The organism is Fusicatenibacter saccharivorans (assembly GCF_027667425.1).
GTDB classification, from domain to species: Bacteria; Bacillota; Clostridia; order Lachnospirales; family Lachnospiraceae; genus Fusicatenibacter; species Fusicatenibacter saccharivorans.
Genome location: NZ_JAQEGR010000004.1, coordinates 171,519 through 229,189, shown reverse-complemented (window position 1 = coordinate 229,189; position 57,671 = coordinate 171,519). Strand labels below are relative to the sequence as shown.

43 protein-coding genes, 1 tRNA gene and 2 pseudogenes (2 of these 46 cut by a window edge) are annotated in these 57,671 nt (G+C 47.3%); 10 read left to right on the top strand and 36 right to left on the bottom strand.

The features are described 5' to 3' along the window. Both PGS38_RS05570 and PGS38_RS05565 read right to left on the bottom strand, forming a co-directional pair. Positions 1 to 873: the 5' portion of a HAMP domain-containing sensor histidine kinase gene (locus PGS38_RS05570; RefSeq protein WP_118640374.1), read on the bottom strand. The gene continues 306 nt to the left of window position 1, outside the view; the window shows 873 of its 1,179 coding nt (coding positions 1-873); the start codon lies at positions 871 to 873; its stop codon lies off the left edge, out of view. Beyond that, positions 861 to 1,535 (bottom strand): response regulator transcription factor, encoded by a 675-nt coding sequence (locus PGS38_RS05565; RefSeq protein WP_014080778.1) that lies wholly within the window; start codon positions 1,533 to 1,535, stop codon positions 861 to 863. The genes PGS38_RS05570 and PGS38_RS05565 overlap by 13 nt, the downstream gene beginning before the upstream one ends. A gap of 220 nt (positions 1,536 to 1,755) precedes the next feature. On the opposite strand from PGS38_RS05565, the pseudogene PGS38_RS17645 reads away from it, so the two are divergent. Next, positions 1,756 to 2,673, top strand: a pseudogene (locus tag PGS38_RS17645) (ParM/StbA family protein). Between the two features lie 3 nt (positions 2,674 to 2,676). Further along, the gene (locus PGS38_RS05555) at positions 2,677 to 2,994 is read left to right on the top strand and encodes a hypothetical protein (protein WP_010782300.1); all 318 of its coding nucleotides are present in this window, start codon (positions 2,677 to 2,679) and stop codon (positions 2,992 to 2,994) included. A gap of 2 nt (positions 2,995 to 2,996) precedes the next feature. Here the strand turns inward: PGS38_RS05555 and PGS38_RS05550 are convergent, their stop codons facing one another. The 13 genes from PGS38_RS05550 to PGS38_RS05490 all read right to left on the bottom strand — a co-directional run bounded on the left by PGS38_RS05550 (position 2,997) and on the right by PGS38_RS05490 (position 24,778). Beyond that, complete coding sequence (locus PGS38_RS05550; RefSeq protein ID WP_010782299.1) at positions 2,997 to 3,311, bottom strand: hypothetical protein; 315 nt, start codon at positions 3,309 to 3,311, stop codon at positions 2,997 to 2,999. A gap of 82 nt (positions 3,312 to 3,393) precedes the next feature. Continuing rightward, positions 3,394 to 4,224 (bottom strand): alpha/beta hydrolase, encoded by an 831-nt coding sequence (locus PGS38_RS05545; RefSeq protein ID WP_147326096.1) that lies wholly within the window; start codon positions 4,222 to 4,224, stop codon positions 3,394 to 3,396. Positions 4,225 to 5,113: 889 nt separating this feature from the next. After that, positions 5,114 to 6,208, bottom strand: a complete 1,095-nt coding sequence (locus PGS38_RS05540) for an alpha/beta hydrolase (RefSeq protein WP_055267539.1) — start codon at positions 6,206 to 6,208, stop codon at positions 5,114 to 5,116. Beyond that, positions 6,205 to 6,561, bottom strand: a complete 357-nt coding sequence (locus tag PGS38_RS05535) for a family 78 glycoside hydrolase catalytic domain (protein WP_010782296.1) — start codon at positions 6,559 to 6,561, stop codon at positions 6,205 to 6,207. The genes PGS38_RS05540 and PGS38_RS05535 overlap by 4 nt, the downstream gene beginning before the upstream one ends. A 266-nt stretch (positions 6,562 to 6,827) precedes the next feature. Further along, positions 6,828 to 8,180 carry an MFS transporter gene (locus PGS38_RS05530; RefSeq protein ID WP_055267537.1) on the bottom strand — a complete coding sequence of 451 codons (1,353 nt, stop codon included), beginning with the start codon at positions 8,178 to 8,180 and terminating at the stop codon, positions 6,828 to 6,830. A 14-nt stretch (positions 8,181 to 8,194) separates the two neighbouring features. Continuing rightward, positions 8,195 to 11,005: an alpha-L-rhamnosidase gene (locus PGS38_RS05525; RefSeq protein ID WP_270476011.1), complete on the bottom strand. Its 2,811-nt coding sequence runs from the start codon at positions 11,003 to 11,005 to the stop codon at positions 8,195 to 8,197. Positions 11,006 to 11,218: 213 nt separating this feature from the next. After that, positions 11,219 to 13,474, bottom strand: a complete 2,256-nt coding sequence (locus PGS38_RS05520) for a beta-glucosidase (protein WP_118700806.1) — start codon at positions 13,472 to 13,474, stop codon at positions 11,219 to 11,221. Positions 13,475 to 13,497: 23 nt separating this feature from the next. Then, positions 13,498 to 14,922, bottom strand: coding sequence for an MFS transporter (locus tag PGS38_RS05515; RefSeq protein ID WP_147398242.1), 1,425 nt, complete (start codon positions 14,920 to 14,922; stop codon positions 13,498 to 13,500). Positions 14,923 to 14,977: 55 nt separating this feature from the next. Then, on the bottom strand, positions 14,978 to 15,790 hold the full coding sequence (locus PGS38_RS05510) for an SGNH/GDSL hydrolase family protein (RefSeq protein WP_227093632.1): 813 nt from the start codon (positions 15,788 to 15,790) through the stop codon (positions 14,978 to 14,980). 105 nt (positions 15,791 to 15,895) lie between these two features. After that, complete coding sequence (locus tag PGS38_RS05505) at positions 15,896 to 18,526, bottom strand: family 78 glycoside hydrolase catalytic domain (RefSeq protein WP_117813817.1); 2,631 nt, start codon at positions 18,524 to 18,526, stop codon at positions 15,896 to 15,898. 14 nt (positions 18,527 to 18,540) lie between these two features. Next, entirely contained in the window at positions 18,541 to 21,336 is a 2,796-nt protein-coding gene (locus tag PGS38_RS05500) for an alpha-L-rhamnosidase (protein ID WP_118594967.1), read from the bottom strand. Between the two features lie 62 nt (positions 21,337 to 21,398). Then, complete coding sequence (locus PGS38_RS05495; RefSeq protein WP_117802661.1) at positions 21,399 to 23,651, bottom strand: glycoside hydrolase family 3 C-terminal domain-containing protein; 2,253 nt, start codon at positions 23,649 to 23,651, stop codon at positions 21,399 to 21,401. Positions 23,652 to 23,686: 35 nt separating this feature from the next. After that, a complete protein-coding gene (locus PGS38_RS05490) occupies positions 23,687 to 24,778 on the bottom strand; it encodes an alpha/beta hydrolase (RefSeq protein WP_055267525.1) in 1,092 nt (363 codons plus the stop codon). Positions 24,779 to 24,992: 214 nt separating this feature from the next. On the opposite strand from PGS38_RS05490, the gene PGS38_RS05485 reads away from it, so the two are divergent. Further along, the gene (locus PGS38_RS05485) at positions 24,993 to 26,030 is read left to right on the top strand and encodes an AraC family transcriptional regulator (protein WP_158565064.1); all 1,038 of its coding nucleotides are present in this window, start codon (positions 24,993 to 24,995) and stop codon (positions 26,028 to 26,030) included. An 8-nt stretch (positions 26,031 to 26,038) separates the two neighbouring features. Here PGS38_RS05485 and rhaD read toward each other — a convergent pair. The 7 genes and pseudogenes from rhaD to PGS38_RS05450 form a co-directional block, all read right to left on the bottom strand. After that, positions 26,039 to 26,581, bottom strand: a pseudogene (gene rhaD, locus PGS38_RS05480) (rhamnulose-1-phosphate aldolase); the annotation flags it as partial. Between the two features lie 90 nt (positions 26,582 to 26,671). Continuing rightward, entirely contained in the window at positions 26,672 to 26,908 is a 237-nt protein-coding gene (locus PGS38_RS05475) for a hypothetical protein (protein WP_118700810.1), read from the bottom strand. 414 nt (positions 26,909 to 27,322) lie between these two features. Next, positions 27,323 to 27,586 carry a hypothetical protein gene (locus PGS38_RS05470; RefSeq protein ID WP_055267519.1) on the bottom strand — a complete coding sequence of 88 codons (264 nt, stop codon included), beginning with the start codon at positions 27,584 to 27,586 and terminating at the stop codon, positions 27,323 to 27,325. A gap of 429 nt (positions 27,587 to 28,015) precedes the next feature. Then, on the bottom strand, positions 28,016 to 28,309 hold the full coding sequence (locus tag PGS38_RS05465) for a ParB N-terminal domain-containing protein (RefSeq protein WP_055267517.1): 294 nt from the start codon (positions 28,307 to 28,309) through the stop codon (positions 28,016 to 28,018). A 396-nt stretch (positions 28,310 to 28,705) separates the two neighbouring features. Beyond that, positions 28,706 to 30,094 carry a 23S rRNA (uracil(1939)-C(5))-methyltransferase RlmD gene (rlmD, locus tag PGS38_RS05460; RefSeq protein ID WP_118640372.1) on the bottom strand — a complete coding sequence of 463 codons (1,389 nt, stop codon included), beginning with the start codon at positions 30,092 to 30,094 and terminating at the stop codon, positions 28,706 to 28,708. Then, positions 30,091 to 31,041, bottom strand: a complete 951-nt coding sequence (locus PGS38_RS05455) for a 3'-5' exoribonuclease YhaM family protein (protein WP_118640379.1) — start codon at positions 31,039 to 31,041, stop codon at positions 30,091 to 30,093. The genes rlmD and PGS38_RS05455 overlap by 4 nt, the downstream gene beginning before the upstream one ends. Before the next feature lie 237 nt (positions 31,042 to 31,278). Continuing rightward, on the bottom strand, positions 31,279 to 32,733 hold the full coding sequence (locus PGS38_RS05450) for a S1C family serine protease (protein WP_270476010.1): 1,455 nt from the start codon (positions 32,731 to 32,733) through the stop codon (positions 31,279 to 31,281). A 501-nt stretch (positions 32,734 to 33,234) separates the two neighbouring features. On the opposite strand from PGS38_RS05450, the gene PGS38_RS05445 reads away from it, so the two are divergent. The 4 genes from PGS38_RS05445 to PGS38_RS05430 all read left to right on the top strand — a co-directional run bounded on the left by PGS38_RS05445 (position 33,235) and on the right by PGS38_RS05430 (position 38,362). Beyond that, a complete protein-coding gene (locus tag PGS38_RS05445) occupies positions 33,235 to 35,610 on the top strand; it encodes an endonuclease MutS2 (RefSeq protein ID WP_119188508.1) in 2,376 nt (791 codons plus the stop codon). A gap of 74 nt (positions 35,611 to 35,684) precedes the next feature. After that, a complete protein-coding gene (locus PGS38_RS05440; RefSeq protein WP_022461607.1) occupies positions 35,685 to 36,389 on the top strand; it encodes a response regulator transcription factor in 705 nt (234 codons plus the stop codon). After that, positions 36,389 to 37,807, top strand: coding sequence for a sensor histidine kinase (locus PGS38_RS05435; RefSeq protein ID WP_022461606.1), 1,419 nt, complete (start codon positions 36,389 to 36,391; stop codon positions 37,805 to 37,807). Before PGS38_RS05440 ends, PGS38_RS05435 begins: the two co-directional genes overlap by 1 nt. Positions 37,808 to 37,870: 63 nt before the next feature. Continuing rightward, entirely contained in the window at positions 37,871 to 38,362 is a 492-nt protein-coding gene (locus PGS38_RS05430) for a CinA family protein (RefSeq protein ID WP_022461605.1), read from the top strand. Between the two features lie 42 nt (positions 38,363 to 38,404). Here the strand turns inward: PGS38_RS05430 and trmL are convergent, their stop codons facing one another. The 6 genes from trmL to PGS38_RS05400 all read right to left on the bottom strand — a co-directional run bounded on the left by trmL (position 38,405) and on the right by PGS38_RS05400 (position 44,376). After that, positions 38,405 to 38,905, bottom strand: a complete 501-nt coding sequence (gene trmL / locus PGS38_RS05425) for a tRNA (uridine(34)/cytosine(34)/5-carboxymethylaminomethyluridine(34)-2'-O)-methyltransferase TrmL (protein WP_117802093.1) — start codon at positions 38,903 to 38,905, stop codon at positions 38,405 to 38,407. 32 nt (positions 38,906 to 38,937) lie between these two features. Continuing rightward, complete coding sequence (locus PGS38_RS05420) at positions 38,938 to 39,918, bottom strand: AIR synthase-related protein (protein WP_118666573.1); 981 nt, start codon at positions 39,916 to 39,918, stop codon at positions 38,938 to 38,940. 135 nt (positions 39,919 to 40,053) lie between these two features. Further along, positions 40,054 to 41,607 carry a VanW family protein gene (locus PGS38_RS05415; RefSeq protein WP_118600860.1) on the bottom strand — a complete coding sequence of 518 codons (1,554 nt, stop codon included), beginning with the start codon at positions 41,605 to 41,607 and terminating at the stop codon, positions 40,054 to 40,056. Between the two features lie 55 nt (positions 41,608 to 41,662). Then, positions 41,663 to 41,821 (bottom strand): hypothetical protein, encoded by a 159-nt coding sequence (locus PGS38_RS05410; protein WP_022462412.1) that lies wholly within the window; start codon positions 41,819 to 41,821, stop codon positions 41,663 to 41,665. Positions 41,822 to 41,845: 24 nt separating this feature from the next. Continuing rightward, on the bottom strand, positions 41,846 to 42,583 hold the full coding sequence (locus PGS38_RS05405; protein WP_055220616.1) for a 3'-5' exonuclease: 738 nt from the start codon (positions 42,581 to 42,583) through the stop codon (positions 41,846 to 41,848). Positions 42,584 to 42,624: 41 nt separating this feature from the next. Then, on the bottom strand, positions 42,625 to 44,376 hold the full coding sequence (locus PGS38_RS05400; protein ID WP_118640371.1) for a B12-binding domain-containing radical SAM protein: 1,752 nt from the start codon (positions 44,374 to 44,376) through the stop codon (positions 42,625 to 42,627). A gap of 180 nt (positions 44,377 to 44,556) precedes the next feature. Between PGS38_RS05400 and PGS38_RS05395 the strand changes: the two genes are divergently transcribed. After that, positions 44,557 to 44,629, top strand: a tRNA-Phe gene (locus PGS38_RS05395). A gap of 170 nt (positions 44,630 to 44,799) precedes the next feature. Here the strand turns inward: PGS38_RS05395 and PGS38_RS05390 are convergent. Together PGS38_RS05390 and PGS38_RS05385 are read right to left on the bottom strand one after the other, a co-directional pair. Further along, positions 44,800 to 45,420, bottom strand: a complete 621-nt coding sequence (locus PGS38_RS05390) for a sugar O-acetyltransferase (RefSeq protein ID WP_022462409.1) — start codon at positions 45,418 to 45,420, stop codon at positions 44,800 to 44,802. Beyond that, positions 45,417 to 45,764 carry an MATE family efflux transporter gene (locus PGS38_RS05385; protein ID WP_022462408.1) on the bottom strand — a complete coding sequence of 116 codons (348 nt, stop codon included), beginning with the start codon at positions 45,762 to 45,764 and terminating at the stop codon, positions 45,417 to 45,419. The genes PGS38_RS05390 and PGS38_RS05385 overlap by 4 nt, the downstream gene beginning before the upstream one ends. A gap of 130 nt (positions 45,765 to 45,894) precedes the next feature. Between PGS38_RS05385 and PGS38_RS05380 the strand changes: the two genes are divergently transcribed. Together PGS38_RS05380 and PGS38_RS05375 are read left to right on the top strand one after the other, a co-directional pair. Then, positions 45,895 to 46,803 carry an AraC family transcriptional regulator gene (locus tag PGS38_RS05380; protein ID WP_022462407.1) on the top strand — a complete coding sequence of 303 codons (909 nt, stop codon included), beginning with the start codon at positions 45,895 to 45,897 and terminating at the stop codon, positions 46,801 to 46,803. 151 nt (positions 46,804 to 46,954) lie between these two features. After that, positions 46,955 to 48,907 (top strand): glycoside hydrolase family 31 protein, encoded by a 1,953-nt coding sequence (locus PGS38_RS05375; protein WP_022462406.1) that lies wholly within the window; start codon positions 46,955 to 46,957, stop codon positions 48,905 to 48,907. Between the two features lie 143 nt (positions 48,908 to 49,050). Here the strand turns inward: PGS38_RS05375 and PGS38_RS05370 are convergent, their stop codons facing one another. The 6 genes from PGS38_RS05370 to PGS38_RS05345 form a co-directional block, all read right to left on the bottom strand. After that, positions 49,051 to 50,802: a sensor histidine kinase gene (locus tag PGS38_RS05370; RefSeq protein WP_118600861.1), complete on the bottom strand. Its 1,752-nt coding sequence runs from the start codon at positions 50,800 to 50,802 to the stop codon at positions 49,051 to 49,053. 236 nt (positions 50,803 to 51,038) lie between these two features. Continuing rightward, positions 51,039 to 53,084: a glycoside hydrolase family 31 protein gene (locus tag PGS38_RS05365; protein ID WP_117760707.1), complete on the bottom strand. Its 2,046-nt coding sequence runs from the start codon at positions 53,082 to 53,084 to the stop codon at positions 51,039 to 51,041. A 127-nt stretch (positions 53,085 to 53,211) separates the two neighbouring features. Next, complete coding sequence (locus tag PGS38_RS05360; RefSeq protein ID WP_158554970.1) at positions 53,212 to 54,882, bottom strand: type 2 periplasmic-binding domain-containing protein; 1,671 nt, start codon at positions 54,880 to 54,882, stop codon at positions 53,212 to 53,214. Positions 54,883 to 54,937: 55 nt separating this feature from the next. Continuing rightward, the gene (locus PGS38_RS05355) at positions 54,938 to 55,849 is read right to left on the bottom strand and encodes a carbohydrate ABC transporter permease (protein ID WP_119188503.1); all 912 of its coding nucleotides are present in this window, start codon (positions 55,847 to 55,849) and stop codon (positions 54,938 to 54,940) included. Between the two features lie 38 nt (positions 55,850 to 55,887). Continuing rightward, positions 55,888 to 56,829, bottom strand: coding sequence for an ABC transporter permease (locus PGS38_RS05350; RefSeq protein ID WP_243104862.1), 942 nt, complete (start codon positions 56,827 to 56,829; stop codon positions 55,888 to 55,890). Positions 56,830 to 57,082: 253 nt separating this feature from the next. Continuing rightward, positions 57,083 to 57,671, bottom strand: partial view of a response regulator transcription factor gene (locus PGS38_RS05345; RefSeq protein WP_117804703.1) — the end only. 974 nt of this gene lie beyond the right edge of the window; the window shows 589 of its 1,563 coding nt (coding positions 975-1,563); its start codon lies off the right edge, out of view; it ends in the stop codon at positions 57,083 to 57,085.

Here is a 57,671-nt window from a genome sequence, read left to right as displayed (position 1 = left end):
GACAAGTTCCTCATCCACTTTCACAATGTTTTGTTCCTGCACTCTTTCTACCTTACATAATTTACTTTCCTTCTTGGACAGCATGGCAGCTTCTGCCTCAATCTTTTTTGCCAGTTCCGATAATTCTATCTCTGAGCATTGCAGTTCCCTCTGTTCTAAATGGGACATTTTTCTCATGTTTTCCGTGAAATGCTCTATACGGTCAATCTGATACATGCCTGTTTGTAAGATATCAATAACATCCTCTGTTTTTATACTCTCAGCAGAAACAAACTCTAAGAGCATTTCCTGATACCCACGCAATATGGAAAGTGGAGAACGTATATCATGTGCAATTGCATTCCGCAAAGCCTTCTCGTCATCAATCATTCGCCACATCTTTCTGTTGTTATCTGATAAATCACTTCGCATCATTTCAAATTCTTTACACAAAGTTCCCATCTCATCTTTATTTTCATAGGACACATGAAAATCCAGTTCATTATCTGCAATCATTTGTGAGGCATCTTTTAGTTCCTGTAGAGGTGTCTTTAACTTATTTTTATAAAAAAAGAATACCGCAACAACACTCCCAACAATCGAAAAAATCAGTACCGAATATGTTTCCATAAAGTCACACATTTCCGAAAGATGATGGTCCAAACGATTCATCTGTGATTGATTAGGTCTTGATATCTCAATCTCGTATTTCTTTCCATATTGCTGAAACACGTCCGTATAATCTGCATACTCAATATATTTTTCCCATATTTTATTCTGCATATTTCTTGCAAAATGAACTGTAAATCCAGATAACAGAAATGCTGCCGTTAAGCTGATCACAAAATAAAGCAGAATTGTTTTTTTCAGTGACAAGTTTCTTATTTTTTCCATCGGTATCCAATCCCCCATACAGTTTCTATGTATTCTTTTTCTGAATAATCCGCTATTTTTTTCCTTATACGCCGTACTAATTCCGTTATCGTTCTACTGTCCCCTTCCGCATCATATCCACAGACTTGTGCATATATACGTTCTTTATCAAACACCTGCCCTGGATGCATGGATAAGAATTCAATAATCTGATATTCAATTTTTGTGAACTCCATCCTGTGTCCAGCTATAGCTACTATTTTTTCAGAATAATCAATCAGCATTTCATCCATGAAACGGTATTCCGTTTTTTGTTGATGCCTTTCTTCTCTCTTTATGTTTGTAACAATCCTCGCTTCCAACTCCCGAAGACTAAATGGTTTCGTAATATAATCATCCCCACCTGAAAGCAACCCATTAATTTTATCATCTTCGTCAACTCTTGCTGTTAGAAATAAAATTGGACATAACACTTTACTGCGTATCAGACGACATACTTCAATCCCATCCATGCGTGGCATATTGATATCCAACAAAATAATATCCGGTTTCATTTTTATTTTATTTAATGCTTCCATTCCATCTGTAGCCGTAATGGTTTCATATTGTTTCATATTAAAATAACTACAAAGCATTTTCACCAATTCTTTATCATCATCGACAACTAAAATCTTGTATTTCATCCAAACCACCTCCAGTATCCATATTATACGATAAAAAACAATGAAATCACAACAAGAGTACATGAAGAACGTAAGCACAATATATCTTTTTTCTCAATTCCTGCTCAATTTCCCCTCAATGCCTTTTTCCTCCGATCTTCGTATGCTTATCTCACAGCAGAGCAGTACCACACCGGTACGACCTGCTGAATCAATCAATACGAAAACGGAGGTATTTTTTATGCGAGAACTCAGAAACACAAAAATCATTGCTGTAGATCATGGCTACGGCAATATGAAAACAGCAAACATCGTCACACCAACCGGCATCAAAGCCTATGAAACCGAACCAATCTTCACCGGGAATATTCTGGAATATAACGGCATTTACTACCGGATTGGCGAAGGACACAAAGAATTTATCCCGGATAAAGCTATGGACGAAGAATATTATCTTCTGACGCTAATGGCTATTGCAAGGGAACTGAATGTCTTTTCCATCCGTGAAGCAGATGTTCATCTGGCTGCCGGACTCCCTCTGACATGGATCTGAACTCAAAGAGAAGCTTTTCGTTCCTATCTGCTCCAGAATCCAGAAGTCCGTTACCTTTTTAACAGCAAAGAGTATCATCTCCACTTTGTGGGATGCAGCCTTTACCCACAGGGGTATCCGGCTATCGTAAACCAACTTGGAGATTTCAAGGGAACCAATCTCCTTGCAGATATCGGAAACGGAACCATGAACATTCTGTATATCAACAATAAGAAAGCGCAGGAGAGCCGATGCTGGACAGAAAAACTTGGTGTAAACCAATGCATGATTGCTGCAAAGAACGCTGTTCTGGACAAATTCGGAGTGAAAATTGAAGAATCCACAGTAGAACAGATTCTGCGGTTTGGAACAGCTGACATTTCAGCACCATATCTGGATTGTATCAGTTCTATTGCCAGACAGTATGTGGCAGAACTTTTTTCCACGCTCCGCAAATATGAATACAATCCTGACCTGATGCGCCTGTATGTGGTTGGCGGCGGTGGATGCCTGTTCCGTAACTTCGGAACGTATGACAAATCACGAGTCACCATCATTGATGACATCTGCGCCACCGCTAAAGGTTACGAATCTCTTGCTTATATGAGCCTGAAAAGGAGGGGATAAACCATGCAGAACAATATCCGCAACACAAACCTGCGTTTTAATCTGGACAAAGAACAGCAGCGGAGAGCCTGGGAATATTTACAGACAATGGACAGGCAGGATTTTAAATCTTACAGTCAGGTAATCTCTCTTGCACTGGTAGATTATTTTGACCGCTACTACCGCACACGGGCTGATCCTTATCTGGAAACAAGAGAACGGGAAGAACTTTTTGTGAAACAGATTGTAGATGCAGTGGAAAACAGTCTGAAACAGGCATTGCCACTTTTTCTTTCCGGACTGACTGCAGGCATGGCGCAAAGGGAGCCCCAAATCAGGTAATGTCATGATGCCAAGGTCAAAAGGTCTAAATCCACATGAGCTTGCTCATAAGTGGATGAAAGGCCTTGGGACCCGCCCCAATATGAGCCTAAAAGTGGGATGACAATCCCACGATATGCGAGAGGCTCGTCCGATAACATAACGGAGAGGATCCCCAACCGCTCAATTCCCACCGTATTCCAGAAATCCGCCCCGCTGTCCGCCTTTTTCCGCTCAAAGGACACAACGCCCACCGGCCGGAGCATCCTGTGCTTCAGCACAGGCTTTAATTTTTCAGCCTTGCCCAAAAAAGAATCATTGTTTTTTACCTGTCCCATACTGTCATTTCTCCTGTTCTCCCACGCTTTCGGACATGCCGCACCGCGGCACAAACAACAGTTGAAATCCGTGAAGAGCAAATCAACATTTCCGATGCTCCTCCCAGAATGCGACTGCATCCCGCAGCCAGCCCTCTGCCGCAGTATCTATCCCCAGGCCAAAGCCATGACCCAGCTTATCATACATGACGATATCGACATTTTCCTGCCCCAGCGCTTTCCTGATGTCCGGGATGATCTTCTCCACGGCCGCAAAACCGGTAGGGTCATCCCGCCCGACCCTGGAAAATATAGCAAGCCCCTTGTCCTCCTCGTGAACCTTAAGCTCCCAGTGCAGGCCATAGATGGGGAAGATGGCGGCGGGCCTTGGCAGATTATGTTTATGGCAGCAGTCCTTATAATCAGAAAATGCGTAGGCTGTCGTCATCAGGCCTCCAGCGGAGAACCCGAACATACCAAAGCCGTCCATCGTATAGCCGTACTCTGCCTGATGCCCTATCAGATACCTTACCGCCGGCAGCACATCCTTGGATGCCTCCCCGCCCTTGGCCTGCGGTTCGGTTTCATGCAGCTCCACATTCACACGGTAGACCAGCACAAACGCACTGTATCCCCTCCTGTGCAGCTCCATGGCTGCCGGGATGCTCTCCAAATAAGAGGCTACGCCGTCAAACCCGCCGCCCGCAATCAGCACAGCCACGGGCTTCCCTGGCTCCCCCTGGAACAGGATCCCCTGTACCTTTCCCTTGTCGGGATCACGCCTTACCTCATCCTCCGCATAAAGCCCGCTGATGAAATGCACCTTTTTCAGCCCTTTCTGCTCCACGACATAGTTGAAACCATCCACGATGCTCTGCGCCTGTGCGGGCTGCCCGATAAGATTGCACAAACCATGGACGCTCATGCCTGACATGGCATATATTTCCTTTGGCGACCCGGTCTTCATAAAAAGCTCCGGCCTGCCCTCCCATACGGGATGCTGCAGGAAGAACGCAATCTTGTCATTGATCGTAGCCCTGCGGAACCCTCCCGCGACATTGTAAAACTCCGATTCCTTTACCTTCGGCATATGCTTGACGCCTAAGATTGCCGGCCAGAACAGCCCTTTGTACTTACCCATGTTTTTTTCCTCCTTATCTATTTCAGAACGGTCTCGGAAACTCCATAAAACCCGAATCTCCGCTCTTTTTGTACTTGTTACTTTTTTCGTTTCCTCCCATTTTCAGAGAGGGATTTTAAATTTTTTCAGCAAATTTCCAAAAAACTATTGTCATTTCTCGTGAATTGTGCGCCATTCACTACACGTTGATATTCCACTCCTTTTGCGGTTTACCAGTGCCAAAAGACATGATTCTGTCAGTTTTCTGGTAGCTTTCCATGAATTTGAAAAACACATGCCCGACCTGCACATATCAAATATGTGCCTTGATTCTGCCATGGATAACTATCCAACATATAAGCGGACTCTTTCCCCAATAGCGTTTGTTTCAGCTCTCATTCAAGAGGGCTGCTTACCATGTCTTTTTTTTACTGCAGCTCTTCTAAACATCATCTCCTCCGCTCGCAAACCACTGTATTACTGATTTGCTGGAATACTCTCTGAATTATATCAATTATTTATTGAGTTTCCGAGACTACTCTGCGAATAATTGGGAGGATTGTGGGAGTGCAAAGCACGGAACAATCCGTAGGCATCATAGTTGGGGGCTTTTGACCCCAACATCTTTAAAAAAGGTCAGATGTTTTATAATTTTATAAAACACTTGACCTCTCAAAATTCACTCTTCCTGTTCTTGAAAAAATTATTTCCGATGTGCCTCCCAGAATTCCACTGCCTCTTCAAACCAATGAGGTACTATGGTATTGGAACCAATACCAAATCCATGTCCGAGATTATCGTAAATCCGTACAGACACATTGTCCTCACCCAACACGGATTTCAATTGCGGAAGTCTCTTCTCTACATTTCCGAATCCGTATTCATCCTCGCGCCCTGCGATGGAAAATACCGCCAGTCCCTTATCCTGCTCAAGCGCTTTCACATTCCAGTCCAGACCATACATCGGGAAAATCACTTTCGGTCTCGGCAGTTTTACTTTGTGACAGCAGTCCTCGTAATTTGCGAAGGAATATGCCGTAGTCATCATGCCGCCTGCCGAGAAACCGAATATCGCATAGTCATCCATATCCACAGACAGTTCCTGCTCATGCTCCTTCAGATAACGGATTACCTGCACCAGCTCCCTGACCGCTGCCTGCCCCTGTTTTTCATGTTCCGTTTCTCCCAGCTGTTTGCCAATCGGGTAACTGATTACCAATACGGAGTACCCCAACTTGTGTAATTTCATTGCCACGGGATATCCCTCGCAGTCCGTCACATTACTGATAAATCCACCTCCGGGAACGACCACCGCCAACGGTTTTCCTTGCTTTCCTTTGTAAAACATTCCGGTCAAATGAGACTGATATGGATTCTGTTCTATCATTTCTTTCGAGTTAATATCGGAAATCAACTGCGCCTCTCCACTTTCCACAAGCCGGGTCAGGTAATTAAAAGCCTCCAGTGCATTTTCCATCTGATCACTTCTGCCCTGCGCTTTTAGAAAATCTGCATATTTTGCCGGGGCAATCGCTTTTAACACGTTATCCTCAACATTAAAAAACATATGCTTATAGCCGCCAAACACCGGATGCTGCATAAAAAATGCCATTTTATCATCTTTTTCCGCTTTCCGGAATGTTCCGTCTGCCTGATAATAATCTTTCTTTTTTATATTCGGAAAACCGCCGATGCCAAACAGTGCCGGCAGAAACATCGCATTTTTCTTATAAACATACCCCACAAAGCCGACTGCTAAAATGAGCAGCACGAGCATTATCATTGCCAGAATTTTCATATGTTCTTTTCCTCCTTATCTCTTGCCCAAAATTGTCCTGCGTGCGCCACTGCCGTAAAATCTTCCGGCTTTACCGGAGCATCACATATCACTCTCACATAGCGGAAACCATGATATGTAAAATGCGGTCTGTACTCTGCGGGTTTCCCGTTAGATATATATACATCCGTCTGTGTATGACCTGTCATGTCAGCACCAGCTATATTATTAAAATAATTCCCCTGAGAATCCTTGGTCTCAAAGTGATCTAGTATCAACTTTGTTCCTGCGGGCAAATCCACCTTTACCCGCAGTACACCTGCCAGATTCTGACCGAAATCGATAATGGTCTCTCCCTTTGGGCTTACCTCCATACCGACCGCCTCCACTTCTTTCACCGGCCGCACAGGTTCACCATACTGTACCATCGGCAACTTTCAACTTATCGTCAGAGAGAACTGTCTCAAATGTGCCGTCTTCATACTCAATTCTCGTTTCAAACAACACTGCGCACTCCACTCCCTTTTCATAAAACCTGTTTCAAAGGAGGATGTGGCGGTGGCGGTATCACCGGTGTTATCCGTCGCTGTGGTTGTTTACTTTTAATCTTGACAGTTCCATCGCATTCTCCTTCAATATGTTACTTATTGCTGCGCGCTGCGATTGCCGTGTGCATTTCCTCTACTGCTTTTTTATCCAACGTATACTGTGTACCAAAAAGAATCGCCCCTGCGGCAGTCAGGATAGTCGGAAGTATCAGTACGCAGAGGATAATTCCTGTATTGATACTCTCCGGCTGGGCAACCGAGCCGGTAACAAAACCTGTAGCTGCCAATACATACCCCGGAATCGCTCCTCCGAGTCCCTGCGCCACTTTTGTAATAAAAGATGTAAGCGATGCGATCGCCGCTTCTGCACGTTTTCCGGTTTTATACTGCACGTAAGTAGTATTATCTGCCTGTATACTGGTTGTCAGCGGTGCTATACATCCGCCTGCCACACCTCCTGCCACTGTACTAATATAGATCAAAAGCATAGATCTCACATCAATCAAACGCAGTGCGGAAAACAGGATGGATACGACGATTGCCATTACAAAAATCTGTTTCTTTCCAAACCGGTTTGCCAGAATTGGTCCAAGGAAAATTCCCACCAGAGCAGTTATCATTGAAACAAGTGACACCCCTGACATAAGCGTCATATCACCCAATATATATGTGTAAAAATAAGCGCCGGCTCCTCCTGCTATATTACTGCCCACCCCGACTACCAGTGCCACTAAAAACAGTGCCCAGACAGGTTTATACCGCAAAAACTGTAACAATTCCCTGAATGTATAACTTTCTTCTTTTTTTCCTTCAAAAGCTACTCTTTCCTTTACACAAAGAGCCCCTGCAATAGATAAAACCAACACCATGGCCATGGAACCGAAAATTAACACGTAATAGTTCTGTAACGTTCCTTCCGCCACAAGAATCGGTGCTGCCACAGCCAGTACCGCGCTACCTATCATTGTTCCCAACGCGTTGAAAAGTGACAAACTGTTTCTCTCCTTGTCATCCGCGCTCATGACCGGGAGCAAACTGTTCTTGGAGATATCCATAATATCAAACGTCCAGCCCAGCAGCAGATACGTCACATACACAATCACATATTTTCCGACCGGAATCCAGACTGCGCCAAACCACAGTAAAATATAATTTATAACACAGATGATTGTTCCCAGAATAATCATAGGGCGAAATTTTCCCATTTTTGTTACCGGAAATTTGTCCAGAAAATATCCCATAATCGGGTCGCTGATTCCATCCACCACCTTGGATATTAAAAACAGGGTCGCCAGTGCTGCCGGTTCCAGACCAACCACATTCGTATAGTAAATCATAAAGAATCCTGACAATAATCCCATCAGTGGAATATTTCCCGCACATACCATAAATAAGCCCATTTTTTCCACGATACTAACCTTTTGTTTTTTACTCTTCTCACTCATTTGTTCTCTCCTCGTTAATATTGTGATAATGCTGTATTCAACATCTCTGTCTGCCCTTCATCCATCGGTCCGGAAAACATCTCCGCCACCTGTCGAAACGACAGTCCATAGACCGCATCCGGTATCATATCCACCTCGGTCATCGTCGACAAAAATGCCCGTATCTGCGGATGGTTCAGCAAATCTTCCAGCTTTGACTCCACGCTGTATATTTTCTTTAACTTCTCAGTTGCCTCATATACGACTTCATAGTTTCCTGCAGTGATATAACAAATACCGTTCACCACTGTTGCGAATAGTGGATTTGTCTTATCTTCAAACAGAATCTCCGGAGCATGCGGCAATCGCACCTCGCCTTCTCCGCCAAACGGAATCGTAATTTTGACTCTAATCCTGTTATCCTCCATAATTTCCCAGCTGCATGCATACTGTCCGACGGCCGAATCATACACTGCCTCTGCCCTTCTCAAATCATAATGGACATTCGGACAAATTGCAATCCTTCTTCCTCCCGGAGATTCTTCCAAAAGATGGATTCCTCCCACATGGCGGAACATCCATTCCAGAATCGCCCCGTAAGAATAATGGTTGAGACTGTTCATTCCGGTACTGGATATCTTACCGTCTTCATCCAGTGAATTCCATCGTTCCCAGACTGTGGTGGCTCCCAGTTTCACTTCGTGCAGCCACCCCGGATACTCCTCGTTCAAAAGCAGGCGGTAGGCGGTATCCGTCATTCCGTTATCGGTCAACACATTGCACAAAAGAGAGGTTCCCACAAATCCGGTATTCAATTTGTTTCTGCTCTCGCGGAAAAGTTTCTTTAACATCTCTCTGGTCAGCTCTTCGTCCTCTGACAAATGATATTTCAGAGCCAGCAGAAGACCCGTCTGTGTCTTTTCCGCGCATCTTCCGGTCGGGGTAAAATATTCTTCTTTTACCACACGCCATTGTTTTTCGGCGATTTCCCGATATTGTTTTTCCTCTTCCTTTCGCCCGAGAACCGCCGCTGCCTTCGCTGTAAGCTCCGCGCTTGCCGCATAATAAATATCCGCAATATAGCCTTCATCGGTCGCTCCGTATACATTTCCCGCCGCGGCTCCCACCCGGTCAAGCGCCAGCCAGTCTCCGTAATGGAAGGAATGTCTCCATCCGTGGTGCTCTCCGTCCACCTTACGGATATAGTCCACCCAAGCCTTCATACTGTCAAACTGCTGTTCCAATATGGCAGCATCCCCGCTGAACAGATAGACATTCCACGGAACGATACAGGCCGCATCGCCCCATGCACAGGAACATTTCGACGGACCGAAGGTCGGCACCACCTCCGGAACCATCCCTCCGGCAATCAGCTGTTCCTTATACAAATCGTACAGATATTTTCTGTAAAATGCATAGGTATCCGCCAGATAACATGCCGTACCCGAAAACACCTGTGTGTCGCCTGTCCATCCCATGCGCTCATCTCTCTGCGGACAGTCTGTCGGCACATCTAAGAAATTATCCTTCATGCCCCATTCCACATTGGAAATCAACTGATTTACCAGTTCATTTCCTGTCTGTATACTACCGGTACCTTCGTAATCACTGTAGAGTGCCATTCCCGTAAAATCTTCACAGGAGACATTGGTTACCCCGCTGATTTTTACATACCGGTATCCGTAAAATGTAAAATGCGGAACAATGTCTTTTTCTTCCCCGTCAGAGATATACACATATTCCGACAAAGCGGTTCTTAAGTTTTCGTTATAAAAACATCCGTCCTGCAGGATTTCGCCTGTCTGGATTCTGATTTCTTTTCCTTTCGGCTCATGGACATGAAGTTTGAAAATCCCGGTAATCTCCTGCCCTAAGTCAAACACCCATTCATCCTTCGGGGTGTGAATCAGTTCCTTCGGTGTAAACTGTTCATGCACAGTCACCGGAAGGGACAGCCGCTCCGTCAGTCGCCCCTGCGGCGCCTCCGCAAGCTGCGCGCTGACAGGTTCGACAGGTTCCAAGGTATCATCCCGTTTCTCCCCGTCATATATATTGGAAAAAAACAGATTGCTCCTTGTCACTTCCCATGTGTCATCCGTGCCGATTATCTCTTGTGTGCCATCCTCATATTCCAGATGCACCTCTACCAGCAGTTTCCACTCGTCGCCGTAAAATCCTTTCTGTTCTGTCTGATTGAGCCCGAACCTCCCTTTGTACCACCCATTCCCCAAAAGAACGGACAACACACCTTCGCGCTGCATCTGCGCGGTCACATCATACGTCTGATACTGTAACCACTGATTGTAGTTATTGCAGTACGGGGTCAGATATTCTTCCCCAATTTTCGCGGATTTTAAAATATCTGTTTCGGTTTTCTCTCCATCCGTAAAATATGCCTCATAAAGCCCCAGTCCGCAGAGATAGAGACGGGCTTTTTTTACCTTTCCACGGGGAATGATTCGCTTTGAGAAAATGGGATGGCGTTCCATCCTGCTGTCGCAGGTAATCCATTTTCCCACCCACGGCTCGTCCCTCTTTGCCGTCTCAAAGAACTGTACGTCGGACTCCAGCACTTCGTCTGCGTCCGTAGTAACGATTACCTTCCAGTAATATCTGGTACAAGGCTCCAGATTCATCTCCGCTTTTACAGCCAGACTGTCGAGCTTTGCCTCCCCGGTGTCCCAAAGAACATCCGCGAAGGTTTCATCCTTTGCCACAAGGATTCTGGCACATCTCTGGTTCTTTCCCCTGCATTCTCTGACCTTCCACGAAAAAACCACCGGATTCAGTAAAAATCCCACCGGATTCGTGATATGATTTGTTTTTGCTGCGTAAATCTGATTCATATTGCCGTTTTCCAAGCTCCTTCCTTTTTTCATTGTGTACACTGTAATTCGAGTATAATGGATTTGCCTCATAAAATCATTTACGGAATTTCATCATTTTACCTACCAAGCTTAAGATTTCAGCTCTTTGTTTACCTGTAAATCAATTCTTTCAACACAATCTCTTCTGCCATATTACGAATACCATTTACCGCTACCTCATCCTCAATTATCCTATTGTGCAAGTAAACAATTCAGCTGCCCGATCAGCTGTTCCACCTGCTCTCCCGGCATCTGCCCCAGCAGAGATTTCAGCGGCATTTCCCGGATAACTTGCTCTCCCAGCTTCTTGTATTCGTCACTCATCCCTTCTGCTGATGCGGCCGCTGCTGCCAAAGGCGCCAGCAGTTCCGTAATAACGGGAGCGGTTTTCGTATGATCCAATAATTCTCCGAACGTTGTTGTGAAATCTACGCGAAGGGGCAATTTTTTCTTTGTTTCAAACACAACATCAGCATGTAAGCGGATGTCATCAGAAGCATGGCCGATCAGGATCCGATATGTTCCGGATGGCGCATACCAGTCCCCAAGACGTTCTTCATAATAGGATAGATTCCTCGCCGAAATTTCCATCGACACCGTTTTCTCCTCTCCCGGCAGGAGATGAACTTTGGCAAATCCTTTCAATTCCTTGACCGGTCTCTCCGATATGCCGCACAGGTCAGCCACGTACAACTGTACGACTTCTTTTCCTTCTGTCTTTCCTGAATTTTTCACCTTGAGAGAGACTGTCAGTATATCCTCATCCGTCATTTGAGCCGATGACAAAGTCAGGTCCCCATAAGTAAATTCCGTGTAAGACAGCCCATGTCCGAATGCATACCGCACCGGAACCTTCTTTGTATCATAATAACGGTATCCGACAAAGATATCCTCGCCATATAACACCCGCTTTCCATTTCCCGGAAAATGAAGGAAGCTCGGATTATCTTCCAGCCGGTACGGGAATGTCTCTGCCAGCCTGCCGGACGGATTTGCTTCCCCGAATAACAGCCGGTCGCAGGCTTCGCCAACGCCCTGACCTCCTAGATACATTTCAAGGATCGCGCTTACCCGGTCTGCCCATGGCAGTTCTACCGGACTTCCATTGTGGAGTACCACTACAACATTAGGCTGTACTTTCAACACTTCTTCGATCAGCCGGTCCTGGCATTTTGGCAGCTTCATGGATGTTCTGTCATACCCTTCCGACTCAAATATCTCAGGCAGCCCGGCAAAGATTACCGCGACGTCTGCTTCTGCAGCAGTCCGAAGCGCTTTTTCCAGCTCTTGTTCCGTCATCGAGTCATTTTCGTTAGAAAATCCTTTTGCATAAGTCACGCTACGCCCTTTTTCTCCGGCAGCATCCAATGCCGAAACAACCCTGAACGGATTGATATGGCTGGAGCCGCCGCCCTGATACCGCGGCTTTTCGGCAAATTCCCCTATATAGGCAACCTTTCTGTCTGTATTCAGCGGAAGTATACCGTTATTTTCCAGCAGGACCGCACATTCCGTCTCAATATCAGCTGCTTTTTTATGATCTGTTTCCTTATCAGATATATCTTCCGGACGATGCTGCTCTTCACCGGCAAACACAACATTCAATACCCGCTCCACCGCTTCATCCAGCACAGCTTCGTCCAGTCTTCCCTCCTGTACTGCTTTCACAATCTGTCTGTCATTGTATCCTCCGGAATAAGGCATCTCCAGATCCAGTCCGGCCTGCAGTCCTTTCACACGGTTATTTACAGCGCCCCAGTCACTGACGACGCAGCCTTTGTATCCCCATTCTTTTCTCAGGATATCTGTCAGAAGATATCTGTTTTCCGAAGCATATTCTCCATTTATTTTGTTGTAGCTACACATGACGGTTCTTGGAGCTGATTCTTTCACCGCTTCCTCAAACGCAGGCAGGTAGATTTCCCTGAGCGCACGTTCTGACACTTCGGAAGATATCGTCATACGGAGTGTTTCCTGGTTATTCAGTGCGAAGTGCTTAATGCTTGTCCCCACGCCCTGACTCTGTACTCCGCGGATATATGCCGATGCCATCCTACCTGCCAGATATGGATCCTCCGACAGATACTCAAAGTTCCGCCCACATAACGGGCTCCTTTTAATATTCACCGCCGGGCCAAGCAGTATGCTTACATTCTCGGCCTGACACTCCGCTCCCAGCGTCTCTCCCATCCGTTCCATCAGGTCAACATCAAAGCTGGAGGCTGTTGCACAGGCTGCCGGGAAACAAACGGCCTTCACACTTTCATTCAATCCCAGATGATCCGTTTCCCCTTCCTGCTTTCTCAGTCCGTGAGGGCCGTCCACCATCATAACTGACGGAATGTTCAGTCGTTTGATTTCTTTCGTATGCCAGTTATCAGCGCCCGAGCAGAGACTTGCCTTCTCTTCCAGCGTCATTTTTGAAATCAGTTCCTTTATTCTGTCCATCGCAAAAGTCCTCCTTTCTTTTCTTAATACTGATTGATCATCTGTGCCTCTGCTTCTTCACGGCTGATCTCACCATTATTGCATTTTGCCATCAGCTGGACATCATGGTCATTAAGCTTGTAAAGACGAAGTATAAGCAGAGTGCAAATACCCCCGATAATGCTGCCAAGACAGCTGAATGTCCATAATTTATCGGCAAATCCTGCCGCCTGAACAACGCCTTCTCCCTCTCGGAAGCCGATTATAGTTAACGCAAACACACTGACTGCTGTTGCGATCGCTCCACTTAATTTTGTAAAAAATGTCTGCGCCGCAAACGTTACACCACGCATTTTTAATCCTGTCTTGTACTGTCCATACTCGTAGCAGTCCGGCGTAAACTGATACTGCAGTATAACTGCTATTCCCAGCGGAATTCCTCCTAAGGCATTTAAAATCACATACACCATCATATTCTCATACCCGGCTATGAATCTTACAATTCCCAGAAGTAACGCGAAAATATATGAAATATAGAAGACTTTAAATTTATCATATTTTTTGCATAATTCTACTGCCATAACCGCACCGATTAAGGTCGGAATAATTACCGCCATCGAAACATATGAGGCAGCTTCTTCACCGCCAAGGCAGTACCGGGCAACGTATAAGCCCCAATTTGCACCAACATTAAGCAGGCTGCTGATGAGCGGAGCCGCAAAGAAAAGCAATAAATATTTGTTCTTCCGCAGACATTCTACCATATCTCGCAATGTATAACTTTCTTCTGCCCCGTCATTCTGGACTCTTTCTTTTTCAATTACTCTCTCCCTTGCGAACAGACAAATCGGAATCATCATAACACATGACAAAAGAGATAACACAATTACTGTTGTTGACCAGCCGCCTAACCGCTGCCGTACCAACGGCAGGGCAATTCCTGTAACAATACCTGCAAAAATAGCAAACAATCTTCCTATGCTGTTTAGTGAAACACGTTCCTTCTGGTCTATTGTCATCGTGGTAACAATACCAAAAATCGGTACATCGCAAAGGGTATAGGCTGTATCCCATAACATATAAGCAAGTGTTGCCCATATGATTTTAGCCGTCATGGAAATCCCGGTAGGTATTATAAAAAGAAGAATAGTTGCCACCGGAATCGCTATGACAGATATTCGAAGCCACGGCAGGAATTTCCCTTTCTTAAAATTCACCTTATCCATGATCATACCGAAGATCGGATCGTTGATGGCATCCCACACTTTCGTGATAAGCGCCACGATCGCAACCAATGCTGCCGTTATGCCGATATCTGTAAAATATGTAGTCATATATCCTACCAGTCCATAGAATACATTCTGTCCCATAAAATACAAACCATAACTGATTTTTTCTCTTTTTGTAACTGAATTTTCCATTTCGTTATCCGTCCTTTCATTGTTTGATTCAATTATAAATAATTCCAAAGGGCAAATCACCAACGATATATAAGCAGTTTACCGACGAAACTTAATATAATAATCATCTTTCTAAAAACTGATATAAGTATTCTTCCATCTTAGGCGTCCACCATTCCAGATATCCTGCCTGCGTCGGATGAACCGGATCTGCCATATAAACTTCATATTCTTTTTCAGAAACGTCATTCATCTCCTCGTCATTCCAAAGGTCGATCACGCCTATTCCATATTTATCCTGAAGCTCAAACAATACATCTACCATCTGCTGATACTGTTTACTGTCATATTTTGTTCCGGTATAAAAGATCACGGGACAATTCCATGTCTGCTTTGCATATACAATGATATATTCCATTGCTCCTGTTATCGTCTGTGTATCAAAATCCTCCAGATTTTCTGAACTGCTGATTTCTCCCATCGGCATTTCCTTCGACGCGTCATTCGTGGAAAGCTGACAGACAAATGCATCGAATTTCTCATCTGTACCGATATTATTTTTCATCCTTTGGATATAAGACGTCTTTCCGTTATCCACTAAAGTAGTACCGCTTACAGCTTCTTTTACATACTCACAGCCATTTCTGTAAGAGATATAATCTGCGAAAGAAACATCCATTGAGTACAGACCTAAGGTTACAGATGATCCAAGGTAGCAGATACGCTTCCCTTCAAGAGGGCTGTTTTCTAACGGTTCTATATTTTCCAGACTGTATTTTTCTGCGTTTCCCGGCATTTTTTTCAGTTTGTTCTTCCAGACAAAATCAAACGGTCCTCCACCGCCTGCTGCTCCTACTAAATATGTCAGGCCGATTCCCACAGCCAGAATCAGAATTAAAACGATACTTAAGATAATCTTCAATATTTTCTTTTTCATAATCCCTAACTCCTTATTATTTTCAACTTTCATATTAAGAGAACTAACCGTCTGTATTTACCGGTCAGTTCTCGCAAATACTGTCATTTTGTTTTCTTTGATTCTTTATTCAAACTGATACATTCCGCTTCCTACCTTGTATAATCTGCCATCCGGCATCTTTACAACGGCAGTCGTGTTGCAGGGGATTTTTACTTTCAGCTTAAATTTCCCTTCGTCCATACTCCACCTGACTGCGATTTCCCCGTACTCACTTATATAAGTACGTTTTACACTGGTAAACGCATTGTCCGGCTCCGGTGCGATTACAATCTCCTTAAATCCGGGAGCAGCCATATCAATGCCGCTTATCTTCCGGAACATCCAGTCGTCCACGCATCCAAAGGCATAGTGGTTCAGGCTTGTCATAACCGGAGACCCGTCCTCCTTGTAAGAAATGTAATTTTCCCAGATTGTTGTCGCTCCCTGCTTCACCTCATAAAGCCATGACGGGCACTTTGTCTGGAGCAGGATTTTATATGCCTTGTCCATCCTGCCGATCTTACAGAGCGCATCCAGCAGATACGGCGTCGTCAGGAACCCTGTATCCAGACAATCCCCGTTTTCTTCTATCTTGCGGATCAAATGTCCGGCGATACTTTTTTTCTTCCTTTCAGGAGCAAGATCAAATGCGATTGCCAGCACATAACTGCCCATAAAATCAAGAGGCATCTTCCCATCATCATCGATCAGTCCTTTTTGAATGGCAGATTTCATTCTGGACGCAATGTCATCATAGTATAATTCGTCTGATGTATGCCCGAGGAGTGCTGCCGTATCTGCCATGATCCGGCAGGAATTCCATCCAAAAATTGGCGCGCAGTATGTAGAAGTATTGATAAGTTTTGCAGCGCTTTGGTCTGCTCCGTCTACTGTCTGGCTCGGTATGAGCCACTCCCCGTACTGATGTCCTGTATTCCACAGATACTGGTCAATTTCTTTTGGATGTTTCATCTTGCCTCTACGCTTCTTTGCAGTGTTGATGATATAGTCGCACCACTTTTTCATTGTGTCATACTGCTCTCTCAGTATCCTGATATTTCCTGTAAGCTGATACATGCTCCACGGTACGATACAGGCGGCATCTCCCCATCCTGCTTCTCCCACCGGTTCAAAATTGCGGTATACGATCCGATTCAGTTTCTCCAGTAATTCATAGATTCCGGTAAGGGGGATCACATTGGGGATTGCCCCATTTTTCTGCTGACTGAAGGTCATATTACGCAGCCATCTTGTCAGAAATGGGGTTACATTTTCGTTGAGCATGGCTGTTCTTGCATAAATCTGGATATCTCCGGTCCATCCGCCTTTTTCTCTCTGCGGGCAGTCCGTGGGGATTGAAAACAGATTCGACCGCTGAGACCATCTTGTATTTTCGTAAAGCCGGTTTATATCTTCGTTGGACGTCTCAAATGTTCCCAGATCCTCATTGTCAGAAGACAGGACAATCGCTGTGAAATCCTCCGGGCTCACCGGCTGATCGCATGTCACTCTCACATAGCGGAATCCATGATATGTAAAATGCGGTATGTATTCTGTGAATTTCCCGTTTGAGATATAAATATCACTTTGCTTGTGCCCTGTTTTCTCTGACATGAAAATATTGTTGAAATAGTTTCCATATTGATCAAGAGTTTCAAAATGATCTAATACCATTTTTGTTCCGGCCGGCAGTTTGCTTTTTACCCGCAGAACACCTGCCAAGTTCTGTCCAAAGTCAATGATCGTCTCGCCTTTCGGGCTAACTGTCATTCCTACTGCCGGCACTTCTTTTACCGGGCGCACCGGTTCCCCGTACTGAGCCACCAGGTTCACGTAAATTTTTCCGCATGGAATACCGGTTTTCCAGCTGCTGTCATCGAATCCGCAGCAGTTCCAGTTTTCCTGTTCCATCCGTGCGTCATAGAGTTCACCTGCAAACAGATCTGATGAACGAATCGGACTTTCTGAAACTTTCACCGTATCATCTGACAGCACCATTTCACTCGTTCCGTCTTCATAATCAATCTTTATCTGAAATAACACAGAATGTTCGGCTTTAAACTTCCTGCTTCTCGGTTTAAAGTTCGCGCTGTCATACCAGCCGTCCCCCACCAGCATTCCTATGACATTTCCTCCCTCTCTCAAAAACGGGGTCACATCATAAGTCTGGTAGCACAGATATTTAGAATAGACGGTAAATTCCGGCGCAAACTCTCTGTCATCCGGACGCATTCCGTTCATGCTGAGCTGATATGCTCCGTGACAGGTGGCATAAACGCGCGCTCGTTTTATGCCGTCTCGTGCATCAAATTCTTTGCGAAAATATTCTGCCGGGTTCTGCCCGCCGGTTCCGGGTTTTACCTTTTTCATAGGAAACGGAGATTTCACCCACTCGGCCGTCCATTCTTTCTTCATAAATCCTGTCTCAAAGGATGAGGATGCCGCCGCCTTTTCTCCGTTATTAACTGTCACTTCCACTGTCCAGTTGTAGTCACTGAGACTTTGTAATGGTTTCCCGGAGTACTCCACAAAAATACTTTTATCACTTTCTACCATTCCAGAATCCCACATTACTTCGTCCATATTTTTCACTGTGATATGATAGGATGTCTGCATCACATTCTTTTCATCACTAGTGATTACCCATGAAAAATAAGGTGCTTCGTCCACGCATGGTCTATATTGACTGTTTACTTTAAGCCTTATAAGCTCCATAGCAACCCTCCTGATTAGAATTTTGCCAGTGCCGCATCCAGCATCTGCGCCTCATCTTTTTTTATCTCTCCTGCGAATGTTTTCGCGACATCTCTAAGCGAAAGCCCATATGCAATATCGGGGATCATATCCACTTCCATCATTTGAGAAAGAAACGCGCGGATATCCGGATGGTTCAGCAGTTCTTCCATTGTCGAGTCTATGCTGTATTTCTTCTTTAAAGGCTGTGACGCCTCATAAGCGACTTCATATTCTCCGGCTCTCACACGGCAGATTCCATTTTCCACCTCTTCAAATAATGGATTTTCTTTATCTTCATATACAGATTCCGACGCATATGGAAGAACCACTTCTGCACTTCCGCCGAACGGAACCGTAACAGTGACCGTGATTTTATTATCCTCTGATATCTCCCAGCCGCACTGATAGCATCCGCTTGCCGAATCATAAACAGCTTTTACATATTTCAGTCCATTATTCACTTTCGGGCTGATCCGCATCACCCTGCCTCCCGGGTTCTGTTCCGTCACATCAATCCCGGCCGCATGACGGAAGATCCACTCCAATACAGCGCCGTAAGAATAATGATTTAGACTGTTCATCCCCGTGCTGGAGACATGTCCGCTCTCATCCAGTGAATTCCAACGCTCCCACACCGTTGTTGCTCCCAGCTTCACTTCATGGAGCCAGCCCGGGTATTCCTTATTCAGAAGCAGCCGGTATGCCGCGTCTGTCATTCCATGATCAGTCAGGACATTGCACAGAAGCGGGGTTCCTACAAACCCGGTATTTAATTTATTTTTATTATCCCTGAGAAGCTTTTGCAGCATCTGCTTTGTCAGTTCTTCATTTTCAGACAGATGATATTTCAGTGCAAGAATAAGCCCTGTCTGCGTCTTCACCGCACATCTGCCTGTAGCAGTAAAATATTCTTCTTTCACGACCTGCCACTGACGGTCTGCGATTTTCTGATACTCCTGTCTCGTTTCTTCCAGTCCAAGCACCTCTGCTGCTTTTGCAACAATCTGTGCACTTGCCGCGTAGTAGATGTCTGCAATGTATGCTTCATCAGTCGCTCCATACACGCTGTTCGCAGCGGCACCTGTACGGTCAAGAGCAAGCCAGTCACCATAATGGAAAACCTGTCTCCATCCATGATGGTCTCCATCAATTCTCCGGATATAATCGACCCACGCTTTCATGCTCTCAATTTGGTTTTCGAGTATTGTTTTGTCCCCGCTGAACAAATATACGTTCCAGGGGATGATACATGCGGCGTCTCCCCATGCGCAGGAACATTTTGTCGGTCCGAATGTGGGGACAATCTCCGGAACCATTCCGCCCGCCAGAAGCTGTTCCTGATACAGGTCGTATAAATATTTTCGGTAAAACGCATAGGTATCAGCCAGATAGCTTGCAGTCGCGGAAAATACCTGTGTATCTCCTGTCCAGCCCATCCTCTCATCTCTTTGGGGACAGTCTGTAGGCACATCCAGAAAGTTCCCTTTCATTCCCCATTCGATATTGGAGATTAATTTGTTCACAAGATCATTCCCTGTCTCGATTGCCCCGATGCTCTCATAATCACTGTAAAGAACAAGCGCCGTAAAATCCTCACACGAAAGGTCCCTAACCCCGGTCACTTTCACATATCGATAACCATAGTATGTAAAATGAGGCGTAATCACCTTTTCTGTACCATCAGAAACATAAATGTACTCCGAAAGTGCAGTTCTTAAATTCTCGTTGTAGAAACATCCGTCCTGAAGCACCTCGCCCGTCTGAATCCTGATAGTTGTCCCCGCCGGCTCATGCACCCGCAGCCGGAAGATCCCCGTGATCTCCTGCCCCAGATCAAATACCTCTTCTCCGGCAGGAGTATGGATCAGCTCTGCCGGCTTCATCTCCTCCTGTACCTTAACTGGAAGAGATAACCGTTCCATAAGCCGGCCTTTCGGAACCTTTGCGATCCGCGCAGGAGACTCCTCTACCGGCGGCAGCGTATCATCTCTTCTCTCACCGTCATAGATATTGGAAAACCACAAATTGCTTCTTGTAACTGACCAGGTTTCATCAGAACTGATCACATCTTTCGTTCCGTCTTTGTACTCTATGTGAATCTCCGCAATCAGCTTCCACTCGTCACCGTAATATGCTTCCCGCTCCGGATCATTGAAACCGAACCTGCCTTTATACCAACCGTTTCCGAGAAGAACAGACAGCACACCTCCTCGTTCTGCCTGTTCTGTGATGTCATACGTCTGATACTGGATCCACCGGTCATAATTATTGCAGTACGGAGTCAGATACTCTTCACCGATTTTCTTAGGATTTTCTTTATTTTCCCCAAGAAAATATGCCTCATACAATCCCAGGCCGCAAATGTACAGTCTTGCGCTTTTCACTTCTTTTGCCGGACGAATCCTCTTTGAGAAAATCGGATGCCGTTCCTGACTGCTGTCACAGGTAATCCACCTGCCCGTCCACGGTTCATCCATTTTGGCGGTCTCAAAGAACTGCGTGTCTGATTCGATCACTTCCTCTGCATCTGTTGTCACAATAACTTTCCAGTAATATCTTGTATACGGCTGCGGTTCAAATTCCACTCTTGCAGAGAGACTGTCCAGCTCTGCCTCCCCCGTGTCGTGACAGATATCTGTAAAGGTTTTGTTCTTGCTGATCACAATCCTTGCATGTTTCTGTTCCTGTCCTCTGCCGCCTTTCACTTTCCATGAAAATACCAACGGTTTCAGATAAAACCCTAAAGGGTTTGTGATATGATTTGTTTTTGCCGCATAAATCTTGCCCATAATTCTTCCTCATTTTCATGCTGATACTTTTTCATCCAATAATAAGCCAACCGTTCCTCCCACTACTGACACAGAGCATTTAACTCCACGATCATCTGCTCGATCGCTTCGCCCGGAATAACGCTTAAAAATGATTTCAGCGGCATCTGCGCAATAATTTCCGGAGTCACAAGCTGTACCTCCCCATCTTCTTTCTTAGGTTCTTCTCCCTGTGATATCCCCTCAAGATACTCCATCATTTTCCCTGCTGTCTTCGGGTGGTTCATCAATTCCCCCATTGTAGTGGTCATATCCACAGTGAACGGCAGCAGCACATCAGTAGTAAATGTAAGTTCTGCAGCCTCTCTGATCTCATCGCTGGCATGCCCGATCTGGATCTCATATGTACCTGACGGAGTGTACCAGTCGTGAATCTTTGTCTCGTAGTAAGCAAAATCTCTCGCGCAAAGTTCCATTGTAACCGTCTTCTTCTCACCCGGATTCAGAAATACTTTCGCAAACCCTTTTAGTTCTTTCACTGCTCTTGGCACCGTGCTGTCCTTGTCACTGACATAGAGTTGAACCACTTCACTTCCTGCCCTCTTCCCTGTATTCTCCACATCAATGCTCACCTTCAGAATATCTCCATCTTTCATTTCCGCAGAAGAGAGTTTCATATTGCTGTAGCTGAATTCCGTATATGACAGTCCATGGCCGAATGCCCAGCGCACCGGTACTTTCTTCGCATCATAGTAACGGTATCCGACAAAGATATCTTCTCCATAGAGAACAGTCCTGCCGTCTCCAGGGAAATTCAGGTAACTCGGGTTGTCTTCCAGACGATATGGGAACGTCTCCGCCAGACGTCCTCCTGGATTTGCCTCCCCAAATAACAGCCGGTCGCTGGCCTCCCCAATGCCTTCTCCTCCCAGATACATCTCCAGAATGGCATTTACAGACTCCGCCCATGGAGTTTCTACGGGACTTCCGTTATGAAGAACCACTACCACATTTTTCTGTATCTCAGCCACAGCCTCTATAAGGCGATTCTGACACTTTGGCAGTTCCATGGATGTTCTGTCATATCCTTCCGACTCAAAGCTGTCCGGCAGTCCGGCAAAGATTACAACTACATCTGCGCCCGCTGCCGCTTCACACGCCTGTTTCAGATCCTCTTCTGTCATCTCGTCACGCTCTGACGAGAAGCCTTTCACGTACTCCACTGCCCTGCCTTTTCTCACCGCAGTTTCCAGAGCCGACACTACGCTGTCCGTATTGATGTGACTCGATCCCCCGCCCTGGTATCGCGGTTTCTTTGCAAATTCCCCGATATAGACTACTTTCTGTTCTTTTTTCAGCGGCAGCACTCCCCTGTTTTCCAGAAGTACGGCGCACTCTGTTTCGATATCTGCCGCTGCTTTGTGATCCTTTTCCCTGTCAAATACAGTCTCCGCTTTCCTGTTATCTGTGTAGGAGAAGACTACTTTCAGTATGCGTTCCACCGTTCTGTCAAGAATTTCTTCCTCCAGTTCTCCATTCTCCACTGCCTGAATAATCTTTCTTGTATTATATCCTCCTGATCCCGGCATCTCCAAGTCAAGACCGGCTTTCAGTCCTTTCACCCGGTCATTTACAGCTCCCCAGTCACTGACCACATATCCTTCAAATCCCCACTCATCCCGCAGGATATCTGTCAGAAGCTTCTTATTCTCTGAAGAAAATACTCCGTTGATCTTATTGTAGCTGCACATCACAGTCTTTGGCTGCGCTTTCTTCACCGCCTCCTCAAAAGCCGGCAGATAAATTTCCCGGAAAGCCCGTTCCGATACTTCCGACGATATCTGCATACGGTCTGTTTCCTGATTATTCGCGGCGAAGTGTTTCATACTGGTTCCGATGCCTTTCGACTGTACGCCCCGGATATATGCTGACGCCATCTTTCCTGTCAGATATGGATCTTCGGACATATATTCAAAATTCCTTCCGCAGAGAGGACTGCGTTTGATATTAACTGCAGGGCCGAGGAGCATGCCCACGTTCTCAGCCTGACACTCGTCCCCAAGGATCTGTCCCATACATTCCATCAGTTCCACGTCAAAGCTGGATGCCGTGGCGCAGGCTGCCGGAAAGCAGACTGCATTCACACTTTTATTCAGGCCGAGATGATCTGCCGCGCCTTCCTGTTTGCGCAAGCCGTGCGGGCCGTCTGTCATCATAACGGAAGGAATCCCTAACCTTTCGATTCCCATCGTGTTCCAGAAATCCGCTCCCGAACATAGTCCTGCTTTTTCCTCCAGTGTCATCTGTCTGATCAATTCTTTCAGGTTTCTGCTCATTATGAAATCCTCCTTAAATAAATTCTTATCTGTTCCTATCTGTGGGCTTCCCAGAAGATGACTGCTTCCTGAAGCCAGTTTTTCACTTTTGTTTCATTTCCTATTCCAAATCCATGTCCCAGTCCGTCAACGATTCTGACCGACACATTTTCTTTGCCCAGTACCTTCTCTAATTCCGGCAGTTTATCTTCCACATTTGCAAAACCGAACTCATCATCCCGCCCTACGATAGAAAATACCGCCAGTCCCTTGTCCTCCTGCAAAGCTTTGATATTCCAGTCCAGACCATACATAGGGAAGATCACCTTCGGTCTTGGCAGATGATTCTTGTGGCAGCAGTCCTCATAATTGGCAAATGAATACGCCGTGGTCATAAGTCCTCCTGCTGAAAAACCAAAGATGGCATAATCATCCATGTTTACAGAAAACTGTTTTTGATGCTCCGTCAGATATCGAATCACTTGTGTCAGTTCCCTCGCGGCAGCCTGTCCCTGCTTTACCTGTTCTGTCTCACCCAGCTGTCTGCCGACCGGATAACTTACGACGAAAACAGAATATCCCATTTTATGCAGCTTCATCGCCACAGGATACCCCTCGCAATCAGTTACATTACTGATAAATCCGCCTCCCGGAACTACAATGGCAAGTGGTTTTCCCTGTTGTCCCTGATAAAACATTCCCGTCAGATGTGACCTGTACGGATGACCCTTCACTGCTTCCGCAGGATACAGATCCGACACCAGCCTTGCCTGACCTTTCTCAACAAGTCCGGTTAGATAATTGAAAGATTCCAAGGCTGCATCCAATTGTTCCTCACGGCCCGGCGCCTTTAAAAAATCCTTATACTTTACAGGCGCAATAGCTTTCAGCACGTTGTCCTCCACATTGAAAAACATATGTTTAAAACCGCCGAATACCGGATGCTGCATGAAAAATCCAACTTTGTCCTCCCCCGTTCCCGGACGGAAATGTCCGTTTTCATCGTAATAGCTGCTTTCCTTTATTTTTGGAAATCCGCAGATGCCAAGAAGTGCCGGCAAAAACATGGCACTTTTTTTATAGACATATAATGTCGCACCGATTACAAATAATAAAACAATCACCACTACTGCAAAAAATATCTTCATCCTAACCTATGCCTCCTTTTCTTACTGACATCTTACTTTATACAGACTAAAATTACATCAACGAAACATAAGTGATTTACCGACCAAACTTAATAAATATCCGAGATTACTCTGTACACCTTTGCCCCCAATATGGTATATTTTAGACAGGTTAAATAAACTGCTGATGACTATAATCACAGTTCATTCATATCTCGAAAAGGAGAGATTATATATGATGACATTATCTGCATTGAATCAATTTCTGAAGCAGCACACTACCGAAGAAACCCAGCGTCTGAATGGTGTAAAGAAAGATTATTCACAATTTCCTGTTGCCAGAGGTAAGTTTGATACACCCTGTTACCGTTTTGATACGAACCTTGAAGATCTGCGTTCTTTATTTCTTTCAAAGAAAGTGCTTCCGAGTTATTACAACTTCGCTGTTGTAAAACAGGATCGTTTTGAAAACGTACCTCTGCATATCCATGAGTGGCTGGAGTTGAGTTATATTTATTCTGGTTCCTGCACAATGACGATAAATAAGACTACATTCAGGCTAAAAGCCGGGCAGATGGTTCTGATCAGCCAGAATGCACCTCATTCTGTCAAAAGATGTTCAGAAAATGATATTATCATCAATTTTCTGCTGACGCGCGAATATCTGAACGGTACTTTTTTTGAACGCCTGTCTCAGGATAATTACCTTACACACTTTTTCATTGAGGCTCTGAACACCACGATGCAGGAAAGCATGTATATTGTCTTTTCCCCGGAACAAAAACAAAACCGGCTGGCAGATCTTGCCAACCAGTTTCTCTGTGAATTTTATTCTCCGTCCGTAACATCCGGACCTTTTTTAGACAGTCTTTTTACGCTGATTACCTGCGAGATGATCAATCTGTTCCAGCACGGTATGGTTCTAGATCACGCCTCTGTGGATCAGATTTATACCATACTCCGATATATCGAAACAAACTTTGCGGACTGTACCCTTTCTTCTACAGCTGAGTTTTTTAATATGCACCCAAACTATCTCTCTGCCTACATACGCCAGCATACCGGAACCACTTACAAAGAGCTGGTCCAGACACACCGGCTCTCTCAGGCGGCAAAATTGTTAAGGAGCACCGCACTTTCCACAAATGATATCAGCCTTGCCGTCGGATATCAGAATACCAGCTTTTTCTTTCAGCTGTTCCGCAAGAAATACGGATGTACGCCTATGGAATATCGAAACATGCTTCATGCTTCTGATACGCCAAATATGTGATATGTACATTATTTGCCATATAGAAACTTTTCCGGTAAAGTTACTTTAAAATCTTTCGCCAAATCTCTGAAATTCTGAGGTGAGATTGTCTGTCTTTTATCCGGTCTCATGGACAGCATCTTTACAAGGATTTCCGCGGATTTCTCTACGGTGTGCATTAATCCGAATGTAAGATCAAAGTCTTCCCCTGAGCAGAACATGCCGTGATGCGCCCAGATTGCCACATCATATTCTTTCATCAGGGCACTTGTCGCCACTGCGATCTCACGGCCGCCCGGCACCATCCATCCTACTACACCGATTCCGGAAGGAAATACAACCGGGCACTCGGTCGCCATCTCCCAGAGTTCTCTAGTAAATACTTTATCCTCCAACGGCAGTACAAATGTCAGTGCGATCACATTCGTGGTATGTGCATGATAAACATTGGTAACGCCTTTTTTCACTTCATGGTTCATCAGGTGACTCGGCAGCTCACTGGTCGGTCTGCCTCCGTTTACCAGACCCCAAAGGATGCGGTAATTCTCTCCTTTTTCATCCAATTCGATGATATTTTGCATAGACTACCACTTCGAAGATGCAAAATTGTCACTATGTAGTTACACAGATGCTATCAGATTCACTAATAGCATCGCCTTACTTTATCGCCCTCTATTCCTGCTAATCGGAATTACGTCCCCAAAATACTTACTATCCTTCACCGCTACAAGTTCCACCTCAACACACTTCTGCTGCCATTCCTTACAAGCCTCTTCATACCTTTGCCTCTCCTCACGAACCATGAATAGCTCGGTATAAAACTCCGAAGCATTTGCATAGTCTGCATCCTGAAGCACATTTGAAAGCTCTGATTTCATCCTCCCTGCTTTTCTATCCAATACAGCAATCTGCTCCTGCAACTCTTTCTTTCACTTCTAATGCCAATGTGAGTGGACATATAGGTGTCCGTTTACGAACCCACCGCCGTATCCGGCGTGATAGCCCCCTGCAAGGGCGAAATACACAGAGTACAAAACGAAGTTTTGTGCGATGGGTGTATTTCGCTCTGCGAGGCTTAGCCCTCGCATAAATGCACGAGGGCTGGTTAAAAAATCTATCCTCAGCGCAAAAAGGAAAAAGCCACATACCTTCGCAAAGATACATGGCTTCAATTACGCTGATAACTGTATTTAATTGGCTACAATTCGTGCCGTATCCGGCACCACTTTTTTCTTCTAAAATTGAGGCTACAATTCCTTCCATAAATGATGCCATAACACTTCCATTTATAAATGTTTTGTAGCCTTCTGCTGTCATTCCCCGCAAAAACTGAAATCCAGCAACTCATTGATATCAGGATCCATCTGATACTTCTTCACATCCTCCTCTGTGTAATCCATATTCCCAGAAGCACCCTTATCGTCAGGCACAGGTTGTTCCTGTCCAACCGCCTGAATAGGCATTTCTGTATGCCCTGATGATTGCATAAGCGCTGAGTTCTTTGCGGTGGTGATATCATATCCAAGAAATCTTGCTTTATCTTGACTATGTGTTATCTTGGTCTTTTTTTCGGACATCTCAAGATGCAGAGTATCCTCGAGAAATACTCTGAATTTTTCCTTGATTTCAGATGCATCCTCAAATGAACCTATGGCTAGCTTGCATTGATTATCACGCAGATTGCAGACAGCAAAATACTAATCTGCCAATACATCACCGTAACATCTTCCCTTCGGTGCGGAGATGGTTAGCTCTAGCCTCTGACTTTCCTTCAAGCAGTTTAGCTTTCATCCTCATATAGTACCTTTCACCTCGACACTCAGTCGCAACTTGGAAGCTTTGTTGACTTGTGCCTTTACAAACGTGCTGTTGTCCCCTTTATGTTTCCATTCAAGGTTAGTTGTTGGCGATAAGACTGTGTTCTTCACACTTGATAATTTTTCTTATTGTTTTCTCAAAACAAAATCATAATGACCCACGTCGCTTGGGTGTCCACCCCAAACGCCTTACGGGCGCACAGAATCTACCATCGCCACTATCGCCTGATCATCATCCAATTCTCTTATAACTGCCGGAACCTCCGCAAGACCAGCCCAGCCGGCATCTGCCTTTCGTCTGTGTCCTGCAATCACTTCATAACCTTCTCCGTCAGGATTCGGTCTTACAAGCAAAGGTACAATCACACCCTCATCTTCAATACTTTTCATAAGGGCACACAGCTCTATGTCCTGCTGCACATGAAAAGGATGGTTCTTAAAGTCCTTTAACTCGCTTATTCTGATACTCTTTATCTCTTCCATTACAACCTCCGTTCTTCCGGTAGAATAACTTCTACTCAGTTACGTCAATGTTATCTGCAAACAGAAAAAGACCGCTCATCTCCAATTACTTGAAAATGAACGGTCTTTCACGCTTCGTATTCTATTGAATAACTTCAAAATATTAATTGTACTTTTATGTGTTTCCACACCCCACATCCAATACGACTGAGACATTCACACCGTCTGAAATTGCTTTTTTGTAGGTTTTTCTATCACTCTGTGAGAACATCATATGTCGCTCAAAGTGCCGGAAGTCGAGAAGTTTTACAAACTTCCCGACTCGCGGGCAGTCGTCGAATTCCGCATAAACACTGGCTTTACAGCCAGTTATTTCTTCGGAACTCTCCTCGTTGCCTTCGCGCAAATCAAGGATTCTTACATATCGACCCGATGTAGTGCAACCACGCACTCCACATGGCACGTCATCGGGAATTGGTCAACCCCTCGGACTTTCTTTACTTCATACCCCAGCTCCCCAAGCACCTTCACATCTCGTGCCAGCGTTGCGGAATCGCAGGATACATACACGATGCGGTCCGGCTGCATGCTGGCCATGGTGTGGAGGAGGTTTTCTTCGCAGCCTTTTCTCGGCGGATCGACGACGATGACGTCCGCGTGGGCGTGTTCGCCCGGGTGGTCTTTGGCGTACTGTTCGTAGTAGGCCGGAAGAATCTCTTCCGATTTTCCAACGAAAAATTCAGCGTTTTCGATCTCGTTAATTTTCGCATTGTTCTTCGCATCCGCGATTGCCTCCGGGACGATTTCGACGCCGTAGACTTTTTTGGCTTTCTGCGCGAGGAACAGGGAAATCGTTCCGATGCCGCAGTAGAGATCCCAGACCGTCTCATTTCCAGTGAGGCCTGCGTATTCCAGGGCAAGGCCGTACAGCTTTTCCGTCTGCGCCGGGTTGACCTGGTAGAAGGACAGCGGGGAGATCCGATATTTTACGTTTCCAATATAGTCGGTGATATACCCCTGTCCCCACAGGCAGCGGATTTCTTTTCCCATGATCACATTGGTCCGCTCACGGTTTGCGCTTAGGGTAATGCTTGTCATGCCTTCGAGTTCTGTCAGCGATTTGATGAGTTTCTCCTCGGCCGGCAGTTTCTTTCCGTTCACAACGAGACAAACCATAATCTCTTTCGTCATAAATCCAAACCGGATCAGCACATGGCGCACCAGGCCTTTGCCGGTCTCCTCGTTGTATGCCGGAACGCCGTTCTCCTCCATCCAGGCAAGAATGCGGTTCAGAATCTCCTCGTTCTGCTCCACGCCGAGATAACAGTTCCGGTTTTCCATGATCTGATGCGTTCTTCCCGCATAAAATCCCGTAATCAGCTTTCCATTTCTATCCTGCCCGATCGGAAACTGGGCTTTGTTTCGATAGCGGAACGGATTTTCCATCCCCACGATCGGCTCCATCGGGATCTCCGCCATGCCGCCGATGCGCTGGAGATTTCCGGCGATTTTCTTCTCCTTAAAGCGAAGCTGCTCCGCATAGTCGAGCATCTGCAACTGGCATCCGCCGCACGGACGTGCAACCGGGCAGACCGGCTCGACACGGTGTGCGGACGGCTCGATCAGGCGCATCAGGCGCGCGTAGCCGTAATTTTTCTTTGCTTTGATCACTTTTACCTCGGCAAGATCGCCGATGACGGTGTCCTTGACAAAGAGGGTATAGCCCTCGCATTTGCCTATACCCTCTCCGTCGTGTCCCATATCTTCAATTTTCACCGTCAGTACATCATTTTTCTGATAGCTCATGAAAAGTCTCCTGTTCTGCAGATGTTGGACTCAAAAAACCGGTTGTAGCCAAGCCACTCATTGCCGGCCGGCGCTGCGTCAAACAGCTCGGTCAGGGTTTCCATTTTGGCATCGGCATTGTCCGCCAGGTTCAGCGCTACCGCCTCCACCATTGCCGGTTTTTTCGGGGAACCGTATTCCAGCTCGCCGTGGTGCGCCAGAATGCAGTGCTTTAACTGATTCTCGAGTTCCTGTGGGAAACCGTCGATCTTCTGCGCCGCATCGTGTACCATCTCCGCACCGATCATGATGTGGCCGAGCAGCTGTCCGTCATTGGTGTAATCGTTCTGCGGGAATAAGGAGAGTTCTTTCGTCTTTCCGATATCGTGCAGAATCGCTGCCGTAATCAGCAGATCGCGGTTCAGAATCGGATACGATTTTACCATAAAATCGCAGAAACGGGTGACACTTAACGTATGCTCTAAAAGGCCGCCGACGAATCCGTGATGCACGCTTTTTGCTGCAGAGCTCATGCGGAACCGTTTTGCGGTCTCCTGATCCTGGATAAAATAATACGTCAGCAGTCCGGAGAGATACTGATTTTTCACCGTTCCGATCCAGGAGAGCAGCTCCTGATACATCGTATTGATGTCGTAACGGCTCGTCGGCAGATAGTCCGCCGGATTATATTCGCCCTCTTCCGCTTTTCTTGCATTTTTAATGGAAACCTGAAGTGCTCCATTGAAACTGGAAACATCTCCCATAATATCTACATAATCTAGTGCTTCAAATTCACGGATTCCCATAGAATTCGGATCCCAGATTTTCGCATCGATCGTACCGGTTTTATCCTGTAAGATCACGTTTTCGTACTGTTTTCCGTTTTTGGTAACAGCCGACTGTTTATGTTTGCAGAGATAAATTCCGGAAATGCGGTTTCCTTCCCGGAGTTCGTTGATATACTTCATAAAAATAAATCCTCTTTTTCTAAAATAAATGCGGACACAGTGTTCCGTTTTTGTTTCTATGATGCCGTTTTTATGATGCAAAGCCTGTGCTCCTGCATGCCTTACCAATTCTACCAGATTTTCCTGCAGAATGCACGTATTTTTTCATCCGCCAGTGGAAAACCATTCGAAAAGAAAAGCTTCCGGAAGCCCCACCGGCTAAAACCGGCTTTTTCTGCTCCCGAAAGCCTCTGTTTTTTATACTTCCCCCATCGTCACATCAAACGTCATCTCCGCATACCCTTCGGCGCCTTTCCGCATCGCCGTCACGGTAACCACGTCTCCTGTGCTGTATTTGCCAAGCTGTTCATGGTACTGTTTGATCGTCTCAACCTTGTGCTCCCCGAGCTTTACAATCACATCGTACTCTTTCATGCCTGCCATCATCGCCGGAGAATTGTCTGCGACGCGGCTGATGAGAACGCCTTTTGGAATGCCGGTTTTATCGGAAAGTTCTTCTGTGACATCCTGTCCGCGGATGCCGATATACGCGCGGCTCACGTTGTTGGAAAGATTTTCGATCAGCTTTTTGATCTGGGAAATCGCAATGCCCGTCACCACGTTGTTTCCCTTGGCACTGTAACTCTGCGCAATAATGCCGACGATTTCGCCGTCAAGATTTACCAGAATGCCGCTGCCGTCCGTGCTGCCGAGGATGTCGGTGGTCAGCAGATTGTACTCATTGTCCAGCGCGGAAATCTTGTTCGTAACCGAAGTCACCACACCATACGCAATCGAATTGCTGTAGCCGACCGGGCTTCCGACAGCCACGACCGGGTCACCCTGGCTGACGAGATACGAACTGCCGAGCGGCGCAACCGCAAGACCGTCCCGTGTTTCCTCATCCAGCTTCGATTCATCCACCTTCACAATCGTAAGGCCGGTGCTCGGATCGTGGCGCTGGTATGTGGCATCCACCATCGTCTCGTCCCAGAAGGTGACCTGAATCCGCTCCACATTTTCCACGATGCGGTATTCCGTCAGAATAAAGAGATCCTGCCCGTTGTCCGCAACAATCAGACCGGAAATCTGCTGCTGGTTTTCATAGTTCTGGTTAAAATAGTCCATCTGATTGGTAATGCCGATGACGGTAACCAGCGCTCGTTTTGGTTTTTCCGTTACTTCCAGCATATCCTGGTAGAGCGCTTCATAATTTTTCAGGCTGCTGTCCTTTTCCTCCGCATCCGTTTCCCCATCGACACTGGAAACCTCGCTGCCCTCCTCCGGCTCTTCGGAAGTGCTGCTTTCCGTTCCCTCTGCCGCTCCATTCTCCTCTGTGCTTTCGGAAACCGTACTTTCGGATACACTGCTTTCTGAAGTACTGCTATCCACTGTAGAACTGCTGATTTCCGAACCGGAGCCGCTGCTGTCTACCGACGCACTCGCCGAAGATGCGGTAATTGTCTCATCCGGCTCCTGTCCGCTGTTTGGATCCTCATCTCCCGGGATATCCACTTTCGCCGGCGGCTCTTCCCTGGTAACTGCTTCTGCAATCTTTGGCTCTGTCACCGCAAATACCGCAGCCGCAACCAGACCGCCAAGCGCCGCAAGTGCCAGCCATCCGGCAATCAGAAGAACAATCTTTTTCCAGTCGGGCGGCTGCTTTTTGATGCTCTCTTTCATGAATTTGTAAGGTTTTGGGTCATTTTCCATACATTTCTTTCTCCATACATCTGTATTCCATACCGAACTGCTCTGCGCATATGCGCTTCCGCAATCTTCACATATATAAAAAACTTTACCAGATAGATATGAACATTTTATGAAGACTGTTACATTTTTTTCTCATTTGCGCAACATCCTGCATTTTCTCGTTCTTGGGGTTTCTTTCTTTTCTTTTTTAAGGTATAATTGGGGGAGTGGAAAAACCTGTGACCCACATTCCACTTCCGGTCTGTACTTCCCGTGCAGATATATAATCAGATCGCTACTGTTCACTCAGCAGTGAAACACTTGCTGTTTCGCTGCGTAAGAAAGTGATTCAGGTGTGAGCAGCCCTCCTTTTGCGAAACAAAACTTTAAATGAGGGCTGCGAATGTTACAGTTTGCAGGGTACCTGTGAACTGTAACATCAGATCCGTGCGGTATTGCATCAAAAATACCGCGTTATCTGTAGACAATGACTGAATTATGAATTACGAAAAGGTAAGTATTATGAATCAGAAAGCATTAAAAACGCTCGAATACGACAAAATTATCGAACAACTGGCTTCGTATGCCAGTTCTCCGCTGGGCCGGAAGAAATGTCTGGAGCTCGTTCCTTCTTCTTCCCTCTCCCAGATTACGCGGATGCAGCACGAGACACACGACGCGCTCACCCGGCTCTTTAAAAAAGGCCACATTTCCTTTGGTGATGCCAAAGATATCCGCGGCGCATTAAAGCGTCTCGAAATCGGCAGCTCCATGAACATCACGGAGCTTCTGCAGACCGCCGCACTTCTGGAAAACACGGCACGCGTCAAAGCGTACGGCCGCCGCGAAAATGCGGACCAGACGCCGGACAGCCTCGAAGATCTCTTCGAAACACTGGAGCCTCTGACGCTGCTTTCCACGGAAATCCGCCGCTGTATTCTCTCCGAGGATGAAATCAGCGATGATGCAAGCCCGAATCTACGCCGCATCCGTCGTTCCATCAAATCGTGTGAGGAAAAAATCCACAGCCAGTTAATCTCGCTCGTCAACGGTTCCTACCGCACGTATCTGCAGGATGCCGTCATCACGATGCGCGACGGCCGCTACTGTATCCCGATCAAATCCGAGTACAAAGGCCAGGTTCCTGGCATGGTACATGACCAGTCCTCGACCGGTTCCACCTTCTTTGTCGAGCCGATGGCCGTTGTCAAACTGAACAACGATATCCGTGAGCTGGAAATTGAAGAAGCAAAAGAAATCGAGGTCATCCTCTCTACGTTGAGTGCCCAGGCAGACCTGCACCGCGATGAGATCCGTTACGACCTCGAAAACATGGTAGAGCTTGACTTCATCTTCGCGCGCGCCGCTCTTGCAATGGAGCAGAACGCCAATGAGCCGATCTTCAACACCGAAGGTAAAATCCACCTGCGCAAGGCACGCCACCCGCTGATCAATGCGAAAAAAGTCGTTCCGATTGATCTGTCGCTCGGCGAAGATTTCGACCTTCTGATCGTCACAGGACCGAATACCGGCGGTAAAACGGTTTCCTTAAAGACGGTCGGACTCTTAACACTGATGGGCCAGTCCGGACTTCACATTCCGGCACTCGACCGCTCCTCCCTTTCCGTTTTCGACGAGGTTTACGCCGATATCGGTGATGAGCAGAGCATCGAGCAGTCGTTGAGTACCTTCTCCTCCCACATGACGAATGTGGTTTCCTTCCTCGACAAGGCAGACCGCAATTCCCTCGTCCTGTTCGATGAGCTCGGCGCCGGTACCGACCCGACAGAGGGCGCGGCGCTTGCCATCGCGATCCTCTCTACGCTCCACGAGCGCGGCATCCGCACCATGGCAACGACACACTACAGTGAACTGAAAATCTATGCCTTATCCACACCGGGCGTGGAGAATGCCTGCTGTGAATTCGATGTCGAGACTTTAAGCCCGACATACCGTCTGCTCGTCGGCGTTCCTGGAAAGAGTAATGCGTTTGCGATTTCCAGCAAACTCGGCCTGCCGGACTACATCATCAACAAGGCAAAAGACGAAATCAGCGAGCAGGATGAATCGTTTGAGGACGTTCTGACCACTCTCGAGCAGAACCGGATCACGCTGGAACGCGAAAAAGAAGAGCTTGCCTGCACCCGCGCGGAAGTCGAATCCCTGAAGCAGAGCCTTGCCAAGAATCAGGAACAGATCGACGCAAGAAAAGAAAAGATGATCTCCAATGCAACCGAGGAGGCACAGAGAATTCTCCGCGAGGCGAAGGAATACGCCGACCAGACGATGCGCGATTTCCAGAAATTTGGAAAAGAGAATGTTTCCGTCCGCGAAATGGAGCAGAAACGTACCGCTCTGCGTGAAAAAATGAACAAGCTCGATAAGAAAAAGGCGAAGGAAGTGCCGAAGCGCACCGGAAATCTCCGCCCGCAGGATCTTCATCTCGGCGATGCCGTCAAAGTCTTAAGCATGAATCTCAAAGGTACTGTCAGCACCCGCCCGGATTCAAAGGGAAATCTCTTCGTCCAGATGGGTATCATGCGGACCAAAGTGCATATCTCCGACCTTGTGCTGATCGACGAGGCTGTCATCACCGGCCCGTCCATCTCCCGCACAAGCAGCGGAAAATCGAAGCTTTCCAAGGCTGCCACGATTTCTACCGAGATCAATCTGCTCGGAAAAACGGTGGATGAAGCGGTTGCCGAACTCGACAAATATCTCGATGACGCTTATCTCTCCCATCTGCCGAGTGTCCGCGTTGTCCACGGAAAAGGAACGGGCGCACTGCGGAAAGGCATTCACAATTATCTGCGCCGCCAGAAACACGTAGCGGACTTCCATTTAGCGGAATTCGGCGAGGGCGATGCCGGCGTTACGATTGTTACGTTTAAGAAATAAAAACTCAGGAAAATATGGGACGGAACGCATACTGTATGCGGTTCCGTCCTGTCCCCAGTGAAGGAGAATCTTTTATGGCTTCCAAACAGAAAATTCTGATTGTCGATGACGATAACAATATCGCAGAACTGATTTCTCTCTATCTGACCAAGGAATGCTATGACACAAAAATTGTAAACGATGGAGAAGAGGCTGTCCGGGAGTTTCACTCCTTCCAGCCGAACCTGATTCTGCTCGACCTGATGCTGCCCGGCATGGACGGCTACCAGGTCTGCCGCGAAATCCGGCACGATTCCGATGTTCCGATCATCATGCTCTCGGCAAAGGGCGAGGTGTTCGACAAAGTCCTCGGCCTGGAACTCGGCGCGGATGACTACATCATCAAACCATTTGATTCCAAGGAGCTCGTTGCCCGTGTGAAAGCAGTGCTGCGGAGATTTCAGCCATCACGCACGATCCCGGTGTCCGCGACCGCAGGAAAATGTGTCGAGTACCCGGATCTTATCATCAACCAGACGAACTATTCCGTCATTTACCAGGGCCGCACCGTCGATATGCCGCCGAAGGAACTGGAGCTTCTCTACTTCCTTGCTTCCTCACCAAACCAGGTCTTTACGCGGGAACAGCTCCTCGACCATATCTGGGGCTATGAGTACATCGGCGATACCCGCACGGTAGACGTTCATATCAAACGTCTCCGCGAAAAAATCAAGGACCATGCCTCCTGGGCCATCACGACGGTCTGGGGCATCGGTTACAAGTTTGAGGTTAAAAAATAATGCGACGCACGCTTTACCGGAAATTAATTCTCATTTATGTCATTCTCGCCATTGCCGGCTTTACGCTGATCTCAACGGTCGGCTCCCGCATGGTGGAGGACAGTCTGGTCTCCAGCGCGAGCACCAGTCTGTACCGGGAGGCCACGCAGATCGCTTCCAAACAGGGCGACCTTTATTACCACAGTGAGCGTTCCCTGACGGATCTTTACAATTCGCTCAGTGCACTGGCTTCCTATCACAATTCCCAGATCTGGCTCATCAGCGCAGACGGGGAAATTCTGCTGAACACGGCAGCTGCACTCGATGAGGAAAACCCGGAGATCATCGACGGTTTTGATCCAGTTGCGCTCGGCAGCGAGTATTACAGCACGGGAACGTTTTTCGGCTATTTCGAAGACAAGATGCTGAGCGTCATGGTTCCCGTCACCTCCGATTTCCGGATCAATGGCTATGTCGCCATCCACCTTCCGCTGCAGGACGTCTATCAGCAGAGGGAAAGTCTGCTGGCACGGATTGATTTTCTGTTCCTGCTCGTGTTCGGACTCTCGTTTGTGATTCTGATCTTTTTCTCCCTCGTCGTGTACCGGCCGCTGAAAAAGATCATCAACGGTGCAAAGGAGTATGCCTCCGGCAACCTGACCCACAAAATTGATGTTAAATCTCACGATGAGATGGGGTATCTCGCTTCCACGCTGAACTACATGTCCGGCGAGCTGAACAAGACCGGCGAATACCAGCGGAAATTTGTGGCGAACGTCTCTCACGACTTCCGCTCACCGCTGACCTCGATCAAAGGCTACGTGGAGGCAATCCTAGACGGAACGATTCCGCCGGAAATGCAGGAAAAATATCTGAAAATCGTTCTGTTTGAGACAGAACGGCTGCACAAGCTGACGCAGAGCCTGCTGACGCTGAACGACATCGACGATAAAGGGAATATGCTTGATCTGACCTCGTTTGACATCAACGCCGTCATCAAGGATACCGCCGCTTCGTTTGAGGGAACCTGCACAAAAAAGCGGATTTCCATTTCACTGATCCTCGCATCGCGCACCTTATACGTCTGCGCCGATATGGGAAAAATCCAGCAGGTGCTGTACAATCTCATTGATAATGCAATCAAATTCAGCAACAACGATTCCACCATCACAGTTGAGACAACGGAGAAGCACGGTAAAGTCTTCGTCTCCGTCAAGGACACCGGCTGCGGCATTCCAAAGGCAAGCATCACGAAAATCTGGGAGCGCTTCTACAAGCTCGACGCCTCCCGCGGCAAGGACCGCAAAGGAACGGGACTTGGGCTTTCGATCGTCAAAGAGATCATCACTGCGCATAACCAGAATATCAATGTCATCAGTACAGAGGGCGTTGGTACCGAATTTATCTTTACACTCGCCAAAGGCGAAGCACCAAAATAAGCCCCTCCGCCGAGGGGCTTTTTTGCCAGACATATCAAACTAACTCTGGAGGTAATTTTCACTATGAACCCAAACACCATTGATTCCATCATCAAACAGCTCATTGCATCCCACACCACCATTTCCACCATGGAAAGCTGCACTTCCGGTCTGATCGCCTCCCTGATCACCGACACCGAAGGCGCCTCCGCCATTTTCCCCGGCGGCTACGTCACGTATCTGAACGAAACCAAAGTCCTCGTCGGCGTCGACCCTTCCGTCATCGAAATCCACGGCGTCTACTCCCCCGAATGCGCCGAAGCCATGGCCCGCACAGTACAAGAAAACCTGCACACCGCCATCGCCATCGGAATCACCGGCACAACCGGAAATCTCGACCCCAACAACGCTGACAGCGTACAGGGCGTCGTCTACTTCTGTATTTTATACAAAGCCCAAGCCCACACCTTCACCTTCCAGACCAACGTCTCCGGCATGACCCGCCACGAAATCAAACAGCTTTACGCAGAGCAGGTCTTTGCCGAATTGGAAATGATCTTAACTTCTTCCTTATAAAAAGAATGCAGCTCCGTCTACGATCACCAGAGTCCCGTCCGTCTACCTCCACTCATGCGTCCGCAAATGCCCCGCGAGCTGCATATGGTCAAAGCTATTCTGCCGCAGTGCCTCGTACAGTACGATCGCCACGGAATTTGAAAGGTTCAGCGACCGAATATCATTAATCATCGGAATCCGCACCGCCGTCTCCTGATTATCGTACAGAATATCCTCCGGAATCCCCGCGCTTTCCTTTCCGAACATGATAAAGCAGTCCTCTTCATACTGCACATCCACATACGTCTGCGGCCCCTTCGTCGTCGCATAGTAAATCTTCGCCCCCGGATTTTTCTCCAGAAAATCCTCGTAACTCTCATACACTGTCACATCCAGCTTCGGCCAGTAATCCAGCCCCGCGCGCCTGACCGCCTTGTCCGAAATATCAAACCCCAGCGGCTTAATCAGATGCAGCCTCGTCCCCGTCGCCACACACGTCCGTCCGATATTACCTGTATTTGCTGGAATCTCCGGCTCATGAAGAACAATATTCAAATGTGCCATTTTACCAATCACTCCTGTCGTATATTTAAGCCTTATCTGCCAACCCGGTACATCTCATCCATCTGCGGCTTATCCAGATACCGGACCTCTTCCCCGTTCCGGAGAATCCTCTCCTTCCCGGATGTCGTCCGCCCAATCACCGCCGATGGAATCCCTTCGAGTGCCATTTTCTGCACCAGCCCCTCGCCGTCCGCCGCCGCAATCAGCAGCGCCCCCGTCGAAAGCATCTGATACGGATTCACCCCGAAAAATTCACAGATCTCCACCGTCTCCTGCTGGATCGGAATCCTCTTCAACGCCACATCAAGCCCGATACCCGCGCCGTCCGCCATCTCCCAGAGCGCCCCGAAAATCCCGCCCTCCGAGAGATCCTGCATCGCAGCCGCACCGTGCTCGATCGCAATCTCCGCCTCACGGCAGACAGAGTAATCCTCCGAAAAATCCGCCGCCCCATGGATAAATCCCGGAGAAAATCTCGTCAGAAGCTCATCCCTTCTTGTCTTTGCCAGATAAGACACCGCGCCAAGCGCAATCCCCTTCGTCACGACAAGATCCAAATCCGCTGTCACACACGACGGATCAAACAGCCCCGCACGCGTTGTCCCGCCTGCCGCCGTCACGGTAAGCACCGGATACAAAACCCCGTCCGTCACCTCCGTATGCCCGCCGATCACCGCAGTTCCATACCGCACACACGCACCGTCAACCGCCCGCATCAGCTCCTTTAAATCCTTTTCTTCCATCGCCTCCGGCAGCATCAGCGACACCAGCACTCCTTTTGCCGATGCCCCCGCCGCGGCCACACTGTTGCACACCCGGCAGACCGCGAGCACCGCGTCCTCCGGATCCTTCACCAGCACCGGCGCACACGAAAACACCTGCGTCTCCTTTTCTCCTGCAAATGCCGATACCCCACGTCCAACCGCCGGCCCTGCTGCGTCCTCTCTTTTCTGCCCCAGCATCTTAAACACCGAGCGCACCAGCACGCTCTGCTGTAATTTACCCTTTCGCATCCCTTGTCCTCCTCGAACTTCCTGTTTCAAACGAAAAAGCAGACGGAATCCGTACTCCTTTTCCCTCTGCTTTCCCATTTTTCACGGAAAATGTTACAGTTCACTGGTTCCCAGCGAACTGTAACCAGAAAACGCCTAGTCCTCATCGTCCTCCGTTTTCTCTGTATTGCTGCTGTCGTCCGTCTTTTCCGTACCATCCGAATCCGAATCATCGCTGCTGTCTTCCTTCTTCTCCGAAGAACTCGATGACGAACTGCTCTGGCTGTATTTCGCTGCAACTTCCTTTGCTTTTGCAAGATCATTTGCCGCAATCGCCGCCTGCATTTCCGCACGCGCCGCTGCATTGTCCGTCTTTGTTCCCACGGTATAGACATCCGATGTCATGCGGTAAGTGCTGGAATTCACCTGCTCCTTCGTCTCATTTCCATTGTCATTCACAATCTTCCACAGCCGCGCCGTCGAACCCTGATAGCCGTACGATGTCTGTTCAATTGTTCCAAACGATGCATTCGCATCTTCCGTCAGGCTCGGCGTCGGATCCTCCGTGTTTGTCGTCTCACTCTCATAGCGGACCGTGCGGTTCGGATCTCTCGTCTCATGGCCGTAGATGGCAAAATGCAGGGTGCTTCCGTCCGCGCTCGCCTCAATATAAATCGGCGCATCCGTATTGTTGATGAATTTCAGGTCTTTCAATCCCTCTGCAATCGCCGCATCCATCGACGGATCCACATAGTGGACAATCATGGAATGGCTGTACCGCTCCGTCACCTCAAGCTCTGCTTTTAAGACAGCAACATAGAGCGTTGTGGAAACCTGGCAGATACCGCCGCCGTACGAATCGACGACCTTGCCCATCTCATACGATGCTGCCAGTGCATAACCATTTTCCGCATCAAACGGCACAACGACCGCCTCTACGGAAAATTCCTCGCCCGGCTGTACCAGCGTTCCGTTAATCTTCTCTGCGCCGACTGCGACATTCTGTTTTCTGCCGCTCGTACCGTTGCCATACTCCGTCGTACCCTCGCCGAGCAGATCTTTGACAAGTGCAAGCTGCTCCGGATTACCGCCTGCCGGTGTTTCTTCTGTTACCAGTTCTACGCCGCCGATGCCGCCCCGCCAGCTTGTCGTCAGGTAATTGACAACCTTCGCCATGGACTCATCCACGTTGACGCTGCATCCGGTCTGGCCCGGATTGACGATAAATTCGCCGTTTTCGCGGGTCAGCGTTGCATCTGTTGCCTCGCGGTTCAGCACAGCCGTGTTGTTTTCTACCGCCTGGCGCGCTGCCTCGCCATCGACTGTATATTTCAGGGAAAACGTCACCGTCTCTCCATTTTTGAGCCGGTTCTGTGTCAGGAACCGCTTCAGTACATTGCCTTCCTGCCCGATTGTGACGGCTTCTCTTGCCACCTCCGGGTTGGCACAGGAAAGTCCGAGATCCCCTGCTGTCACCTGTGCATTCTGCTCTCCGGCAGACAGGTTGATAACCGAGGGTTTTAACTGTTCAATTTTGTCGTTTACTGCCTGTGTGATCTGCTCTTCGGTCATACCGCCGACGGAAATGTCTTCTACATAGATTCCGTCCAGCGCTGTCCGGTCATCCGCTTTGACTGGTTCTGCCAGAAAGCAGAATGCGAATGCGATAAGCATCACCAGCAGGCCTCTCATTTTTCTGCTGTTTTTCATACTGTGCCTCTTCTTGATCCGTTTCCCATTTCACTCTGTCTTTTACAGAATCTCTTTACACCAGCCATAAAAGTGCTGGAAGAACCATACCAAGCACCATAACCACTGCAAGAATCAATGCCAGTATCTTTGCTGCATTTCTCTTCTTTGCCAGCGGATCTTTCTTCTTTTTCTGTGCCTCTGTCGGGGCTTTTCGATTGACTTTATTACTCATCGTTCCATCCTTTCTTTTTCTCTTCTATTTTTTCTCAGTTCTCTGTCGTTTTTCCATTCTTCCATGTGCCAGAATAATCTGATCGATCATGCGGGATGCACGGCTTTTTGTGAGTGCTCCCCACTCCGGTTCGAGATCCAGCTCATGGTACCGGATCAGATCCGCCAGATATTTTTTCTGTGCCTCCGTCGCCGGAACCTCACGTTTCATTTTGGCCTTCAGAGGCGCTGCGGCAAACCATTCCGGGTGATCTTCCGAAAATCCTTCTTCCAGTTTTCGGAACAGTGCCAGCGTTTCCAGCACATCGTCCATCGCACGGTGTGCGTGTTCCCGCGGGATCTGATAGTAGCCGCAGAGTGCTTCAAGGCTTCTGCTCTCCAGATCCGGGAGGGCTTTCCGTGCAATTTTCAACGTATCCCACGCTTCTTTTTCAAAGTCCAGACGGGCATTTATCGCTGCCTGCTTGATGAAGCTGTAATCGAACAGAATATTGTGCCCCAGAAGCGGCAGGCCGCCGCAGAAATCCAGAAAGCCGCGGACAGCAGTCTCCACATCGGGCGCATTCGCAATCATCTCATCCCGGATTCCGGTGAGTTCCGTGATCCGCTCCGGCACTTTTCTGCCCGGATTGACGAAAGTCTCATACGATGCCGTGACCTCTCCGCCCTGCACTTTTACTGCACCGATCTCCAGAATCTGGTCTTCCTTTACAGAAAGACCCGTTGTCTCAAGATCGAGCACTACAAAATCTTGTATTTTCATCTTTTATTACCTTTTCTAGTATCTCATGTTCTTTTGAAATGTCAAGCGTAAAAAAGCTCACTACAGTCGATCATCTCCGCATTTCCCGTCAGCGGATCGCGCTTCTGATAATCAAACAGGAGTACCATACGCGCCTTTTCCCCGTTTCCGAGCACATCGTAATCAAAAACTTCCACATGCGTCATGCGCTGCAGCTGCTTCCAATCGTATGTCGTATACGATGGCAGAAGCGTTCTCGTTTCGGCTTCCTTCTGGTAAAAATCACGCGATTCGTTTTTCCATTCCGACGGATCCTTTGCAAAATGCGGCCGCGTCTTCATATTTTCCCGCGCATACAGATCGAGTACCATCATCTGGCGGAAGAATGCTTCGTCCTGCTGTTTTTCGTCCCGTAAAAACTCGAGCAGAATTTCATACCGCTGGATCCGGTTATGCGCCGCCTCACTGTAGCCCTTTGCCCGGTAGAAATCACCGAGTTCCTGGAAGAAGTCGAACGGGTTCTCATACAACCGCTCGATCATCGGCAGCGTGTGGACAAACTGACCGCTGTTGTAATAGACTTCTACCATCTCTTCCACGTCTTTCAGTTTCAGCACATCATCATACGGCAGCCATTTTGTATAAAGCACCTCATACGGCTCCCGTTCCTGATAATGGCAGTCATATTCTTTCGTATGCTCATACATAAAGGAGCCTCGAAGCACTTTTAAAAATCCGAGCTGCAGCTGCTGCGGCCGGAGCGCATAGACATCCGCAAAAGAACGGCGGAAACTTGCATAGTCCTCGTAGGGAAGTCCCGCAATCAGGTCCAGATGCTGGTGGATGTTTCTTCCTTTCGCAATCCGATTGACAATCTCTGTCACTTTTCCAAAATCCATCTTCCGGTGAATTGCTTCGATCGTCTGCGGATTCGTAGACTGCACGCCGATCTCGAGCTGTACGAGTCCCGGCCGCAGCGTATTCAAAAGTTCCAGCTCTTCTTCCGTAATCAGATCGGCAGCAATTTCAAAATGGAAATTTGTCACACCATTATCATGTTCTGCGATGAATTTCCAGATCGCCATTGCGTGATCTTTTTTGCAGTTGAAGGTACGATCTACAAATTTAACCTGCGGTACCTTCTGCTCCAAAAAGAAGGCAAGCTCCTTTTTTACGAGATCGAGATTTCGGAACCGGAGCCTTTTATCAATGGAAGAAAGGCAGTAGCTGCACGAGAACGGACAGCCACGGCTCGACTCATAATAAATGATGCGGTTCTCAAATTTTTTCAGGTTTGCATAGGGAAAATCCACCTCGGACAGATCCATAACCGGACGCCACGGGTTGCTTTTGACTGCACCGTCTGCATCACGGTATGTAATGCCATGGATCTCCTCCAGCGTTTTCCCCTCCATCCCATTCCCCTGGTTCTGATAATAAACTGCTATTTCCCGGAAAGTCACTTCTCCCTCGCCTTTCATAATTCCGGCAAGGAACGGATACTGTTCCAGCATCTCCTCTGCATGGTACGAAACCTCCGGCCCGCCAAGCCAGATCTTTGTTTTCGGACTGATTTTATGATATTCTGTAATCAGATCCTCTACGATTGATATATTCCAGATGTAGCAGGAAACGCAGACAACGTCTGCACGCGCCAGAAACAGGCTTCGCAGCATGGAATCCTTTGACTGATTGATCGTAAATTCGCGGATCTCCGGGAACACGCCGGCTTTCTCCGCGCTCGCCTGCAGTGTATAAACTGCGAGATTGGAATGAATATATTTTGCGTTGACCGCAGTCAGAATAATTTTCATAATCTTTCTAATACTTCTCCTTGGTTCCTCTTTGCATATCTTTTATACTACCACATTCTCGAACGAAAATACACCGCCATTCCTCCAAAAGCACAATTTTTTCGAGATTTTCGATAAAACAGTTGCAATTTTCGCGAATCCATGTTATATTAACAAAGGTTTCCAACAGGAAATCAAAATGCCCAGATAGCTCAGTTGGTAGAGCAGAGGACTGAAAATCCTCGTGTCGCTGGTTCGATTCCGGCTCTGGGCATTTTTTGCTGCACAAAAGCAGGATTCACATTTTTTTGCCACAGCAAAATCCGGCAGAATCTCCTGTCTCCCTATCGCAAAAAAACTCTGCACCGCATCCCCGGAAATTCCCGGATGGATACGGTACAGAGTTTTTTTCATCGCACAACTGCCCAAGAAAGCTTTTCGTTTTTACAGATTTTTGATGACCTCCCATGCTTCATCATCAAATTTTCTATCTCTGAAATAATACTGTTTATCTTCTTCGGTAATCTTCCGAATGACTTTACACGGATTTCCTGCTGCAATCGACCAGTCCGGAATGTCCTTTGTTACAACACTTCCGCCGCCGATAACAACGTTATCTCCGATATGTACGCCTGGTAAAATAACGGTATTTCCGCCAATCCAGACATTATCTCCGATGGTAACTTCAATGCCGTATTCATACGCACTGTTTCTTGCCGCCGGATGCACCGGATGACCTGCAGTATAGATGGCAACGTTCGGCGCCATCTGGCAGTTGTCTCCGATTTTTACCTTTGCCACATCGAGAATGGTGCAGTTATAATTTGCAAAGAAATTTTTTCCGACCTCAATATGAAAGCCATAGTCACAGTAAAATGGCGGATTGACAAATGCACCCTCGGATTTTCCAAACAGTTCTTTTACAATGGCTGCGATTCCGTCAAAATCCGAACGGTCGATGGTGTTCAGTTTCTGCGTCAGTCTTCTCGCATTCATCTGCTGCTCCATCACCTCTGCATCGGAAATGTACGGTAACTGTCTGTCTCTTCTCTCTACGTTTTTCATTGTTCTGTATCCTCCCTGGTAATATTATTCACCCACTGATATTTTTTATAGTGTCTGTAAACGGCAGGAAGCTTAATCATTTCATCCAGATTCAGCAGGAAATAAACGACCATGACCGTTGTTCCGATCGTAATCGCCGCATAAAAGAGATTCAGGACAAAAGAAATCTGTGTGGCAAGCGAAACTGCGGACAGGGAATTCTGGTCCAGCGTACCGACCATTAACGCATCGGACGCACTTACCAGTGCATTCATCAGATTCTGTACAACCATCGGGATCAGCAGTGCAAGAAGTTTCCGGTAGAATTCTGGATCTTTTTTCTTGATTTCCCTCTGATTTTTCATTTCTTTTTCCTTTTTTCTGTTTTATTCCATACACGTATATGTTATAATCATATTATCTTAGGTTTTGCGTTTTTTCTACGACAATATTCCTTATTTTTTATAATAATTGTACTTTTTCACGGAGGTTTTTATGATAAATGACCCAATTACAAAAGTCATGCAGGACGCATCCGAGATCGTCCGCTACGATGAAGTCGGCATTCCGCTTTATATCCGGGAAGGACTGCTTTCTTCCTATCCAGATCACCGGGCGCTCTGCCACTGGCATGAGGATATCGAATGGGTACAGATCCGCTCCGGTCAGATGAACTACTATATCAATGGAAAAAGAGTCCTTTTAAACGCCGGGGAGGCGATTATCGTCAATTCCCGCCAGATGCACTACGGATATTCCGAAAACGGCCAGGAATGTGACTTTATCTGTATCCTGTGCCATCCGAAAATCCTCACCGCGAACAGCGTTCTGTACCAGTCTTATATTACGCCGGTTCTTTCGAATCCGGCTCTGGAATATCTTCATCTGAAGCCGGAAAATCCGGAAGATACTGAAGCGCTGCAGACCCTCCCGGAAATTCTCCGGCTGAAGAAGGAACAGCCAACCGCCTACGAAATCGAGGCTGCTGCTCTGCTTTCCCTTTTGTGGTGCCGTCTTTTGCGCACGCATCCGATGATGCCGGACGGCAACACCGCCGTCTCACAGGATCCAGATCTTCTGATCCAGCGCGATATGGTTTCCTATATTTACAGCCACTACAGTGAATCCATCAATCTGGAAGAGATCGCCGCCGCCGGAAAAGTCTGCCGCAATAAATGCTGTCAGATTTTCCGCCGCTATCTTTGCCAGAGCCCAATTGATTTTCTGAATCATTACCGTCTGGAAGTAAGCTGTCATCTGCTAAACACAACCAAAATGTCCATCGCGGAAATCTGTACCGCATGCGGTTTCAATCATCAGAGTTATTATTCCAAAATTTTTCTGCGTACTTACCATTGTACGCCGAGAGATTTCCGGAAACGCGCAGAAGGCCTGCCAACATAACCTGATTTTTTTCTGTACACGTTTTTTTGTTAAAAAAAGGAAGAATTTTGCTAGACATTTTTCCGATCCCTGTTATAATAAAATTACAAAGGTGTTGCGCTAAACCTAACCAAAACACTATATTTTCCATTTATTTTACAAGGAGGATGACATGGTAAAAAAATTTGTCTACGGAACCCCATTTGAAACCGAAGCTGTCGTAAAAGAGATCCCCTCTTCCGAAGGAAACCCGGATTACGGTACCTTCTCCACCGAGAACGGCTTCTCCTTCACTACAAAGCTTGCTGACGAGGACATGGTATTCGGACTTGGCGAAGCCAACCGCGGCATCAACAAACGCGGCTTTCTTTACATCAGTGACTGCGCCGATGATCCAAATCACGTAGAGAGCAAAACCTCTCTGTATGCAGCACACAACTTCATCATCATCTCCGGCAAGACACACGTAGGATTCTTCTTCGATTATCCGGGCACCCTGCGTTTCGATATCGGCTACACGACTTCCGATACAATGACCGTTTCCTGCGAAAACGCAGATCTCTACGTTTACATGATCACCGGTGATTCCGATCTTGATATCGTAAAACAGTTCCGCGGCATCATCGGACGCAGCTACATTGCTCCGAAGTTTGCTTTCGGTTACGGTCAGAGCCGCTGGGGCTACAAAACAGAGGATGATTTCCGCACGGTAGTGAAAAAATACCGCGAAAACCATGTGCCGCTCGATATGGTTTACATGGATATTGACTACATGCAGGATTACAAGGACTTCACCGTAAATGAAGAACGTTTCCCGGATTTCGAGGGATTTGTACAGGATATGAAAAAAGAAAAGATCCATCTCGTTCCGATCATCGATGCCGGTGTGAAAGTCGAAGAGGGTTATGACATTTACGAAGAGGGCTGTGAAAAAGGCTACTTCTGCCGCCGTGAGGATGGCTCCTACTTCGAAGCTACTGTATGGCCGGGCTGGACTCATTTCCCGGATGTCTTAAATGCAGATGCCAGAAAATGGTTTGGTGACAAATACGATGTTCTCGTTTCCAAGGGAATCGATGCCTTCTGGAATGACATGAACGAGCCATCCATCTTCTATTCCCAGGAAGGCCTTGCTGATTTCAAGGAGACTGCAAAGAAATATGTGGAAGGTGACCCGGAGGTTCCGCACTACATGGTAGGCGGAAAGCTTCAGGCACTGGCAAACAACCATGAGGACTATAAACGCTTCTATCACAACGTAAACGGCGAACAGGTCCGCCATGACAAGGTACACAATCTGTTTGGCTACAACATGACACGTTCTGCCGGTGAAGCTTTTGAACGAATTTCCCCGGATAAGCGAATCCTGATGTTCTCCCGTTCTTCCTACATCGGCATGCACCGTTACGGTGGAATCTGGACCGGAGACAACTGCTCGTGGTGGTCACACATCCTGCTGAACCTGAAGATGATGCCGTCCCTCAACATGTGCGGTTTCCTCTATACCGGAGCCGACCTCGGCGGATTCGGTACAAATACCACAAGAGACCTGCTGCTCCGCTGGCTGGCACTTGGTGTTTTCACTCCTCTGATGAGAAACCATGCTGCACTCGGAACACGTGAGCAGGAACCTTACCAGTTTGAGCATATCGAGGACTTCCGCAACGTCATCGGCGTCCGCTACCGCCTCGTTCCGTATCTGTACAGCGAGTACATGAAGGCTGCTTTAAACGACGATATGTACTTCAAACCGCTTGCCTTCGTTTATCCGGACGACAAACTGGCAAGAAATACAGAAGATCAGTTGATGATCGGTAATGAGATCATGATCGCACCGGTTTACACCCAGAATGCCATCGGCCGTTACGTATATCTGCCGGAAGAAATGATGTTTGTAAAATTCCTCGGCAATGGAAACATGTTCCAGGAGGTTCTTCCAAAAGGTATCCACTATGTAGAAGTTGCCCTGAATGAGGTTCCGCTCTTCATCCGCAAAGGCTGCGCAATCCCGGTTGCTGATTTTGCAGAATCCATACCGGATATCAAAGAGGAAAGCATCCGCATGGTCGGATACGAAGGCGCTTCCTACGAGCGTTATACCGATGACGGAGTTTCCCGTATCTGATACAGAAAACAGTTTTTGAATCATCTCCCCCTTTGCAGGAGCTTCCCGGAGCCATCAGGTTCCGGAAGCTCCTGCAGTTTTTTCACGCAAAAAGGCGGGAACCCTCTATGTTTCTCCGGGTTCCCGCCTTTTTTCTTTTCGCTTTATTCTGTTTTAGGCAGCCGCACCTCTACGACGGCTCCGTAATTTTCATCCATATTGGAGCACGTAATGCTCGCCCGTTCGCCGTACATCAGCGCCAGGCGGCGTTTTATATTGGAGATGCCGACATGGTGACGGCCGTGGTAGATGATAGGCGTGTCGTTTTCGATTGCATCCAGTGCCTCTTTCGAAAATCCGTTTCCGGTGTCGGAAATACAGATGTAGAGGTACTCACCGTCCTCGTACGTCTCGTTTGTGAGATATAGGGAAATCTCACTCTTCCGGTCCAGGGATACACCGTGTACTACGGAGTTTTCCACCAGTGTCTGCAGCAGAAGAGACGGAACCTTCCATTCTCCGATATCACCATCCGTCGTTGCTTCAAAGGAAAAGGCTTCTTCTCCGTACCGCAGCTTCTGGATGCGGATATATGCCTCAATGTGTTCCAGCTCTTCCTCCACATCGCGCTGCTTCTTGGAATCCTGGAAAATGTAGCGCATATAGTCGGACAGCACCGTTGTGATCTCAACGATCTCGCCTTCGTTATTCTTATCCGCAATGCCATGGATCAGGCTCAGGCAGTTCAGAAAGAAGTGTGGCTTGATCTGTTCCTGCGTATATTCCAGCTCGGCTTTCTGTTCTGCAAGCTCTTTTTCATAGATCGCAATTTTCAATCCCTGTATTTTCCGCAGCAGTTCCTTGAATTTGCCGCTCACAGACTCCAGCTCTAACAGATTGTTGCTTCCATCATCATTCAGACTCTGCTCTTTTTCCAGCTCCTCCAGTTTTTGTCCGAATTTTTCCAGCGGTTCCAGAATCCGGTGGTAATATGCTGTAATTTCCAATGCGCAGACAATCAGAAGAACCGCGATCAGGACGACGAATGCAATCTGCATAATCAGTACATTCTCAAGAATACCTCCTCCCGGCAGAACCATAAGATTGATTTTTCCGACCGTGCCAAGCTGGTAGGAATAGACCGTCGCATTTTTCTTCTTCTTTCCCGCTTTGGAAAAATCGATAATCTCATTTTTATATTTTTCCGACGTATCTGCCTGCGTCATGACACGGCCTCTGGCATCCACCATAAACGGAATGACATCATACTCCTCTGTTTTGGCGCGGATGGTTCGGAAAATCAGGTTCAGATTGATGACACAGCCGATAACTTTTTTGTTTTTCGCGTACCAGCCTACAATATAGTCGTCGTCGCCAAACGTAATCACAGTCCATTGTGTGCTGATCGAATCCTTTGATGTCATAATCTGCAGATATGACATCAGCATCTGATTCAGCGTTGTCATTCCCTTACTCTCGGTAAACATAGTTCCACTGTCCGTAATCAGAACATTGGCTTTCTGACCGTAGACGAAGAAGGTCTGTACCTCATGGTAACGGATTTTCAGCACACGGTTTCGCTCCCGCAGCGTCTGCTCCATTTCATAATACTGAGCATCTGTCGATGTTATCTGATCCGGGATTTCTTTGATGTTGCTGTCAGAATCCAGCAGATAGATCAGTTCACTGTTGATCTGCGACATATCACGGTTGATCTGATCGACATAGAGCTTTGCCGTATCGGCAATATATTTATCTGCCAGCTTGCGGTTTTCCCAAACGCCCCAGAGCAGGCAGACAACAAGCCCCATCAGGACCAGAAAAACCGGAGTTCCAAGCCGCAGGGACGTATCCTTCAAACTGCGTATTCGAACGCTGCGCAGCATCCTTCGTTTTCCTTTCTGCCAGAGATTCATAAGCGCATCCACCCCTCCTTTTTTCTGTCTGCAGAGCGACTGCCGGACGCCGCACCTTACCGCGCAGCTCCGGCAGTCATTTTACACTCACAGAATATATTTGCAGCTATGTTCTTTGTAACACAGCCCATTATATCACATTTTTTCGCTTTGTGCATGCAAAGTCCGTGTTTCACATGGTGAGAACAGGATTCTTTGTTGCCGTTCGCCTGCTACCGGTGAGCGGTAACATTCTCTTATTCAGAGAAAATGTTCAGCAGCTTTTCTGCATCCGCTCCTTCTTTTACGAATACCGGAATAGTATCCAGCGGTGCAGCAACCGTTACGTTCTGTCCTCCCTCATACTTTTCTCCGGTCCATGCGTTAAACCATGCTGTTCCATCCGGGAGATAAACCTCGCGCTCCGTTACGTGATCCTCCATCACAGGTGCAACATAGAGATCCGGTCCGAACAGATAAGCATCCTCCACATTCCAGCTTTCCTGATCTGTCGGGAAATCATAGAAAACAGGCCGCATCATCGGAGTTCCGTCCTCATGTGCTTTCTTCATCTGTGTCCGGATATAATCTCTCAGGCGCTCACGCAGGAAAATATATTTCTTTGAAATTTCATATGCCTTATCGCCAAAACTCCAGATCTCATTATCGCTGCCGGAGCCGATCTGCTCTGCACCGTAGCCCTCCTGTGGATTGCGGTTTCCATGCAGACGCATGACAGGACAGAAGCATCCGTACTCAAACCAGCGGATGTACAGACGATGGAAATCCGGGTCGTCGGTTCTGGCGCCGTGGAAACCGCCAATATCGGTGGTCCACCACGGAATACCGGCAATCGCCATGTTAAGCCCTGCCTGTACCTGGCGCCGGAAGCACTCGAAGGTACTTACAATATCGCCTGACCATACGAGCGCACCATATTTCGCGCTGCCTGCCCAGGCAGAACGGATCAGGCTGATTGGCATAGTATCGCCTTCTGCCGTCATGCCATCATAGAACGCTTTCAGATAATATTTCGGATAAATATTTCCGACCTCCTGTACGCTTCCGAGCTGATAGCGGTAGTTCTTGAAATCGTAAACGCTGTATTCCGGCTCTGCCACATCCAGCCAGAAGAGTTTTGCACCCTGATCGTAATAATTTTTCTTGATTTTTTCCCAGACATATGTTCTTGCATCCGGGTTGGTTGCATCGAAGAAGACTTCATTTCCACCACAGAGCATCGTCAGCGGTACACCGTGCTCCGTGCGAACCAGATAGCCCTTCTCTTTCATCTCCTCGAAGTTTTCGGAATAAATGTCAACGGTCGGCCATACCGACACAACAACCTGAATTCCCATCTCCTTTAATTCGCGGCACATGCCCGGCACATCCGGCCAGTATTTCGGATCAAATTTGAACTCGCCCTGCTTTGTCCAGTGGAAGAAATCGACGACAATCACATCAAGCGGTACGCCAAGCTCTTTGTATTTTCTTGCTACAGACAGAAGCTGTTCCTGATTCCAGTAGCGGAGCTTACACTGCCAGAAGCCCATGCCATATTCCGGCATCATCGGCGGTTTTCCGGTCAGCGTCATATAATTCTCCTCGATCTCGGCAGGCGTATCACCTGCAATCACAAGATAATCGATTTCTTTCCCGGATTCCGTTACCCATTCCGTTCCATTATTCGCAAACATCACCTGTCCGACGCCCGGATTGTTCCATAAGAAGCCGTAGCCGATACTGGAAAGATAGAACGGAACACTGACCTGTGAGTTTCTCTGTGCCAGCTCCAGCATACAGCCCTTCAGATCCAGCTCATGCTGCTGATACTGTCCCATTCCGAAGATTTTCTCACCTTTTCTTGCTACAAACCGCGCTACAATACGGAAATTATCCCCGACACCGTTGCTGTACTCGCGTCCCATGATGTTGAGCGGCATGCTTTCCTCGTCGCGCAGACGGCGGAAATGCTCCTTTAACAGAACTCTTCCATCCTCATGATAGAACGTAATGACGCTGCCGGAATCGATCACTGCATGAAGCTTTCCATTTGTGATTTTTCCGTAGGAAGTATCCGTTCCCTCGTACATATTGGCAAAGGCTCCGCCTTTTGCTGATGGATCCTCAAAGATTTCAACCTCTCCCGCATGCGCGTCCTTTGCTTCCAGCGCCCAGTCGCGGCCGGTAAAGCTTCGATTTTTTGTCGCGCGCACACGCAGTGCATCTTTTCCCCACGCTTCGATGCAGACGGTCTCGCCATCGTAAGAATAAATTAACTTACCCTCTTTTTCCAAAAACATGTAAAAATCCTCCTTTTGTCAAAAACGGCAGGTCATTTCTGGCCTGCCGTTTCTCCTGCTATTTTGCACCTCAGACATTGATCCGCCGGATCAACGCCTGATTCTTACAGGTAATGTTATTTTCTGTTTATTTTGCCAGATTTTCTTTGTATGCATTGTAAGCATCTGTCTGAATCTGGAGGAACTCGTCAATACCCATAGCTTTCAGCTGATCGATGTAGGAATCCCATTCATCATCGATGCCGCCGTCTACTACCCAGTGTGCATACTGTGCTTCTACATATTTATAGATATCGGTTCCGATTGCCGTGATTCTGGAAAGGTCTTCGTCAGTGTACTGAACCATCGGGAATCCACAGTTTTTCTCAGTATCAACGTATTTCTCATTGATTGCATCATCGGCCAGTTTGACACCATCGCCCTGATCCTCCGGAAGAGAAACTTTGTCATAGAAATCCTCGTTCATGTATTTTGGTCCGAAGTCACGTAAGGAATTGGACCATGCGGAAGTATCCAGAGAAGATCCATCGCTTGGCACATCTACATTGTAGGTTCCGTCGCCATTGTCTGTGATCTGGCTTCCGATCGTACCATAGAAGGTCTGTAACGATGCAAGATCGGTATAAAATTCATCTGCCCATTTCAGCAGAGTGTCAGGATCTTTACAGTCTTTGGAGATCATGAGCTCACGGTCGGAGATATCAAGGTAATTGGTTGCTGCTTCTACGTAGTGATTTCCATCGTAGCCTTCTACTGCCTCAAGGGTCTTAAACTGATCTACGTTCGGGCCAACCTGAGCATCTGCAGTCCATCCAAAGATAAGACCTACCTGAGAACCGCCATCTGCCTGCTGTTTTGCTGTCTGCATAGAGCCGTCCTGTGTGAAGTACTCAGGGTCAACAACGCCCTCTTCCCATAACTGACGCATCCATTTTACTGCTTCTTTGTAATTTTCTTCCATCGGCATGAAGACCGGTTTTCCTTCGCCATTCAGTCCCATGTAGTTTCCGTCACGGCTTACCATGGTTCCGAACGGGGAAAGGATGTGGCGCAGATCACCGCTTAACAGTCCGCTGCTTGCCGCATTTGTGATACCGATCTCGTTGGTCGGATCGCCATCGCCGTCAGCATCTTCTGTCGCAAATTTAACAAGAACCTCTTCCAGTTCTTTATAGGTCTTCGGTGTTTCCAGTCCTAAGTTATCCAGCCATTCCTGGTTGATGCACATAACATCGCCGCAAACCTTCGGACGAAGCGGAAGCTTCTTCGGTAAGCTGTAGATTCTTCCGTCACGGCTGGTGCAGACTGCTTTCAGTTCCGGATCAGCCTCAAAGGCTGCTTTCAGGTTTGGCATATCTTTTTCGATCAGATCTGTCAGATCCAGGAATGCCGATTTGTTCTGTGCCATATCTGCCTGTGTTAAGCAGATGGAGCCAAGAAATGCATCCGGGAGGTCTCCGGAAGCCAGCAGCAGAGATTTCTGCTCGGACCAGTCACTGTTGTAATAAACCTGCCAGTCGATGTTGATATTCATCTTGTCCTCGATTTCTTTCATGACGCCTTCATGCAGGAAATCGGTCGGCCAGGTATCGGTCCATCTTACCGTTGCAATCTTATAGGTTGGGCGGTCACTGGTATCTGTCGTGTCACTGGCAGAAGATTCTGTCTTGGCAGAGCTTGCTGCAGTGCTTCCACTCGTACTTTCCGTTCCTCCATTGCTTCCACATCCTGCAAGCAGTCCGGCTGCCATTGCGGCCGAAAGAGCAACGCTCCAGGCCATTTTTGTTTTCTTTCGCATCATCATCTCTCCTTTATGATTTTTTATTTGCAATACTTCTCTCCTGTCCGCAGGATCAGCCTTTTAGTGATCCGAGCATAACACCCTGATTGAAGTATTTCTGCACTAACGGGTACATACACATGATCGGCGCGGAGGAAACCACGATGATCGCGTATTTGATGAGGTCGGCCATCTGCTTTGCCTCAACAGCTGCAGCGCCGGTACTCATGGCACTCATGGTCTGATTGCCGACCAGAATGCTTCGAAGGACAATCTGCAGCGGCTGCAGACTTTCGCTTCGGATATAAATCAATGCATTAAAGTAGGAGTTCCACTGTCCTACTGCTGCCCACAGGGCAATAACAGCGATAACGGCTTTGGAAAGCGGAAGCACAATCTTGAAGAAGAATCCAAGGTATCCACATCCATCCAGCTGCGCCGCCTCCCAGAGATCCTCCGGGATACTGTTGTTGAAGAACGTTCGTCCTACGATGATGTAATACGTTACAACGGAGAACGGAACAACCATAACCCAGAAGGTGTCCAGCAGATGAAATCTCTGTACTGCCAGGTAGGTTGGGATCAGACCGCCGGTGAAGAACATCGGGATCAGGTAAAATGCTGTGAAAAATCTTCTTCCATACAAATGCTTTCTGGAAAGCGCGTAGGAAGCCGGAATATTGACAACGAGTGTCACAAGCGTTCCCATAATTACGTAAGCAATCGTATTACGGTAGCCGGTCCACAGCTTTGCATAGCTCGCCAGCTGTTTGTATCCTTTGAAGTTAACTCCTTTTGGAAGTAACATAATCTGTCCGTTGGATACGGCTGCCGGATCACTGAACGATGCAATGACGATGAAGTACATCGGATACAGGGTGATGATGATCAGAAGCACGCCGATCGTATACAGGATGATATCGAAAATCCAGTCTTCTCTGGATTTCTTTACTTTATTTGTTGATACTGCTTTTGCTTTACTCATATCTTTGCTCTCCATTCCTATGTAGGCTCAAAATTCTGTCAGATCAGTGAGGTATCACTCATTTTACTGGAAATGAAGTTGACTGCCAGAAGAAGAACCAGGTTGATAATGTTGTTAAACAGGCCAATTGCAGCGGAAAGGCTGTACTGGCTGCTCACAAGGCCCATCTTATACACATAGGTGGAAATGATCTCACTTGAGGTACTGTTCAGTGTATTCTGCAGCAGGTAAACCTTCTCAAATCCAACGCTCATAACGCTTCCCATTCTCATGATAAACATGATGGTTGCCGTCGGCAGCAGAGCCGGAACGTCGATGTGGATCATTTTGTGCCATTTGTTGGCGCCGTCCATCGTTGCCGCTTCATACAGGGTCGGGTCTACAGAGGAAAGTGTTGCGATATAGAGGATACTGTCCCATCCTACATGCTGCCATGCCTCAGACCATACATAAATGTGCGGGAATGCTTTTGCACTTCCCATCAGGTTCGGGAGCTTGAATCCAAGCAGTCCGACCAGCTTTGCGATAATACCTGTACTTGGGGAAAGAAACAGGATCAGCATTCCGGCCATAACAACGGTGGAGATGAAGTGCGGCAGATAGGTTGATACCTGGAAGAATTTTTTAAACTTCTGTGCCTTCATCTGGTTAACCAGCAGTCCCATGATAACCGGAAGCGGGAATGTTACCGCGATGGTGTAAAGACTGATGATAATTGTGTTTTTAATGGTCAGACCGAACTGATAGGAGTTAAAGTACTGTTTGAAGTATTTCAGTCCAGCCCAGCTGCTTCCCATAATTCCATCCGCAGGTGTAAAGTTTTTAAATGCAATCACAATTCCGTACATCGGGTAGTACGTAAACAGTGCAAAAATGATAATAGAAGGAATCATCAGTAAATATAATGGCCTGCTTCTTCTCACTCCCTCTACAAATCCTATGGAACTCTTCTTTTTGGTTTTACTATGGTTGGCGCTCACATATCATCCCTTCTTTCCTTTAAATTTTTCGTAACTGTTCAGAGTCCCATCTCGATTTTTCTTCCATTTCGCATGGCTCTGAATCGTTACAATTTTTCTTTTTCATGCTCTCGTTTCAACCGATGAACATATTATACAAAAAAGAGGGGCGTTTTTCTATCATTTTTCGGCAGTCTGTATATTAAAAAAGAGATGTCTTTTCACATCTCTTTTTTAATCAGAACGTTTTTTTGTTATTGACATCGTTTTTTTGTTATTTTTGTCTGCTCCGGTACTCATTTGGTGTACATCCGACCAGCTCCCGGAACGTTTTACTGAAATAAGAAAAATTTCCATAGCCGACTTCCATCGCAATTTTGCTAATCGGAAGCGATGAACTGCGCAAATACTCCTTTGCCCGCTCAATGCGCCGCTCAGCAATATAATTCGGAAGCGACATTCCCGTTGTTTTCATAAAAATTTTGGAAACGTAGTCCTCTGAGAGGAACACTTTTCCTGCAAGCACGGATCTTGAAAGATCCTCGTTCAGATTCTGTTCGATATAGTCTTTTAGCTGCTCCACCACATTGTCACTGCGGGATTCGTTCTTTTTCTGACCTTCCAGCACATCAAACAGATAATCGATGAACGCATGGGCACCTACCACAGAGAGAACCGCCTCTCTCCGTTTCGTTTCATACTCTTCACTGTCAAAAATCTGTCCGAAAACAATATTGCTCTCTTTTAAATAAACATATATATTCTGTATCATTTCTTCAAAAAAACGACTTGTGAAATCTTTTCGCAGACCGCCGCTTTTCTCACGCTTTTTCAGATATTCCTGCAGCTTTTCCCGCACAGCC

Coding starts and splice junctions, on each gene's coding strand:
- PGS38_RS05565 (WP_014080778.1), bottom strand. CDS start 1,535: ATGAAATACAAGATTTTAGTTGTCGATGATGATAAAGAATTGGTGAAA.
- PGS38_RS05555 (WP_010782300.1), top strand. CDS start 2,677: ATGCAGAACAATATCCGCAACACAAACCTGCGTTTTAATCTGGACAAA.
- PGS38_RS05550 (WP_010782299.1), bottom strand. CDS start 3,311: ATGGGACAGGTAAAAAACAATGATTCTTTTTTGGGCAAGGCTGAAAAA.
- PGS38_RS05545 (WP_147326096.1), bottom strand. CDS start 4,224: ATGTCAGGCATGAGCGTCCATGGTTTGTGCAATCTTATCGGGCAGCCC.
- PGS38_RS05540 (WP_055267539.1), bottom strand. CDS start 6,208: ATGAAAATTCTGGCAATGATAATGCTCGTGCTGCTCATTTTAGCAGTC.
- PGS38_RS05535 (WP_010782296.1), bottom strand. CDS start 6,561: ATGGAGGTAAGCCCAAAGGGAGAGACCATTATCGATTTCGGTCAGAAT.
- PGS38_RS05530 (WP_055267537.1), bottom strand. CDS start 8,180: ATGAGTGAGAAGAGTAAAAAACAAAAGGTTAGTATCGTGGAAAAAATG.
- PGS38_RS05525 (WP_270476011.1), bottom strand. CDS start 11,005: ATGAATCAGATTTACGCAGCAAAAACAAATCATATCACGAATCCGGTG.
- PGS38_RS05520 (WP_118700806.1), bottom strand. CDS start 13,474: ATGGACAGAATAAAGGAACTGATTTCAAAAATGACGCTGGAAGAGAAG.
- PGS38_RS05510 (WP_227093632.1), bottom strand. CDS start 15,790: ATGAAAAAGAAAATATTGAAGATTATCTTAAGTATCGTTTTAATTCTG.
- PGS38_RS05505 (WP_117813817.1), bottom strand. CDS start 18,526: ATGGAGCTTATAAGGCTTAAAGTAAACAGTCAATATAGACCATGCGTG.
- PGS38_RS05500 (WP_118594967.1), bottom strand. CDS start 21,336: ATGGGCAAGATTTATGCGGCAAAAACAAATCATATCACAAACCCTTTA.
- PGS38_RS05495 (WP_117802661.1), bottom strand. CDS start 23,651: ATGAGCAGAAACCTGAAAGAATTGATCAGACAGATGACACTGGAGGAA.
- PGS38_RS05490 (WP_055267525.1), bottom strand. CDS start 24,778: ATGAAGATATTTTTTGCAGTAGTGGTGATTGTTTTATTATTTGTAATC.
- PGS38_RS05485 (WP_158565064.1), top strand. CDS start 24,993: ATGATGACATTATCTGCATTGAATCAATTTCTGAAGCAGCACACTACC.
- PGS38_RS05470 (WP_055267519.1), bottom strand. CDS start 27,586: ATGTCCGAAAAAAAGACCAAGATAACACATAGTCAAGATAAAGCAAGA.
- PGS38_RS05465 (WP_055267517.1), bottom strand. CDS start 28,309: ATGGAAGAGATAAAGAGTATCAGAATAAGCGAGTTAAAGGACTTTAAG.
- rlmD (WP_118640372.1), bottom strand. CDS start 30,094: ATGAGCTATCAGAAAAATGATGTACTGACGGTGAAAATTGAAGATATG.
- PGS38_RS05455 (WP_118640379.1), bottom strand. CDS start 31,041: ATGAAGTATATCAACGAACTCCGGGAAGGAAACCGCATTTCCGGAATT.
- PGS38_RS05450 (WP_270476010.1), bottom strand. CDS start 32,733: ATGGAAAATGACCCAAAACCTTACAAATTCATGAAAGAGAGCATCAAA.
- PGS38_RS05445 (WP_119188508.1), top strand. CDS start 33,235: ATGAATCAGAAAGCATTAAAAACGCTCGAATACGACAAAATTATCGAA.
- PGS38_RS05440 (WP_022461607.1), top strand. CDS start 35,685: ATGGCTTCCAAACAGAAAATTCTGATTGTCGATGACGATAACAATATC.
- PGS38_RS05435 (WP_022461606.1), top strand. CDS start 36,389: ATGCGACGCACGCTTTACCGGAAATTAATTCTCATTTATGTCATTCTC.
- PGS38_RS05430 (WP_022461605.1), top strand. CDS start 37,871: ATGAACCCAAACACCATTGATTCCATCATCAAACAGCTCATTGCATCC.
- trmL (WP_117802093.1), bottom strand. CDS start 38,905: ATGGCACATTTGAATATTGTTCTTCATGAGCCGGAGATTCCAGCAAAT.
- PGS38_RS05420 (WP_118666573.1), bottom strand. CDS start 39,918: ATGCGAAAGGGTAAATTACAGCAGAGCGTGCTGGTGCGCTCGGTGTTT.
- PGS38_RS05415 (WP_118600860.1), bottom strand. CDS start 41,607: ATGAAAAACAGCAGAAAAATGAGAGGCCTGCTGGTGATGCTTATCGCA.
- PGS38_RS05410 (WP_022462412.1), bottom strand. CDS start 41,821: ATGAGTAATAAAGTCAATCGAAAAGCCCCGACAGAGGCACAGAAAAAG.
- PGS38_RS05405 (WP_055220616.1), bottom strand. CDS start 42,583: ATGAAAATACAAGATTTTGTAGTGCTCGATCTTGAGACAACGGGTCTT.
- PGS38_RS05400 (WP_118640371.1), bottom strand. CDS start 44,376: ATGAAAATTATTCTGACTGCGGTCAACGCAAAATATATTCATTCCAAT.
- PGS38_RS05390 (WP_022462409.1), bottom strand. CDS start 45,420: ATGAAAAACGTAGAGAGAAGAGACAGACAGTTACCGTACATTTCCGAT.
- PGS38_RS05385 (WP_022462408.1), bottom strand. CDS start 45,764: ATGAAAAATCAGAGGGAAATCAAGAAAAAAGATCCAGAATTCTACCGG.
- PGS38_RS05380 (WP_022462407.1), top strand. CDS start 45,895: ATGATAAATGACCCAATTACAAAAGTCATGCAGGACGCATCCGAGATC.
- PGS38_RS05375 (WP_022462406.1), top strand. CDS start 46,955: ATGGTAAAAAAATTTGTCTACGGAACCCCATTTGAAACCGAAGCTGTC.
- PGS38_RS05370 (WP_118600861.1), bottom strand. CDS start 50,802: ATGAATCTCTGGCAGAAAGGAAAACGAAGGATGCTGCGCAGCGTTCGA.
- PGS38_RS05365 (WP_117760707.1), bottom strand. CDS start 53,084: ATGTTTTTGGAAAAAGAGGGTAAGTTAATTTATTCTTACGATGGCGAG.
- PGS38_RS05360 (WP_158554970.1), bottom strand. CDS start 54,882: ATGCGAAAGAAAACAAAAATGGCCTGGAGCGTTGCTCTTTCGGCCGCA.
- PGS38_RS05355 (WP_119188503.1), bottom strand. CDS start 55,849: ATGAGTAAAGCAAAAGCAGTATCAACAAATAAAGTAAAGAAATCCAGA.